We start from the raw sequence: 55990 nt of genomic DNA on the forward strand, positions 1-55990 counted from the left end.
TTTAAAGAGCATTTCTGCGAGGACCCGGAGGCTTTCTCAGCAGCGCTGCGTTTTCAGCAGCAGAGAAGCGAAATTATGAACCGCTTTTTTCAGTTCGTCAACAACTTTTTAACTACTTCGTTGCGACGGCTGGGGTTCAACTTCCTGCACCGCCGAGGCCGCTACGACCAGCCCGACAGCACCGCTTCCCTTCTTCTCCCGCGCTGCGTTTCCGTTAGCGCGAAAGAGGCGTGATTCTAAGCACGTGCCCTCGTCTGCGCAACCCCTTTGTGAAAATATTTTGAAAAGCCCCCGTGCGCTGCCGCGCACGGGGGCTTGGGGTTCGATGAACTACGTGCCTCCGGCGACCTTGAAGCGGCCGGCAATCCGTCGTTCTATATATATGGCGAGTTTACTTGCCGCCAGCCACGGCCTGCAGCTGCTCCACCGGCACCGCGTCGGCCATCGCCGTGTAACCGGCGTCGCTCGGGTGAATGCCGTCGCCGCTGTCGTAGCGGCGCTGCAGCACACTCGGGCGCGCCGGATCGCGCAGTACCGCGTCGAAGTCGACCACACCATCGAACCCGCCGCCGCTTCGGATCCACCGGTTCACCTCGAGCCGGATCGCCTCGCGCCCGGCCGGCAACGCCGCGGGCGTGAGCGTCGCACCGAAGATCTTCACCCCCTGGCGGTGTGCAGCCTCGATCAACCGGCGATAGCCGTCGATCAACGATGCCGCCGTGACCTGCGTATGCGGGTTGTCGCAATCCAGCCCCGCGCGCGGCGGCATCGCCGCAAAGTTGATGTCGTTGATACCGATCAGCACGATCGCCGCCTTCACCCCCGCGCGCGACAGCGCATCGCGCTCGAACCGCGACGCCAGCGACGTGCCGTAGCACGCCGAATCGCTCAGCAGACGATTGCCGCTGATCCCGAGATTCACGACGCCAAGCGAATCCGAACCTGCCGCGGACAGCCGGCGCGCCAGCGCGTCGGGCCAGCGACGGTTGCGGTTCAGGCTCGAGCGCAGCCCGTCGGTGATCGAGTCGCCGATCGCGGCGACGCTCGCCCGCGCGGCCCCGGCCTCGACGGCCAGTTCGGTCACCCACGCATACTGGGTAAAGCGCGCACGGAAGGCACCGCCGCCCGGATCGTTCACGTGATCACCCGGCGCCGATACGAAATTGAGCTGGTTCGACACGCGGTGCCACACGGTCATCCGCTGGTTCGCGCCCATCCGCAGACTGATCGCATACGGCTGCCCGGCCATCACGTCGATCGCCACCGCGTCGCTTTCGAGTTCCTGGCCCGGCGCGAGCGTCACCGACGCCTTGCCGCCGAAGCGCACGGCAGCACTCGCCCCGTCGGCAAGCGCCGCGCCGTCACCCGCGCGCGCAAGACCGGCGCCCTCGATCACCAGCGGCGCGCGACCGTACGCATTGCTCACGCGAATCCGCGCGGCATGCCCCGATACCGTCGGGTAGACGATCTGACGGACGGTCCGTCCGCCCACGTCGGGCGCGCGATAGAGCGGCGGCGGCGCAGCCAGGTCGGGAATCGGCTGCAATGCGGTCGCCCACGCGGCGACCCACCCGGCCGGTGCGGCCGAGGCGGCAAGCGGCGACAGGAACACGGACGCGCCCAGTACGGTCGCGACGAAACTGCTTCGAAATGACATCGGCGAAATCCTTATCGGAAAGCGGGCATTGTGCCGCAGAAGCGGCCCGTCTCACGCGCCGGACCGTCTTCCTGCCCTGGCGATCGCGCCCCGACGCCCCACGTTTACCCGAATCTCCCCGCAAATCCGCGAGAAATTTATTAACCGACCGGTCGGTTGGTTTATACTTCGCACACATTCAACCGGACGAGATCCTCCGCCATGTACACGCAATCCCTCGACATCCCCGGCAACGTCGCATCGCTCGACGCCGCAGCCGAGTCGCCCGAGCAGGCGCGGTTCGACGCGGTCATGGCCGCGGACGGCAAGATCGAACCGCAGGACTGGATGCCCGACGCCTATCGCAAGACGCTGGTGCGCCAGATTTCGCAGCACGCGCACTCGGAAGTCGTCGGCATGCTGCCGGAAGGCAACTGGATCTCGCGCGCGCCGAGCCTGAAGCGCAAGGCGATCCTGCTCGCGAAGGTCCAGGACGAAGCCGGTCACGGCCTCTATCTATATAGCGCGGCGGAAACGCTCGGCGTCTCGCGCGATTCGCTGATCGACGCGCTGCACGCCGGCAAGGCGAAATACTCGAGCATCTTCAACTACCCGACGCCGACCTGGGCCGACGTCGGCGTGATCGGCTGGCTCGTCGACGGCGCCGCGATCATGAACCAGATCCCGCTGTGCCGCTGCACGTATGGCCCGTACGCGCGCGCGATGATCCGCGTCTGCAAGGAAGAGTCGTTCCACCAGCGCCAAGGCTTCGATGCGCTGCTGTCGATGATGAAGGGCACCGACGCGCAGCGTGCGATGGTCCAGCAGGCGGTGAACCGCTGGTGGTGGCCGGTGCTGATGATGTTCGGCCCGAGCGACGCCGATTCGGTCCACAGCAACCAGTCCGCAAAATGGGGCATCAAGCGGATCACGAACGACGACCTGCGGCAGAAGTTCGTCGACGCGACGGTCGACCAGGCGAAGGTGCTCGGCGTGACGCTGCCCGACCCCGACCTGAAATGGAACGAGGCACGCGGCCACCACGACTACGGCGCGATCGACTGGGACGAATTCTGGCGCGTCGTCAACGGCGACGGCCCGTGCAACAAGGAACGCCTCGCGACCCGCGTGAAAGCGCACGACGACGGCGCATGGGTGCGCGAAGCCGCGCTCGCGCACGAGGCGAAGCGCCGCGCCCGCGCCGAACAGCACGCCGCCTGAGCGGCAACCATCGAATACAGGATTCAGGAGAGAGTGATGAACAAGGAATGGCCGATCTGGGAAGTGTTCGTGCGCAGCAAGCAGGGCCTCGACCACAAGCATTGCGGCAGCCTGCACGCGGCCGACGCGTCGATGGCGCTGCGCATGGCGCGCGACGTCTACACGCGCCGCCAGGAAGGCGTGAGCATCTGGGTGGTGCCGTCGTCGGCGATCACCGCGTCGGATCCGGCCGAGAAGGCCGAGCTGTTCGAACCGGCGGGCGACAAGATCTACCGTCACCCGACGTTCTACACGCTGCCCGACGAAGTCAACCACATGTAACGCCCGCGCCATGACGATCACGCCCGAACACCTCTCCTACGTGCTGCGCCTCGCGGACAACGCGCTGATCCTCGGTCAGCGCAACGCCGAGTGGTGCGGCCACGGCCCGATCCTCGAGGAAGACATCGCGCTCACCAACATGAGCCTCGACCTCATCGGCCAGGCCCGCATGCTGTATACGCACGCAGCCGAACTCGAGCGCCAGCTGAACGGCGCGACGAAGACGGAAGACGATTACGCGTACTTCCGCACGGAGCGCGAGTTCGCGAACTTCACGCTCGCCGAGCTGCCGCACTACGGCCCGATCGCCGGCACCGCGCACGCCGACAAGGATTACGCGGTGACGATCGTGCGCAACTTCCTCTACGCGACGCTGATGCTGCACGTGTGGACCGCGCTCGAAACGTCGACGGACGCCCAACTGGCCGCGATCGCCGCAAAATCGGTGAAGGAGACCCGCTATCACGTGCAGCACGCGCGCGAATGGCTGGTGCGCCTCGGCGACGGCACCGACGAATCGCATCGCCGCGCTCAGGCCGCGCTGGACTACCTGATTCCGTACACGCGCGAATGCTTCGCGGCCGACGCGATCGACGACGCGGTCTGCGCATCGGGCATCGGGCCGGCACCGGCCGCGCTCGAAGCCGCATGGCGCGCGGACGTGCACGAAGCGCTCGCGGAAGCGACGCTCACCCTGCCGGCGCCCGTGCAGCACGTGAGCACCGGCAAGCAGGGCGAGCACTCGGAGCACATGGGCTACCTGCTCGCGGAAATGCAGAGCCTCGCGCGCCAGCACCCTGGCGCGACCTGGTAACCCGCCGCCCCAACGGAGCCCGACGATGTCCGTCCAGACCGCCGCCCCAGCCGACCCGACGCCCGCCGCGCACCGCAACGATCCGTTGCTCGCGCGCGCGTGGGACGTGCTCGAAGCCGTGCCCGATCCCGAGATTCCGGTCGTGTCGATCCGCGAGCTCGGCATCCTGCGCGACGTCCGTCGCGCGGACGACGGCCAGCTCGAAGTCGTGATCACGCCGACCTACTCCGGCTGCCCGGCGATGTCGCAGATCGCCGAGGACATCGCCGCGGCAATGCAGGCCGCCGACCTGCCGCCGCACCGGATCGAGACGGTGCTCGCCCCCGCGTGGACGACCGACTGGATCACGCAGGAAGCGCGCGACAAGCTGCGCGCGTACGGCATCGCGCCGCCCGTCGGCCAGTGCGGCAGCGCCGCGCCGCGGGAAAACGTCGTGCGTTTCGTGCCGCGCCCCGTCGCGGCGCCCGTGTGCCCGCGCTGCGGCTCAGCCAACACAGAGCGCCTCGCGCAATTCGCGTCCACGGCCTGCAAGGCGCTGTATCGCTGCGTCGACTGCCGCGAACCCTTCGACTACTTCAAACCTTACTGAAATGAAACAGCCCCCACGCTCTCTTCATTCGCTGCCCCCCGAGGGGGCCGACGCCCCCGTTGGGGCGGCCCGGCGGGGGTCGTCAACCCCGCAATTTCACCCGCTGCGTATCCGCGACGTGCGGCCCGAGACCGCCGACGCCGTTACCGTCTCCTTCGACGTGCCGCCCGAGCTGCGCGACGCGTACCGCTTCACGCAGGGCCAGTTCGTCACGCTGAAGACCCACATCGACGGCGAGGAAACGCGCCGGTCGTACTCGATCTGCGTCGGCACGACCGACTACGACCGCGACGGCGAACTGCGCATCGGCATCAAGCGCGTGCGCGGCGGCCGTTTCTCGAATTTCGCGTTCGACACGCTGCAGCCGGGTCACACGATCGACGTGATGACACCGGACGGCCGCTTCTTCACGCATCTGAACGCGGACCACGGCAAGCAGTACGTCGCGTTCTCCGGCGGGTCGGGCATCACGCCGGTGCTCGCGATCGTGAAGACGACGCTCGAACTCGAACCGCGCAGCACGTTCACGCTGATCTACGGCAACCGCAGCGTCGACGCGATCATGTTCGCGGAGGAACTCGAGGACCTGAAGAACCGCTACATGAGCCGCTTCGTCCTGTACCACGTGCTGTCGGACGACCAGCAGGACGTCGAGCTGTTCAACGGTGTGCTCGACCAGGCGAAATGCGCGGAATTCCTCGCGACGCTGACGCCAGCCGACGCAATCGACGAAGCGTTCATCTGCGGCCCGGCGCCGATGATGGACGCGGCCGAAGCCGCGCTGAAGGCAGCCGGCGTGCCGCAGGCGAAAGTGCACGTCGAACGCTTCGGCACGCCGCTGCCGCAGGCGGGCGCGCCCGTCGTCGAGATCACCGACCAGACGCCGGCTGCCGACCTCGAAATCGTGCTCGACGGCAAGAAACGCAAGCTGCGCCTGCCGTACGAAGGCGTGAGCCTGCTCGACGTCGGCCTGCGCGCGGGCCTCGCGCTGCCGTACGCGTGCAAGGGCGGCGTGTGCTGCACGTGCCGGGCGAAGGTGGTCGAAGGCGAGGTCCGGATGGAGAAGAACTACACGCTCGAGGAACACGAAGTGAAGGACGGCTTCGTGCTCACGTGCCAATGCCACCCGATCAGCGACAAGGTCGTCGTGAGCTTCGACGAGCGTTGAGCGGCGTCGCGCCGGCGCGCCGCGCCGGTTTCTCGTCGTCACACATCTCGCTTACACTAGGGGCCGCCGGCCGGCTGGACGTCTTCACGTCCGCCCGGCCGGCGGTTTTCTTTTGTTGACGACAGACCGATGAGTACCATTCACGTGATTCAGGGCGGCACCGCTGCCGCGTCGCTGCGCGAGGCCCTCGCGCAAGCCGGACGCGACGAGCGCGTCGTCGGATTGCTCGACGATCTCGCGGTCGGTCCGCTGAAGGGCGCCGACGAGACGCCCGACACGCGCGCCGCCTTCTGGCAGCGCGTGCTCGGCGACGCGATTCCCGACTGGAACGCGGAAATCGAAGGCGAATTCGCCCGCCTCGACCAGCTCGCGACCGAGACGGGCCAGGTGGTCGTCTGGCACGCGCCGAGCGTCGGCGACAAACTGCTGCTGCGCCGCGTCGCCTATCACCTGCGCAACGTGCCGCAGCGCCTGAACGAGGTGCGGCTGTCGGCCGCGGACCTCGACGCGCCGCAGCGTGCGGCGCTGACCCGCACCGACCAGGCCTGTTCGACCGGGATGTTCTCGCCGGCGGCGCTCGCGCGCAAACGGCCGCTGGCCGCACCGATCTCGGTGCTGCGCATCGGCCGCCTCGCACTCGAATGGCAGGAGGCGAAGCACCTGAATGCCGAGTTGCGCTACTGGGTCAGCAACACCATCAAGAGCGGCCAATACGCGGACCTCGACGCGCTGATCGTCGCGCACGCGGAAACCGGCTGGCTGCCCGCTCGACGCGTCGTCGGCGGCATCATGGCCGGCGCCGACCGCGGCGGGCTGTTCGTCAGCGACTCGATCGCCTGGTGGCGCTGCCGCGAACTCGCGGCAGCCGGCCGGCTCGAGCTGCAGGACGACGCGCCGGCCGCCCTTTCTTCCACGCAGGTGCGCGCGCCCGCCGCGCCTCGCTAACGCTACTCTTTCGCATTCGACCATGGCCCGTACCCGAGCGCCCGACCACGAATCCCAGCGCGAGCAGATCCTCGATCTCGCCGCCGAGAAATTCGCGCAGACGAGCTACCCGAGCACGTCGATGTCCGATCTCGCGACCGCGAGCGGCACGTCGAAGGCACGTCTCTATCACTATTACGAGAGCAAGGAAGCGATCCTGTTCGACCTGCTCGACCGTTACACGAAGCGGTTGATGCTGATCATCGCCGAGGTTGAAGGTGCGAGCCAGCGGCGCGGCCTCAGCGAACGCGACGCGTTCGCCGAGCTGGTGCGCGCGTTCCTCGCCGAGTACGAGACGTCGCACAGCCGCCATGTCGCGCTGCTCAACGACGTGAAGTATCTCGAGGACGCCCAGCGCGAAATCGTGCTCGACCGCCAGCGCGACATCGTCGCGGCATTCGCGCGCCAGCTCGCGCGCGCCTATCCGGACCGGATCTCGAAGGAAAACCAGACGTCGGTCACGATGATGGTGTTCGGGATGATCAACTGGACGTTCACATGGCTCAAGCCGGGCGGCCGCCTCGGCTACCGCGACTTCGCCGAGCAGGTGATCGACCTGATGGAGCACGGGCTGTCGTCTGGCGCGTGATTGCCGCGCAGCAGCATGCGTTGCGCGGCGGGTACACTGCGACAGGCCGCCGCGCATTTCATGTGATGAATTTTAAATCGCTTATAAATCAAATAGATAGCAAATGAACTAAGCGGATTTAGAATTCGCCCTCGGCACAAATAACGTCAAATACGGGTTTTCCCCAACCCGCTCGGGTAAAATGCTGTTGCATTGCACAAGCTGCTTGTGCGGCTACAGACTGAGGAACCCACGATGAACACGCAACTCGACCGCCGTGCCGATGCTGTCGGCCACGCCGGTACTGCGCCGGTTCTCGTCAGGGAACTGGCTTCCAAAGACCGTGAGCGAATGCTCACCCACTTTCTCTCGCTCAACGAAGAGGACCGCCTGCTGCGCTTCGGCCAGATGGTGCCCGACCACGTGATCGAGAACTATGTCCGTACGATCGACTTCGTTCGCGACACGGTGTTCGGCGTGTTCGACCATGGGCTCGAACTGATCGGCGTCGGCCACCTGGCGTATCTGCCCGCGGAAGGCGACAAGCGCACGGCCGAATTCGGCGTGTCGGTGCTCGAAAGCGCCCGCGGACGTGGCGTCGGCTCGAAGCTGTTCGAGCGCGCGGCGATCCGCAGCCGGAACACCCGCGTGACGATGCTGTACATGCATTGCCTGTCGCGCAATGCGACGATGATGCACATCGCGAAGAAATCCGGGATGCGGATCGAATACGCGTACGGCGAAGCCGATGCGTACCTGTCGCTGCCGCCGGCCGACCACGCGACGATCCTCGCCGAGATGCTGCAGGAACAGGCCGCGGTGTTCGACTACGCGCTCAAGCGCCAGGCACACCGCACGTCGAAGTTCATCGAATCGCTGATGCCTGCCGCGCTGACGGCATAACATCGGCCGACCGGGCTGCCCTGCGGGGCGCCCGGCCTTCCCTTCCTTCTCGCCTTCCCCGCGCCGCACGCTAGCGCACCGACCGGATCGGCAACGCCGTCGTCTCCTTGAAGCACTCGAGCGAGAAGCTCGTCTTCACGTCGATCACCGACGGATGGTGCAGCAAGTGCTCCTGCACGAAGCGGGAGAAGTGCGCCATGTCCTCGACCTGCACGCGAAGCAGGTAATCCATGTCGCCCGTCATCGCATGACACGCGACCACCTCCGGCCAGGTCTGCACGGCCGCGCGGAACAGTTCCGCGTGGGTCGCACCCGCGCGCGCCGACGTCTCGTCGGCACGGACCGGCGCCAGGCCACCACGCTTCTCGAGCCGTACGCTCACGTACGCCAGCAGGTCGAGCCCGAGCTTCTGGGGATCGAGCAGCGCGACGTAGCCGGTGATCACGCCGATCTCCTCGAGCCGCCGGATCCGCCGCAGGCACGGGCTCGGCGACAGGTTCACGCGCTCGGCGATCTCCTGGTTCGACAGGCGGCCGTTCTCCTGAAGAATCGCCAGAATCCGCCGGTCGATGGCATCCAATTCGGCTTGCGCCATTTTCTGCCCTCCGTTGATTATTTCCAGACTGGAAATTGCGCCATCGTAGGCACGGACGATTAAGTTCGCAAGTTTTCGCTCGCGCCTGCCCGCTACACTTTGTCGCACGTACCGATTCGTTGCGCACGCCGACACGTGCGCCGCGTTCGACATCGAACCGGGCCGCACACGCGCACGTCGCGCCGGCCGATCGCCCCGCACAGGAGACACGACATGCAGATCCCCAACTGGGACAACCCCGTCGGCACCGACGGCTTCGAATTCATCGAATACACCGCGCCGGATCCGAAAGCGCTCGGACAACTGTTCGAGCGGATGGGTTTCACCGCGATCGCCCGCCATCGTCACAAGGACGTGACGGTCTACCGCCAGGGCGACATCAACTTCATCATCAACGCCGAGCCCGATTCGTTCGCGCAGCGCTTCGCGCGCCTGCACGGCCCGTCGATCTGCGCGATCGCATTTCGCGTGCAGGACGCCGCGAAGGCTTACCAGCACGCGCTCGAACTCGGCGCGTGGGGCTTCGACAACAAGACGGGCCCGATGGAGCTGAACATCCCGGCGATCAAGGGCATCGGCGATTCGCTGATCTATTTCGTCGACCGCTGGCGCGGCAAGAACGGCGCGCAACCGGGCGCGATCGGCGACATCAGCATCTATGACGTCGACTTCGAACCGATCGCCGGCGCGAACCCGAACCCGGTCGGCCACGGCCTCACCTACATCGACCACCTGACGCACAACGTGCATCGCGGCCGCATGCAGGAATGGGCCGAGTTCTACGAGCGGCTGTTCAACTTCCGCGAAGTGCGCTATTTCGACATCGAAGGCAAGGTGACGGGCGTGAAGTCGAAGGCGATGACGTCGCCGTGCGGCAAGATCCGGATTCCGATCAACGAGGAAGGCTCGGACACGGCCGGCCAGATCCAGGAATACCTCGACGCCTATCACGGCGAAGGCATCCAGCACATCGCGCTCGGCACGAACGACATCTACGGCGCGGTGGACGGCCTGCGCAGCAAGGAAGTGAAGCTGCTCGACACGATCGACACGTATTACGAGCTGGTCGACCGCCGCGTGCCGAACCACGGCGAATCGCTGGACGAGCTGAAGAAGCGCAAGATCCTGATCGACGGCGCCCGCGACGACCTGCTGCTGCAGATCTTCACCGAGAACCAGATCGGCCCGATCTTCTTCGAGATCATCCAGCGCAAGGGCAACCAGGGCTTCGGCGAAGGCAACTTCAAGGCGCTGTTCGAATCGATCGAGCTCGACCAGATCCGCCGCGGCGTGGTCCAGGACAAGGCCTGACGCAGAAGGCCGCGCGGCGCCCGGCGGGCCCGGGCGTCCGCGCGAACATCGGCGGCACAAGGAAAAAGGGCGGGAATCCTGCGATTCCCGCCCTTTCGTCATTCCGGCGCGGCCCGGCGGCCGCGCGAACGGATCAACGCACGTTCGCCTGCGACACGACCGCACGCGCGGCCGCCGGCTGTGCGTCGGCATCCTGCGCCGGCGCGATCTGACGCATCTGCGCGCCGGCTGCCGCCAGTGCGCTCGCGCCGCGCGCGTGCACCGGGCCGGTCATCGCGAAGAACGCGGCGGACACGATCAGGAAACTCTGGATATGACGTGTGTTCATTGCACCTCCTGTAAAACTGCCGGCGCCTCCCCGGTTGCGTCGAAACGAGCCGACGCGACCGGGCACCTCCGGCAGGCCGACAAGATTAACGGCATTTGTCCGATGATGGGCGCGCCTTTACATGCCTTTACATGATGTAACGCATAGTCGCGCCATTTAGTCGGCGTGCCGCGGCACGCCGGCCGGTGGTCGGCGGGTTTATCCCAGTGCTACCATCACTTAAAACCGGCCAATATGCCGGCCACTGCCGACACGTTCACAAGACGTCGACGCAATCGAAGCTTTGGTGATCCCAAACTGGGTGGAGGAGACTGTTAATGAATGCCCCGCTAGACGCAGGCCAACGCGCATCGCTCGAAGCCGCGCTGAAGTCCGTCACGCTTGACGACAAATACACGCTCGAACGCGGCCGCGCGTACATGAGCGGCATCCAGGCGCTCGTGCGCCTGCCGATGCTGCAGCAGGAGCGCGACCGCGCCGCCGGCCTCAATACGGCCGGCTTCATTTCCGGCTACCGCGGCTCGCCGCTCGGCGGCCTCGATCTGTCGCTCTGGAAAGCCAAGCAGCACCTGGCGGCCCACCAGATCGTCTTTCAGCCCGGCCTCAACGAAGATCTCGCCGCCACCGCCGTGTGGGGCTCGCAGCAGGTCAACCTGTACCCCGGCGCGAAGCACGACGGCGTGTTCGGCATGTGGTACGGCAAGGGGCCGGGCGTCGACCGCACCGGCGACGTCTTCAAGCACGCGAACTCGGCCGGCTCGTCGAAGCACGGCGGCGTGCTCGTGCTCGCCGGCGACGACCACGCGGCGAAATCGTCGACGCTCGCGCACCAGTCCGAACACATCTTCAAGGCCTGCGGGCTGCCGGTGCTGTTCCCGTCCAACGTGCAGGAATATCTCGACTTCGGCCTGCACGGCTGGGCGATGAGCCGCTACTCGGGCCTGTGGGTCGCGCTGAAGTGCGTGACGGACGTGGTCGAATCGTCGGCGTCGGTCGACATCGACCCGCATCGCACCGAGATCGTGCTGCCGACCGACTTCATCCTGCCGGAAGGCGGCCTGAACATTCGCTGGCCGGACCCGCCGCTCGTGCAGGAAGCACGGCTGCTCGACTACAAGTGGTACGCGGCGCTCGCCTATGTGCGCGCGAACAAGCTCGACCGGATCGAGATCGACTCGCCGAATGCGCGCTTCGGGATCATGACGGGCGGCAAGGCGTACCTCGACGTGCGCCAGGCGCTGACCGACCTCGGCCTCGACGACGAAACCTGTGCGCGGATCGGCATCCGCCTGTACAAGGTCGGCTGCGTGTGGCCGCTCGAAGCGCAGGGCGCGCAGGCGTTCGCGCGCGGCCTCGACGAAATCCTCGTCGTCGAGGAAAAGCGCCAGATCCTCGAATACGCGATCAAGGAAGAGCTGTACAACTGGCCCGATGCGCAGCGCCCGCGCGTGTTCGGCAAGTTCGACGAGAAGGACGGCGCCGGCGGCGAATGGTCGGTGCCGATGGGCAACTGGCTGCTGCCCGCGCACTACGAACTGTCGCCCGCGATCATCGCGAAGGCGATCGCGACGCGCCTCGAGAAGTTCGAGCTGCCGTCCGACGTGCGCGCGCGCATCGCCGCGCGGCTCGCGGTGATCAACGCGAAGGAAATGGCGCTCGCGAAGCCGCACGTGCAGACCGAGCGCAAGCCGTGGTTCTGCTCGGGCTGCCCGCACAACACGTCGACCAACGTGCCGGAGGGCTCGCGCGCGATCGCCGGGATCGGCTGCCATTACATGACGGTGTGGATGGACCGCAGCACGAGCACCTTCAGCCAGATGGGCGGCGAAGGCGTGCCGTGGATCGGCCAGGCACCGTTCACCGACGAGAAGCACGTGTTCGCGAACCTCGGCGACGGCACCTATTTCCACTCGGGCCTGCTGGCGGTGCGCGCGGCGATCTCGTCGAAGGCGAACATCACCTACAAGATCCTCTACAACGATGCCGTGGCGATGACGGGCGGCCAGCCGGTCGACGGCGTGCTGACGGTGCCGCAGATCACGCACCAGCTCGCGTCCGAGGGCGCGAAGAAGATCGTGATCGTCACCGACGAGCCGGAGAAGTACGACAGCCAGAAAGCCCTGCTCGCACCGGGCGTGACGATTCATCACCGCGACCAGCTCGACGACGTGCAGCGCGAGCTGCGCGAGATCGAGGGCACGACGATCCTGATCTACGACCAGACCTGCGCGACCGAGAAGCGCCGCCGCCGCAAGCGCGGCACGTATCCGGATCCGGCGAAGCGCGTCGTGATCAACGACGCGGTGTGCGAAGGCTGCGGCGACTGCTCGGTGCAGTCGAACTGCCTGTCGGTCGAACCGCTCGAAACGGAATTCGGCACGAAGCGCCAGATCAACCAGTCGAGCTGCAACAAGGACTTCTCGTGCGTGAAGGGCTTCTGCCCGAGCTTCGTCACGGTCGAAGGCGGCCAGCTGAAGAAGCCGAAGGCCGTGTCGGTCGACGGCGGCGCGCTGCCGCCGATTCCGGAGCCGACGCTGCCGGCGATCGACCGTGCGTACGGCGTGCTCGTCACGGGCGTCGGCGGCACGGGCGTGGTCACGATCGGCGCGCTGCTCGGGATGGCCGCGCACCTGGAGAACAAGGGCGTGACCGTGCTCGACGTGACCGGCCTCGCGCAGAAGGGCGGCGCCGTGATGAGCCACGTGCAGATCTCGCACGCGCCGACCGACATCCACGCGACGCGGATCGCGATGGGCGAAGCCGACCTCGTGATCGGCTGCGACGCGATCGTCACGGCCGGCGACGAATGCACGTCGCGGATGCGGCACGACGCGACGCGCGTGGTCGTCAACAGCGCGCAGACGCCGACCGCCGAGTTCATCAAGAACCCGAACTGGGCGTTCCCTGGCCTGTCCGCAGAGAACGACATCCGCGCGGCAGCCGGTGAAGCCGTCGACTTCATCGACGCGAACCGCTTCGCGGTCGCGCTGCTCGGCGACGCGATCTACACGAACCCGTTCGTGCTCGGCTACGCGTGGCAGAAGGGCTGGCTGCCGCTCACGCTCGCGTCGCTCGAACGCGCGATCGAGCTGAACGCGGTGTCGGTCGAGAAGAACCGCGCGGCGTTCGACTGGGGCCGCCGCGCCGCGCACGATCTCGCGAGCGTGAAGCAGGCTGCGGCCGGCGATGCACGCCACGCGCAGGGCGCCACGGTGATCGCGCTGCACACGAAGAAGGCGGTCGACGCACTGATCGCGAAGCGCGTGGAGTTCCTCACCGCGTACCAGAACGCCGCGTACGCATCGCGCTATGCGGCCTTCGTCGACACGGTGCGGGCGGCCGAACGCGCGCTGGCGGACGGCGACGCCGTGCAGGAGCCGTTGACCGAAGCGGTCGCGCGCAACCTGTTCAAGCTGATGGCGTACAAGGACGAGTACGAGGTCGCGCGGCTGCAGTCCGATCCCGCGTTCCTCGCGCGCCTGTCGTCGCAGTTCGAAGGCGACTGGAAACTGAAGTTCCACCTCGCGCCGCCGCTGTTCGCGAAAACGGACGCACACGGCCATCTCGTGAAGAAGGCGTACGGCCCGTGGATGCTGTCGGCGTTCCGGCTGCTCGCGAAGGCGAAGTTCCTGCGCGGCACGGGGCTCGACCCGTTCGGCCGCACCGCGGAGCGCCGCACCGAGCGCGCGCTGATCAGCGAGTACGAAGCGCTGATCGGCGAAGTGCTGGGCAAGCTGAACGCGGCCAACCGCCCGCTCGCGCTCGAGCTCGCGGCGCTGCCGGACGGCATTCGCGGCTACGGCCACGTGAAGGAGAACAACCTGCGCGCGGTACGCCAGAAGTGGGACACGCTGCTCGCGAAGTGGCGTTCGCCGACGGGCGGCCAGTCGCATCAGCAGGTCGCGTGACGGCGCGCGGCGGGCGTTCGCGGCCGGGACGCCCGCGGCCGCGTAGCCCCGCCCACGGCAGTGCATAAAAAAACGCCACGGAACGCAGGTTCCGTGGCGTTTTTCATTGCGCCGCGCATGACGCGCGGCGCACGCGGGCGCGAACTTACTTCGTGTTCGCGTTCGCGGCGGCCACTGCCGTCATGTTGATGATCCGGCGCACGGTCGCGGCCGGCGTCAGGATGTGGACCGGCTTCGCGGCGCCGAGCAGGAACGGGCCGACCGTCACGCCTTCGCCGCCGACCATCTTCAGCAGGTTGTACGCGATGTTCGCCGCTTCGACGTTCGGCATGATCAGCAGGTTCGCTTCGCCCGACAGCGTCGTACCCGGGAACGCGGCCTTGCGGACCGCTTCCGACAGCGCCGCGTCACCGTGCATTTCGCCGTCGACTTCGAGGGTCGGCGCACGCTCGCTGATCAGCTTGCGGGCCTCGGCCATGCGGCGCGACGATGCCGACGGCGCGCTGCCGAAGTTCGAGTTCGACAGCAGCGCGGCCTTCGGCGCGATGCCGAAACGCTCGATCTCGGCGGCCGCCTGGATCGTCATGTCGGCGAGCTGTTCCGCGCTCGGCACTTCGTTCACGTACGTGTCGCACAGGAACAGGTTGCGGCCCGGCAGCATCAGCAGGTTCATCGCCGCGTAGTGCTCGGCGCCCTGCGCACGGCCCAGCACCTGCTCGATGAACTTCAGGTGCGTGTGGTACGTGTCGATCATCCCGCAGATCATGCCGTCCGCGTCGCCCAGGTGCACGAGCATCGCGCCGATCAGCGTGTTGAACTTGCGCAGCGCGGCCTTCGCGACTTCCGGCGTGACGCCGTCACGCGCGCCGATCTCGTGGTATGCCTGCCAGTAGCGGTGGTAGCGCGTATCGTCTTCCGGATTCACGATCTCGAAATCGACGCCCGCCTTCAGCTTCGAGCCGATCTTCGCGAGGCGCATCTCGACGACCGACGGACGGCCGACGATGATCGGCTTCGCGATCTTTTCCTGCAGCACGAACTGCGCGGCGCGCAGCACGCGCTCGTCCTCGCCCTCGGCGAACACGATGCGCGCCTGCTTCGTCTTCGCGGTCGCGAACACCGGGCGCATCACCATGCCGGTGCGGTAGACGGTCGCGCCGAGTTGCTCGCGGTATGCGTCCATGTCCTGGATCGGACGCGTGGCGACGCCCGAATCCATCGCGGCTTGCGCGACGGCCGGCGCGATCTTGATGATCAGGCGCGGATCGAACGGCTTCGGAATCAGGTAGTCCGGCCCGAACTCGAGCGAGTGGCCTTCATACGCCTTCGCGACTTCCTCGCTCTGGTCGGTTTCCTGGGCCAGCTCGGCGATCGCGCGCACGCACGCGAGCTTCATTTCTTCCGTGATCGTCGTCGCGCCGACGTCGAGCGCGCCGCGGAAGATGAACGGGAAGCACAGCACGTTGTTGACCTGGTTCGGGTAGTCCGAACGGCCGGTCGCGACGATCGCGTCCGGGCGCACGGCCTTCGCGTCTTCCGGGCGGATTTCCGGCTCCGGGTTCGCGAGCGCCAGGATCAGCGGGCGCTCGCCCATCGTCTTGACCATGTCCTGCTTCAGCACGCCCGCGCTCGAGCAGCCGAGGAACACGTCCGCGCCGACGATCGCGTCGGCGAGCGTGCGCGCGTCGGTGGTCGCCGCATAGCGCTGCTTCGACGGGTCGAGGTTGCCGCGCCCTTCGTAGATCACGCCCTTCGAATCGGCGACGAGGATGTTCGACTTCGTGAGACCCAGGTTCACCAGCAGGTCCAGACAAGCGATCGCTGCCGCGCCCGCGCCGGAACACACGAGCTTCACTTCGGACAGCTTCTTGCCGACGACCTTCAGGCCGTTCAGGATCGCGGCCGACGCGATGATCGCGGTGCCGTGCTGGTCGTCGTGGAAGACGGGGATCTTCATGCGCTCGCGCAGCTTCTGCTCGATGTAGAAGCATTCCGGCGCCTTGATGTCCTCGAGGTTGATGCCGCCGAGCGTCGGCTCGAGCATCGCGATCGCCTCGACGAGCTTGTCGGGGTCGGACTCGGACAGTTCGATGTCGAACACGTCGATGCCCGCGAACTTCTTGAACAGGCAGCCCTTGCCTTCCATCACCGGCTTCGCGGCCAGCGGGCCGATGTTGCCGAGGCCCAGCACGGCCGTGCCGTTCGTGATGACGCCGACGAGGTTGCCGCGCGACGTGTACTTCTGCGCGTCGAGCGGATCGGCGTGGATCGCCTCGCACGCCGCGGCGACGCCCGGCGAATACGCGAGCGACAGATCGAGCTGGTTCGACAGCGGCTTGGTCGGGGTGACCGAAATCTTGCCGGGTTTCGGGTTCAGGTGATAAGCGAGAGCGGCCTGCTTCAGTTGTTCGTCCATGATTGACCTGCGAGAGACATGCGAAATTTTTGACGGTTCAGTACACAGCACCTTGGGCCGCGTCTGCTTGAATCGAGGGGGTGGTCGACTGCGAGACGGCACGCGACGCGCCGGGTCGGCACGCCATCGAACCTTGGCGGGTGGCAAGAGGAAAGTACAAAGTACTGAACGATTTCTAAGGGTCGCCTAGTGTACACCCCCTAAATGCCGCCTGTTGGTGCAGCGCGGCATCCTTGCCATCAGCATCGGGCTGGTCGTGCCCCGTTTGTTTCACCGGTGGCGAGCCGCGCGCCGAACCTGCGCGAATTCCGCCGAAAACCGGCCTGAATCGGGTAAAATAGCGGGCTACGCGCGCAGCGATGCGATTGTTGGCCCGATGGGTCCGTCGATCGCACCCCGGCCCCTCGGGCAGGTTCCCCTTGCTGCGCCACCGGGCCCGCGCCCGCTCTTCGCTCATCACCCAAGGAATGCCCATGACAGGCTACGATCGTCAGTCGATCTCGGATACGACCGCCAAAATCCTGCTCGAAGTGCAGGCGGTGCACTTCAACGCCGAAAAACCGTTCATCTTCACGTCCGGCTGGGCAAGCCCCGTCTACATCGACTGCCGCAAGCTGATCTCGTATCCGCGCGTGCGTCGTGCGCTGATGGAAATGGCGGAAACGACGATCATGCGCGACGTCGGCTTCGAGCAGATCGACTCGGTGGCGGGCGGCGAGACGGCCGGCATCCCGTTCGCGGCATGGCTCGCGGACCGCATGATGGTGCCGATGCAGTACGTGCGCAAGAAACCGAAGGGCTTCGGCCGCAACGCGCAGATCGAGGGTCATCTGGAAGAAGGCTCGCGCGTGCTGCTGGTGGAAGACCTGACGACCGACAGCCGCAGCAAGATCAACTTCGTCAACGCGCTGCGCACCGCGGGCGCGACGGTGAACCACTGCTTCGTGCTGTTCCACTACAACATCTTCAAGGAAAGCGTGTCGGTCCTGAAGGACATCGATGTCGACCTGCACGCGCTGGCGACCTGGTGGGACGTGCTGCGCGTCGCGAAGGCGTCGGGCTACTTCGAGACCAAGACGCTCGACGAAGTCGAGAAGTTCCTGCATGCGCCGGCCGAGTGGTCGGCCGCGCACGGCGGCGCGACGGCCCCGAAGGAGTAACGCCGAGCCGGCACGCAGCCGGCACCCTGGCTGAAAAAACCGCTCGCCTGGCCGCGAGCGGTTTTTTTTCGTCCGTCGATCGGCATCGCGGCCGGCCCGAATCGCGGGCCACGGCATGCATCGCTCATCGAACCCTAATGCTAGACTTGATCCATCGTCGCCATCAGCTGCGCGGGCAACGCACAACGCCAACAATGCCGGGAGCATCGGCCCGGCCCACGTGACGGGAGAAGCGCCATATGCGTGTGGATCGCCGGATCACTTCGCCTGCGTCCCCGGGTCGTTCGTCTCCGTTCATCGCCGTCCTGCTCTGCGCCGCCGCCGCGTGCGCTGCGTTCACCACCCTGCCCGCGCGCGCGGAAGGCCCGTTCACCGTGTCGAGCGACGAGCTGACGCCCGGCGGGCGCGTCGGCGCCGCGAACGTGTTCGACCGCGGCGACTGCAAGGGCGACAACCGTTCGCCGCAGCTCAGGTGGCGCAACCCGCCGCCCGGCACGCGCGGCTACGCGATCACGATCTTCGATCCCGATGCACCGGGGCACGGCTGGTGGCACTGGGCCGTCGCCGGCATCCCGGCGAGCGTCACGAGCCTGCCGGCCGACGCGAGCGCGTCGGGCTTCCTGCGTCGCATCGGTGCGAGCGAGGCGCGCAACGACTTCGGGATCGACGGCTACGGCGGCCCGTGCCCGCCGCCCGGCAAGCCGCACCGCTACGTGATCACCGTCTACGCGCTGAAGGGCACGGACCTGCGCATCGGGCAAGGACGCCCCGCCCCGATGTTCGAGCACGAAATCGGCACGCTGACGATCGGCACCGCACAGCTCACGGTCACGTACGGGCAGTAAGCGCTCGCGTGTCCGCCGTGAGGCGTGTGCCGTGTGTCTCCGGTTGCCGGTCGCCGATCTCCAGTTTCCGGTCGCCGGTCGCCGGTCGCCGGTCGCCGGTCGCCGGTCGCCGGTCGCGATTGTCCGCGCCTGCGAATTTCTGTGCGCCGCCCGCGCGCTTTTCTCCCGTCATTTCGGCTTGCTAGACTCGGCGGCACCGGTCGCGGCATCCCGCCGCGCATCCGTCGCGCCGCCCGACCGCGGCGCGTGACGCGGCTGGCCGCGGTGCCCGCCGTTTCGTCCCCTTCCGGAGAACGCTTCATGTCGAACATCGTCATCGTCTATCACAGCGGCTACGGTCACACGCAGAAACTGGCCGACGCCGTCCATGCAGGCGCGCAGGACGCCGGCGCCACCGCACGCCTGATCGCCGTCGGCGAGCTCGACGACGCGGGCTGGGCCGCGCTCGACGCGGCGGACGCGATCGTCTTCGGCGCGCCGACCTACATGGGCGGCCCGTCCGCGCAGTTCAAGCAGTTCGCCGATGCCACGTCGAAACCGTGGTTCACGCAGAAATGGAAGGACAAGATCGCCGCGGGCTTCACGAACTCCGCGACGATGAACGGCGACAAGTTCTCGACGATTCAGTATTTCGTCACGCTGGCGATGCAACATGGGATGGTGTGGGTCGGCACGGGCATGATGCCGGCCAACTCGAAGGCGGCCACCCGCAACGACATCAACTACGTCGGCGGCTTCACGGGCCTGCTCGCGCAGTCGCCGGCGGACGCGACGCCCGACGAGGGCCCGCTGCCCGGCGACCTCGAGACCGCGAAGGCGTTCGGGCGGCGCGTCGCCGAAGCGACCGCCCGCTGGCTGGCCGGCGGCCGCTGAACGCGGCGGCACGCGCGAGCGCTCGCGCCGCCGGTGACACGGCAACGCGGCGCAGGCGCGTGACAGGGACACAAGACGGCCCGCGGGCCGTCTTTTTTTCGCCCCGTGCGGTGCAGGCCCGCCGGATGACGTCTTAAAATGGCGGTTTCAGGGCGCCGCGGCTCCCGTTTCATTCAGTGAGAGCGAAATGAGCACCAAAGTTTTTGTCGACGGCCAGGAAGGTACGACCGGCCTCAAGATCTTCGAATACCTGTCGGCGCGCAGCGACATCGAGATCCTGCGCATCGATGAAGCGAAGCGCAAGGACGTCGACGAGCGCCGCCGCCTGATCAATGCGTCGGACGTCACGTTCCTGTGCCTGCCGGACGTCGCATCGCGCGAATCGGCATCGCTGGTCGAGAACCCGGACACGACGCTGATCGACGCGAGCACCGCGTTCCGCACGAGCGCCGACTGGGCATACGGCCTGCCGGAACTGACCCGCGCGCAGCGCGAGAAGATTCGCACGTCGAAACGCATCGCCGTGCCGGGCTGCCACGCGTCGGCCTTCGTGCTCGCGATGCGTCCGCTCGTGGATGCCGGCATCGTCGCGCCGACCTTCGCCGCGCACAGCTACTCGATCACCGGCTACAGCGGCGGCGGCAAGTCGATGATCGCCGAATACGAAAACGCGGCGCCGGGCGGCAAGCTCGCGAGCCCGCGTCCGTACGCGCTCGCGCTGGCGCACAAGCACCTGCCGGAAATGGCCGCGCACACGGGCCTCGCGCACGCGCCGATCTTCACGCCGATCGTCGGGCCGTTCCTGAAGGGCCTGGCCGTGACGACCTACTTCTCGCCCGAACAGCTCGCGAAGCGCGCAACGCCGCAGGACGTGCAGCGCGTGTTCGCCGAGTACTACGCGGACGAGCCGTTCGTGCGCGTCGCGCCGTTCAACGCGGAGGCGAACCTCGACAGCGGCTTCTTCGACGTGCAGGCGAACAACGACACGAACCGCGTCGACCTGTTCGTGTTCGGCAACGAGGAGCGCTTCGTCACGGTCGCGCGCCTCGACAACCTGGGCAAGGGCGCATCGGGCGCCGCGATCCAGTGCATGAACCTCAACATCGGCGCCGCCGAGGATCAAGGCCTCAAGCGCTGATTCAACTTGCATGCGATGCAAAGCCGGCCGCTGGCCGGCTTTTTATTTGCCCGCATCAAGCAATAAATAAAAATCCGGATCACGCATTTACAAATATTTACAAGCTTTCCATTGCGTAATTACCGGCAAATTAATTTACCCCTTTCTCCAGTCAATCCCGAATAGGGATAAACCGGATATCGCCGCTTTAAACGCTGCCGTTATACGCGTGAAGGCCTCGAGCGCCGTCCGTGCGTGGCAGCCGCCCCACTCCGGCAGCACTCCAGCGCCCTCCGCGCGTTTTAATTCTTACTGAAAGCGCTATCCCGCAAGGATTCATCGCGCGCACGTTGTTTCAATCGTCTTTTTTAGACGAGTTCATCAATTGACAGCAAAAATCCTGGCAGCGACATTAGCTCGCACAATTAAACGATTGGAGACAGCGGCATGTCGCACGCCTTATCAAAGGGGGTGGCAACGGCCTTTGCCATCGCCCCTTTCCTGATTGCCTGTGGGGGAGGAGACGGCGGCTCGCCCGCGCCGATCGAGGCCCCTCAATGTTCCGGATCGAGCTGCGGCACGCAAGGGCCGCCGCCGTCGCAGCCCGTCAACGGCGCGCTGTGCCCGGCCGATGCCGACATCGTGAAGAGCACCTACCTCGGCGGCGCCGGCAGCGGCGAGATCGTCAGCGTCAACATCGACGCGGTCGCGATGACGTACACGCTCAAGTGGCTCGAATCGCCGATTCCGCTCGCGACCGGCACGGTCACGCCGAGCCGCGCCGGCACCACGATCAACGGCAAAGTCATCCACCCGCCGACCGGCGCGCTGCCGACCGCGGAGCAGACGCGCTGCGCATTCGTCTTCACGCCGGGTTCGGGCAAGGCACCGAACGGCTCGACCTATTCGACGGCCGCCGACTTCAACCAGGCGAACCCGCCGATGCTGCTGGTCGGCATGGGCGTCGCGGGCGGCGGCATCCCCGGCGCGACGGTGCAGTACGACGGGCTGACGATCACCGTCGCCGGCGTCCCGATCTACAAGAACGTCGGCCAGGTGCCGAACCGCCACTTCGACTTCTACCCGTTCCTCGGCTTCGCGAACACGACGACCGACCTCACGAAGCTGCCGGGCACCTACAACGCGCTGCTCTACCACCTCGTGCCGTCGGGCAACTACGCGACGAAGGGCACGAATTCGAGCGAGACGTTCGATGCGAACGGCGCGTGCACGTCGACGAGTGCGGGGGGCTGCCAGACGACCGGCGATCCGTGGACCGTCAACACCGCGAACGGCGGCTACCTCGACAGCACGAAGGCACCGCAGATCCTGCCGCAGACGGCGCTGCCGATCGTCGGCACGACCGGCAAGTCGGCGACCGCGCACATGGTCATCGGCCAGCTCAACGGCGCAACCGTGCCGGTGGTGGTCCGCACGGGCTACGTGTATCTGGGCACCGACCTCGCGCTGCACACCGACGCCAAGGTCGACGACGAATCGGGCATCGCGGTGCTCGGCAAGGCAACGGCGATCCAGTCGGGCGCGATCGACGGCGGCTACGCGGGCGCGGATTCGAACTTCAAGTACACGGCGGCACTGATCCGCGGCAGCAACGCGTCGTTCATCAACCCGACCACGCAGGCCGAGGAAGACGCCTTCACGCTCGACTACGGTCAGGGAACGCCGGGCCTGCTGAACACGACGACGACGCCGGCGAACGGTGCGACCTATCCGTCCGCATCGGGCGTGGTGATCGCGACGGGCGGCCTGTACGCGGCGCTGATCCAGGGCACGGTGAACGGCGGCGTCACGTCGACGTCGGCGAACTCGAGCACGTCGTCGACACCGTACTTCGGCGTGGGCGCGCAGATCAGCAAGTAACGATCGAGGACGCGGCGGCCGGTGCGCCGCCGCGGGATGCAGGGAAGGCACGCAACGACGGCGCCCGGCACGGCGCAGCAGCACGAGCACAAGCAACAGAAGCGGCCGACAGGGAGCCGGCCGCCCGACAAGACAAATCTGGAGGAGCAACATGAAGCGCAACCTCGTTCTCGCGGCGGCCCTTGCCGCCCCCCTTCTTTCCGCATGCGGCGGTGGCGGCGGCGACAACCCGCCCCCGCTCGTCGAAGACCGGCTCTGCCCCGCCACGCTCGACTACAACACCGTGTACACCGGCGGCGCGGGCAGCGGCGAACTGGCCAAGGTCCAGCTCGACACGACCAAGATGACCTGGCAGGTCACCTATGTCGAATCGCCGGTGCCGCAAAAGACCGGCACCGTTACGCCGACCCGCGCAGGCACCGTCGACAGCGGCACGCTCACGCAGGAAACGATGCTGCCGACCAACAAGCTGAACCAGTGCGCATTCCGGCTGAACGGCGCGAGCCTCGATGCGTCGCGTCCGGCGCGCATCTTCGTCGGCTTCGGTGTCGCGGGCGGCACGATTCCCGGCAAGGAGATCCAGTTCGACGGCGTGCTCGGCCAGGCCGCGGTGCCCGACACGAAATTCCCGTACTACCCGTTCATCGGCTTCTCGTCGATCGAAACCGACATCACGAAGGTCGCGGGCACGTACAGCCACATCGGCTTCGGCGAAGTGCCGTCGCAGAAATTCGCGCCGGCGTCGATCGATGCGAAGGTGACGATCAACGCGGACGGCACGTGGACCAAGTGCGACACGACCGGCCAGTTCGCCGGCGGCGCGTGCATGCAGCAGGGCACGAACTTCGTGCAGTCGGCCGACGGCAGCGGCGCGTTCCAGAGCAACAACTACCGGAGCCAGCTCAGCCCGACGCTGTCGGCGACGCCGCAAGGCAAGGGCTTCATGATCGTCGGCAAGCTGCGCAACCAGCTGGTGCCGATCCTCGTGCGCACGGGTGTCGCGAACCCGAACCCGACGCCCGACAGCAACGGCGTGCCGGGCCTGACCGCCGACGACGAATCGAGCATCTCGATCCTCGCGCCGCAGACCGCGATCGCGGCGGGGTCGCAAAACGGCGAATACATCGGCGTAGACAGCCAGTTCGACTACCGGACCACCGCGCTGATCAACAACCAGGCCACGCTGCTCGATCCGTTCCAGCCGTCGCAGGCCTCGCTCGCGACCGCGCTCGACCTGGATTACACGCAGAAGGTGCCGGGCACGGTCACGACGATCCACACGGGTTCGGGCAGCACGTCGCCGACCGGCAAGTTCATCTTCACGGGTGGCGTGTTCGGTTTCCTCGACAACGCGGGTTCGACGCCGTATTTCACGATCGGCGCGTTCGTCCAGTAAGCGGGGGAAGCCGTGATGAAGAAGACCCTTCTCTGCGCGGCGGCCGGCGCCGCCGCCCTGGCGCCGCTCGCGGCGCACGCGCAGAGCGCCGGCAGCAACGTCGTCACGCTGGGCTGGTTCCACGTGATGCCTCAGCAGAGCAGCACGCCGATGACGACCAACGTCGCGCCGACGCCGATCAACACGCCGCTGCGGCTGCCGCCGTCGTTCACGTCGCCGGGCACCGGGCTGCGTACGAGCGGCGCCGACACGGTCGGCCTGACGGTCAGCCACTTCCTGACCGATCACATCGCGGTCACGTCGGTGGCGGGCGTGCCGCCGGTGTTCAAGGTGTCGGGTCAAGGCACGATCAAGCCGCCCGGCCCGGCCGGCGCGCTCGGCACGCAGAACATCGGCCTCGCCTCGGTGAACCCGATCGTGAAGAGCGTGCGGCAGTGGAGCCCGGCGGCGATCCTGCAGTACTACTTCGGGGCGGCGACCGCGAAGTTCCGGCCGTTCCTCGGCCTCGGCGTGTCGTACAACTGGTTCAGCGACCTGCAACTCAACACGAACTTCATCAAGCAGACGCAGGACAACCTCGGCGCGATTCTCGCCGCGGGCGCGGGCAAGCCGGGTACGACATCGGTAGAGGCGAAGGCGTCGTCGTCATGGCAGCCGGTGTTCAACGCGGGCCTGCAGTACAACATGACCGAGCATTTCGGGCTGGTCGCGTCGGTGACCTACATCCCGCTGAAGACGACGTCGACGGTGACGATCAAGGCGGCCGACGGCACGGTGCTCTCCGAGTCGAAATCGGACCTGAAGGCCGATCCGATCATCAGCTACGTCGGGATGACCTACAAGTTCTGACGGCGGCGACGGAGGATGAGCGGACGGCCCGCGCAAAAAACGCGGGCAAAAAAAAGCCCGCCTAAGAGGCGGGCTGAATCCATATCAGAGGAGACATGGAGGAGACAGGTGTAACTATAGCGAATCAATTTCTGCATTGCAACATTTCCGTAGAGAAAATAAGGATTTTCCCTCGACTGCGCACTCTAGATCGCTAGTTCGAATCCGACCCCTTCCCGTTCTCCCGGTCGAGCACCTCGCCCAGCGTGTCGCGCAGCAGCGCGACCGGCCGCGTCAGGCGGCCCGGCAGCGCGCCGTGCACGATCCACACGTTGATCCGCGTTTCCAGCCCCGCCGTTTCCACCACCCTCAGCGCATCGCGATGCTTGCTGCGCGCCAGTGCGTTCGGCGACGCGATCCCGATGCCGGCACCGCGCGCGACGAGCGACAGCTGCAGCTCCGAGCCGAACGCCTCGACCGCGACGTCGAACGGCAGCCCCGCGGCGCCGAGCGCACGGCTCAGTGCCGAACGCATCCCGCAGCCGTCCTGGCTCAGCACCCACGGAAAACCCGATAGCACGTCGAGCGACAGCGGACCGGCCGGCAGCGGGAAATCGCGCGCGGCGACCAGCACCGTCGGCTGCGTGCCGAGCGGCGTGGCCGTCAGCGTATCGGGCAGCGCCGCGCTGGCCGGCACCATGACCGCCGCGACATCGAGCGTGCCGCGCTCGATGCCCTGCACGAGCGCCGGCGACCAGCCAGCCGTCACGCGCAGGGTCAGCCGCGGAAACGCGTCGCGCAGCCGGTCGATCGGCCGCTCGAGCGCCAGCTCGGACAGGAACGGCGGCACGCCGATGCGCAGTTCGCCCGACGGCTCGCTGTCGGGCGCGCCGGCCGCCATCAAAGCGTCGACCGCCCCCAGCACGTTGCGCGCGAGCGCATAGACGTCGCGCCCGGCGGCGGTCGGCTTCAGTGGCTTGCTCTGCCGCTCGAGCAGTGGCATGCCCAACAGCGTCTCGAGGTTCTGCACGCGTCGCGTGAGGCCCGGCTGCGTGAGATGGAGCTTCGCCGCGGCCGCGACCATCGACCCGCTGTCGACCACCGCGACGAACGCCTGGAGATCACGCGTATTCAAATCAAACTCGCATAATCATGTTAGACATATTTCAATTGTCGCATAAACATCCGGCACCTACGATGGGGATTCCTTCGCTCGACGCTCCAGGCTTCCGATGAACTGCCCTGCCGACTCCTGCCCCGCCCCCGGCCGCGCCGCGCGCGGTGCCCCGCCCGTGCTGAGCACGGGCATGACGCTCTTCTTCGCCGCGACGGTCGGCGTGATCGTGATGGACCTGTTCGCCGCGCAACCGTTGACGGGCCCGATCAGCGCCGACCTGCACCTGCCGCCCGGTCTCGCGGGCCTCGTCGCGATGCTGCCGCAACTCGGCTACGCAGCCGGCCTCGTGCTGCTCGTGCCGCTCGTCGACCTGCTCGAGAACCGCCGGTTGATCGTCGCGACACTCGTCGCGTGCGCGGCCGCGCTCGCGCTGCCGGCGTTCACGCGGTCCGGCACCGTCTTCCTGCTCGCGACGCTGGCCGCCGGCGCCGCGTCGAGCGTGATCCAGATGCTGGTGCCGATGGCCGCGTCGATGGCGCCCGAAGCGCAGCGCGGCCGCGCGGTCGGCAACGTGATGAGCGGGCTGATGCTCGGCATCCTGCTGTCACGGCCGCTCGCCAGCCTGATCGCGGGCACGGCCGGCTGGCGCGCGTTCTACGCGCTGGCCGCGCTCGCGAACGCGGCGATCGCGGCAGTGCTCGCGCTGCGCTTGCCGCCGCGCGTGCCGCCGGCTTCGGCCGGCTATCGCGCGCTGCTCGCGTCGATGGGCCGGCTGCTGGCCGACGAAGCGGTGCTGCGCCGGCATGCGCTATCGGCCGCGCTCGCGATGGCCGCATTCAGCGCGTTCTGGACCGCCGTCGGGTTGCGGCTTGCGCAGCCGCCGTTCGGCCTCGACCTGCACGGCATCGCGCTGTTCGCGTTCGCCGGCGCGAGCGGCGCGATCGTCACGCCGCTGGCCGGCCATGCCGGCGATCGCGGCCACGGCCCGGCCGCGCAGCGCATCGCGCACGTGACGATGCTCGCGGCGCTCACCGTGCTCGGCATCGCCGGCGCCGGCTGGTTCGGCTTCGATGCGCACGCGCATCGCGGCGTCGCGCTGGCGCTGCTGGCCGGCGGCGCGGCGCTGCTCGACGCGGGCGTGATCGTCGACCAGACGATCGGCCGCCGGGAAATCAACCTGCTGAACCCGGCCGCACGCGGGCGGCTGAACGGGCTGTTCGTCGGGTTGTTCTTCGTCGGCGGCGCGCTCGGCGCGGCGCTGGCGGGCAGCGCATGGGCGTGGGGCGGGTGGAGCGCCGTGTGCGGCGTCGGCTTCGCGTTCGCGGGCGCGGCCGCGGCGTTCGGCTTGTCGGGCGGGCGCCGGAGCGGCACCGCGGCGTGGCCGCGCGCGTAACGCGGGCCCGGATATGAAAACGCCCCGCCCTCTGACGAGGCGCGGGGCGCCCGACGGGCCGCGTGGGCCGCGCAGGCCGAAATTAGTGACGGACCAGCGCCATCATCGCGCCGAAGCCGACGAAGATACCGCCCGTCAGCCGGTTGAACACCTTCGCGACGCTCTGGCTCTTCAGCGTCGCGCCGATGCGCGTGCCGAACGACGCGTAGACGAGATACCAGCTGACCTCGATCACCGCGAACGTGACGACGAGGATGCAGAACTGCGGCAGCGTCGGCTCGGCTGCATTGATGAACTGTGGCAGCAGCGCGGCCGCGAACAGGATCGCCTTCGGGTTGCTGCCCGCGACCAGGAAACCGTTGCGGAACAGCGCCCAGCGTGATGCCGACGCGCCTTGCGAAACCGCATCGACGTCCGCGGCCGGCGCGTCGTCGACGCGTGCGCGCCACGCCTTCACGCCGAGATAGATCAGGTAGGCGGCGCCCGCGAAGCGCAACGCATCGAACGTCGCCGGCCACGCCTCGAGCACCGCCCCGAGCCCCGCCGCGGACACCGCGAGCATCAGCACCAGCGCGCTCAGGCAGCCGGCCATCGTCGACGCCGAGCGGCGCAGCCCATGCTGCGCGCCGTGCGTCATCACGAGCAGCATGTTCGGACCGGGAATCGCCGACACGACGAACACCGTCGCCACGAAAAGCCACCACGTATGCAGGTTCATGACCGCCCCGACCGAAAGAGAATTGAAATGTCGATTATGCCGTGCGCGCGACGTTTTTGTCCCGCGTCGGCTCAGCGGCCCGCGCGGCGCAGCGCGACTTCGCCGAGCACCGCGAAGTCCTGTTCGCCGCCGCCGTGCGCGAGCGCATCGAGCAGGCTGTCGCGCACGACGCTCGCCACCGGCAGCGGCACCGACGCCGCGTCGCCGGCCTCCAGCGCGAGCCGCACGTCCTTCAGCCCGAGGCGCGCCTTGAAGCGCGCGGGTTCGTAGCTGCGCTCGGCGATCATCCCGCCGTAGCCTGCGTAGACCGGCCCCGGGAACACGCTGTTCGTGACCACGTCGAGGAAATCGCGCATCGCGACGCCGTGCGCGCCGAGCAGCGCGGACGCCTCGCCGAGCGTCTCGATCGCCGACGCGAGCGTGAAATTCGCCGCGATCTTCGCGACGTTCGCATGCTGCGGCAGCGAGCCGAACCGCCAGGTCTTCTGGCCGATCGCGTCGAACAGCGGCTGCACGCGGTCGATCGCCTCGGCCGGGCCGCCGGCCATGATCGTCAGCCGCGCGGCGGCTGCGACGTCCGGGCGCCCCATCACGGGCGCGGCGACGTACTCGAGGCCGCGCGACGCATGCGCGTGCGCGAGCGACTCGGCGAGCGCGACCGACACCGTCGCCATGTTCACGTGGATCAGGCCGCGCGGCGCCTGCGCGAGCAGCGCGTCGTCGAATACTTCGCGCGCGGCCGCGTCGTCGGCGAGCATCGAGAACACGGCATCGCCGCGAAACGCATCGGCCGGCGTCGCGACGATCTGCGCGCCCAGCGCGGCGAGCGGCTCGGCGCGCTCGCGCGACCGGTTCCAGACCCGCAGGGCGTGCCCCGCCTTCAGCAGGTTCGTCGCAATCGCCTGCCCCATTTCGCCCAGCCCGATAAATCCGAGATCCATTTCCCCGCTCCTTCGACCCGTGAAGCGGGGAGTTAAACACAGATGGCGGCGGCCTGCAGCCCCCGGCGACCGGCCGTGCGCGGTGCGATACTGCGCCAATGGCGACCGCGACCTTCCGCTTCCACGGCGAACTGAACGCGTTTCTCGCGCGCGAGCAGCGCGAGTGCGCATTCGCGCACGCGTTTGCGCGCGACGCGACGGTCAAGCACGCGGTCGAGGCGCTCGGCGTCCCGCATACGGAAATCGGCCGGCTCTGCGTGAACGGCGCACCGGCCGCCCTCGACCGGCCGCTCGGCGACGGCGACCGCGTCGACATCCATCCGGAGCGCGCGCAGCCGGCGGCCGCCTCGCCGCTGCCGCAACCGGACCGCTGGCGCTTCGTCGCCGACGCGCATCTCGGCGGCCTCGCGCAGCTGCTGCGCCTCGCCGGCTTCGACACCTGCTACGACAACCACTACCGCGACGACGAACTCGCGGCGCTCGCCGCGCGCGAAGGCCGGATCGTGCTGACCCGCGACCGCGAGCTGCTGAAGCGCCGCGCGGTCGTGCGCGGCTGCTACCTGCATGCGCAGCAGCCGGACGCGCAGCTGCGCGAGCTGTTCGCGCGGCTCGATCTCGCGCCGCACATGCGGCCGTTCCGGCTGTGCCTGCGCTGCAACGCGCCGCTGCACGCGCTCGATGCGGCGGACGCCGCGCCGCGCGTGCCGCCGGGCGTGCGCCAGCGGCACCGGCGCTTTGCCGCGTGCGACGTGTGCCGGCGCGTGTTCTGGGAAGGGTCGCACTGGCGGCGCATGCGCGCGGTGGTCGATGCGATGCGCGCGCCGCCGCCCGATGCCCTCGACGTCGCGGACGTGGCGGACGCCTGAAAAAACAAAACCCCGCAGGCCGGAGCGTGCGGGGTTTCGCGACAGGGAGCCGGCAGCGCCGGCCCGGTGAAGCGTGCTTAGTTCTGCGTGCCTGCGTCGTTCGTGCCGGCGGCCGAAGCGGCTGCAGCCTTCGCCTTGCCCTTGGCCGAACCGTGTTGCTTCAGCTGGTGCTTCGGCTTGCTGTGATCCTTCTTGGCCGGTGCCGGTGCAGCGGCCGACGTGTCGGCTGCCGGCGCCGACGCCTGTGCGAATGCCGAAACCGATGCGAGAGCGAATGCTGCGGTCATGATCGAAGCGAGCGTCTTCTTCATTGTTCTTCCTTTAGCGGAGAAAAAGTCAAACGTACCGGTAAGAGATGCGAGGCATCCGCATCGGAACATCAGTCGCGCCGGGCTCCCGGTCGCCACCGGACGGGTCGGCTCTCGCCTTTCCGCCTCGGCAAATACTGACGCACAGGCTCCATAACGCATCGCCCGCGCGGCGAGTTGACATGCAGCTTGCATCGTTCGGGTTTCCCCGGGGGGCACGGGTTTCGCGCCCGCGCGACGCGCCGCCGGGACCTGCGTCAATCGTCCGACAAACCGGCTCTCGCGCCCGTCGCGCCGACGCTATACTGGCCACCTTCCGTCCCAACCGGACGCGGCCGGTCACGAGACCGCCGCCGTCGCAAGGCGCCCAAATTGCCCGATCACAATCTGGACAAACTGAAAATCGACCGGCGTCCGATCGCACCCGCGCCACGCCGGCGCCGGTGGGTCCGCTACGCGGTCGCCGCCGCGCTCGTCATCGTCGCGATCGTCGCCGCGCTGGCGCTCACCGGCCGGCCGACGGTCGACACGACCTCCGTCACGTCCGCCTACCCGTACCAGAACGACACCCAGCTCAACGCGACCGGCTACGTCGTGCCGCAGCGCAAGGCGGCGGTCGCGTCGAAGGGCCAGGGTCGCGTCGAGTGGCTCGGCGTGCTCGAGGGCACGCGCGTGAAGAAGGACGAGATCATCGCGCGGCTCGAAAGCCGCGACGTGCAGGCGTCGCTGGCACAGGCACGCGCGCAGGCGCAGGTCTCCCGTGCGAACCTCGGCGTCGCGCAGGCAGAGCTGAAGGATGCGGAGATCGCGCTGCGCCGCACCGCCGCGCTCGCGCCGAAGGGCGCGGTGCCGGCCGCGCAGCTCGACATCGACACGGCCCGCGTGAACAAGGCACGCGCGTCGGTCAACAGCGACGAAGCCGCGATCGCGTCCGCCGAAGCCAATGCGCAGGCCGCGCAGGTCGCGGTCGACCAGACGGTGATCCGCGCGCCGTTCGACGGGATCGTGCTCGCGAAGCACGCGAACGTCGGCGACAACATCACGCCGTTCTCGTCCGCGTCGGACAGCAAGGGCGCGGTCGTGACGATCGCCGACATGGACACGCTCGAGGTCGAGGCCGACGTCGCCGAATCGAACATCGCGAAGATCCGCGCGGAGCAGCCGTGCGAGATCCAACTCGACGCGCTGCCCGACATGCGCTTCGCGGGCCGCGTGTCGCGCATCGTGCCGACCGTCGACCGCTCGAAGGCGACCGTGCTGGTGAAGGTGCGTTTCGTCGACCGCGACGAGCGCGTGCTGCCCGACATGAGCGCGAAGATCGCGTTCCTGTCGAAGCCGGCGTCGCCGCAGGACCGGCAGCCGGTGACGGCCGTGCAGGCGAGCGCGGTGGTCGAGCGCGACGGCCGCCCGGTCGTGTTCGTCGTGAAGGACGACACGGTGCGTGCGACGGCGGTGACCCGAGGCGCGCGGATCGGCGAACTCGTCGCGATCCGCGGCGTGAAGCCCGGCGATACGGTCGTGCTCGCGCCGGGCGCGAAGCTGAAGGACGGCGCGAAAGTCGCCGTCGCGAAGAAGTAGCGTGGCGCGCGTGAACGACGCCTCGCCGCCCCTCGTCGAGATCAGCCACGTCGCGAAGTCGTACCGGCGCGGCAACCAGGTCGTGCCGGTGCTGACCGACATCACGCTCGACATCGGCGCAGGCGACTTCGTCGCGCTGATGGGGCCGTCGGGTTCCGGCAAGAGCACGCTGCTCAATCTCGTCGCCGGCATCGACCGGCCCGACAGCGGCGAGCTGCGCGTGGGCGGCCTCGACATCTCGCGGCTGGAGGAAGCGCAACTGGCCGAATGGCGCGCGGCGAACGTCGGCTTCATCTTCCAGTTCTACAACCTGATGCCGGTGCTCACCGCGTTCGAGAACGTCGAGCTGCCGCTGATGCTCACGCACCTGTCGCGCCGCGAACGGCGCGAGCGCGTCGAGCTGGTGCTCGACATGGTGAATCTCGGCGACCGGACCAGCCATTACCCGTCCGAGCTGTCGGGCGGCCAGCAGCAGCGCGTCGCGATCGCGCGCGCGCTGATCACCGACCCGGTGCTGATCGTCGCCGACGAGCCGACCGGCGACCTCGATCGCGCGTCGGCCACCGACGTGCTCGCGATGCTGCAGCGGATGAACGCGGAGCTCGGCAAGACGATCATCATGGTGACCCACGATGCGCACGCGGCTGCCGCCGCGCAGTCGCTCGTGCATCTGGAGAAAGGAGAGTTGATCGATGGGCACGCCGTCTGACGGACGGGAGCGCGCACGATGATGGTGTTCAAGCTGATCGCGCGCAACGCGCTGCGGCACCGGCTGCGCACGCTGCTGACCGTGCTCGGGCTGACCATCGCGGTGCTGGCGTTCGGGCTGCTGCACACCGTCGTCGACGCGTGGTACGCGGGCGCGGCCGCCGCGTCGAGCGGCCGGCTCGTCACGCGCAACGCGATCTCGCTCGTGTTCCCGCTGCCGGTCAGCTACGAGAACCGGATCCGCGGCGTCGACGGCGTGACGGCCGTGGTCCGCTCGAACTGGTTCGGCGGCATCTACCGCGACCCGAAAAACTTCTTCGCGAGCTTCGCGGTATCGGAAAACTACCTCGACCTGTATCCGGAATTCATCCTCCCGGCGCAGCAGCGCGCCGACTACGTCCGCGACCGCCGCGGCTGCCTCGTCGGGCGTCAGCTCGCGACGCAGTTCGGCTTCAAGGTCGGCGACGTGATTCCGCTGAAGGGCACGATCTACCCGGGCACGTGGGATTTCGTCGTGCGCGGCATTCTCGACGGCCGCGACGACTCGACGATCACGCGCCAGCTGGTGTTCCACTGGGACTACCTGAACGAGACGGTGCGCAAGCGCACGCCGAAGCAGGCCGACCAGGTCGGCGTGTTCGTGCTCGGCGTCGCGCACCCGGACGACGGCGCCGCGATCGCGCGCAACGTCGACGCGGTGTTCAGGAACTCGCTCGCCGAAACGCTGACCGAGACCGAACAGGCGTTCCAGCTCGGCTTCGTTGCGATGTCGAACCAGATCATCGCGGCGATCCGCGTCGTGTCGTACGTGGTGATCCTGATCATCATGGCCGTGATGGCGAACGCGATGGCGATGAGCGCGCGCGAACGCACCGCCGAATATGCGACGCTGAAGGCGCTCGGCTTCGGCCCCGGTTTTCTCGCGCTGCTCATGTTCGGCGAATCGGTCGTGATCGCGGTGGTCGGCGGCGGGCTCGGGATGCTCGCGACGCCGCCGGCCGCGAGCCTCTTCAAGCAGGCCGCGGGCGGCATCTTTCCGGTGTTCAGGGTGTCGGACGGGACGATGGCGCTGCAGGCCGCGTGCTCGATCGCGGTCGGCTTCGCGGCCGCGCTGGTGCCGGCGTGGCAGGCGGCACGCGTGCGCGTGGTCGAAGGCCTGCGGGCGATCGGCTAGAGGCACGCATCGATGGCCATTCCGCTCACCTACATCGCGCGCAACCTGTGGACCCGGCGGCTCACCACCGCGCTCACCGCGGGCGGGATGGCGCTGGTGATCTTCGTGTTCGCGACCGTGCAGATGCTCGACGCGGGGCTCACGCAGACGCTCGTGTCGACCGGCGAACCCGACAACGTCGTGGTGATCCGCAAGGGCGCGGAAACCGAGATCCAGAGCGCGATCGACCACCAGCAGGCCAACGCGCTCGAGATGCATCCGGCCGTCGCGCTCGGCCCCGACGGCCGGCCGCAGGTGTCGAAGGAAGCCGTCGTGCTGATCTCGCTCGTGAAGACGTCGACCGGCAAGCCGTCCAACGTCGTGATCCGCGGCGTGTCGCCGGCCGGCCTCGCGCTGCGCCCGCGCGTGAAGCTGGTCGCGGGCCGCACGTTCGCGCCGGGCTCGTCGGAGATCGTCGTCGGCAGCGCGATCGCGAGAGGCTTCAGCGGCACGCAGCTCGGCGACCGCCTGCATTTCGCGCAGCGCGACTGGACCGTCGTCGGCATCTTCGACGCGGGCGGCAGCGGCTTCGATTCGGAGATCTGGGGCGACGTCGACCAGCTGATGCAGTCGTTCCGGCGCACCAGCTATTCGTCGATGGTGCTGCGCATCCCGAGCGCCGACGGTTTCGCGCGCTTCAAGGCCGACATCGACGTTGACCCGCGCCTCACCGACGAAGCGAAGCGCGAGCAGACGTTTTACGGCGACCAGTCGAAGGCGCTGTCGACCTTCATCAACATCCTCGGCATCACGCTGTCGACGATCTTCTCGATCGCCGCGATGATCGGCGCGATGATCACGATGTATGCATCGGTCGCGAACCGCACCGCCGAGATCGGCACGCTGCGCGCGCTCGGCTTCAAGCGCATGAACGTGCTCGCCGCGTTCCTGCTGGAGGCGCTGCTGCTCGGCTTCGTCGGCGGCGTCGCGGGGCTCGCGTGCGCGTCGCTGATGGAGTTCGCGTCGTTCTCGACGACCAACTTCCAGACTTTCTCCGACCTGTCGTTCCGTTTCGTGCTGACGCCCGCGATCGTCGTGAAGACGCTGCTGTTCTCGCTCGTAATGGGGCTCGTCGGCGGGTTCCTGCCGGCGATGCGCGCCGCGCGGCTGAGCATCGTCGACGCGCTGCGCGCGCAGTGACGCGTGCGGCCGCTCACGCGCGGCGCTCGCTCGGCACCCACGCGCCGTGGAACCCGGCCGGCACGCGGCGCGGCAGGTGCACGGTCGCGACCGGCGCCGCGTCGATCGCGCGCGCATCGAGGATCACGACGTCGCTCGTATCCGTCGCCGCGCGGTAGACCACCACCAGCAGCCAGCCATCGTCCTCGTCGGTGCCGCCCGGGCGCGGCACGAACACCGGCTCGCCATTCTGGTCGCCGGCCGGCACCGCGTAACGCGTCGTCGTGCCGCGCATGTGATCGAAGCGCATCACGCCGCGCATCTCGGTGTGGTTCGGCTGCTCGGCCGCATACAGGTAACGGTAGCGGCGCCCGGTCCGGCTTTCGTTGATGCGCGGCAGCTCGATGCCGCCATCGGCGAGCGGCCCCTCGTCGACCAGCCCGTTCGCGGTATCGATCACGTAGCGCCACAGTTCGCCGACCGGGTTGTCGGCGAACCGGCCGGTGCGCGCGTCGAGCCGCAGGAACCACGGATAGCGCACCGCATCGAGCACGATGCACGACGCATCGCAGTCGTACGCGTTCACCACGTGCTGGACGAAGCACGGCTCGATCCCGAACCAGCGCACGTCGCCGCCGTGGCGCGGCATCACGCCGATCCGCGCGTCGCGGTCGTCGTGCCAGCGCAGCGGCATCCGGTGCCCGTGCTTCAGCATCGCGAAGTCGTAACCCACGTTCAGGTCGAGCAGCAGGCTGCGGGTCTCGGTGATCGCGAGGTCGTGCATCATCGACGGCGCGCGCACGTCGACCGTGAGGTCGACGCGCTGCACGCCCTGCGCGTCCGCGACACCGTAGCGCAGCCACGGCGCGCGCCAGTCCGCGCGAAACAGGATCAGTTCGCCGGTCACCGGATCGACCTTCGGATGCGCGGTCATCGCGCCGCCGAACGCCGCGTGCCGCGCGGGCGCACCGAGCGTGTCGAGCGCGGCCGTGATCGCGAGCGGCGCGCCGCCTTCGGCCAGCGCGAGCAATTCGCCCGCGTGCTGCAGCACGTTCACGTTCGGATTCGTGTCGGGCAGATGCGGCGCCTGCTCCGGTGCGTGAACATCGGCCCAGCGGCGCGTGCGGGCCCAGCGGTTCCGGTAACCCGCGGCGCGGCCGCGTTCGAACGCGATCGCGTGCAGCATCGCCGCTTCCGGCCACCACGACAGCACGTCGTTGCCTTCGAAACGGCCGCCCGGCGGATTCGGGCCGTTGCGCAGCAGCGTGCCGTCGAGTTCGGGCGGGATCGTGCCGGTCACGCGCAGGTCGACGAGGTCGGCTTCGTCGGCGACCGGCGCGATCGCGCCGCGGTTCAGATCGAACGTCGTCATCGCGTCGTGTGCTCCTTCAGCAGTCTTCGGTCGACGGCGGCAGATCGCCGCGCGCCAGTGCGAGCGCATGGTCGCGCACGTCGTCCGGCCAGCCGGCGACCCGCTCGGCCAGCCGCGCGAGGTCGTTCGCGTACAGCGCGCGCGCGGCCTCCTCGAAACCGGGCAGGTCGCCCGCGATCGCGGACATGAAGTGATAGGCGCGTGCCTGCGCGTCGCGGCGCCGGTCGGCCGCCGCATGCGTGCGCCGCGCGTCCTCGACGAGCTTGCGCAGCGCGACGGACGCGCCGCCCGGCTGCGCGGCGAGCCACTCCCAGTGACGCGGCAGCAACGTGACCTCGCGCGAGACGACGCCGAGCTTCGGACGGCCGCGGCCGCGTTGTTCGCCCGCCCCGCCTCCCTCCGCGGCGGGCGCGGATGCATCGCCCGGCGCTGCCGCGTAACGCGCGCGGATATCGTCCGCCGTGCCGCGCAGGTCGAGGTCGATCGAGCGGCCGGTCGCGTCGTCGAAGATCACGATCGTGCCGGACATGGCGTCGCCGGCCGCCTGCCGGACCGCGACCGCCACCGTCGCGAGCGGGCCCGACGCGACGCGCCGGTGGCCGTCGAACGCCGTGTAGGAAGGGAGAAGTGTGGAGAGCGTCATCGTGGTCGCCCGTGGGCAGAAATCGGAATGACGCTATTTTTATCCGGGTATAAATTGAATGTCAATATCACCCGGGTAAAAATTTGCCGACGCCGTACGCGTCGGGTGAGCGCGCTGTCCGGTCTTCAGGGCGTCGCGGCCGGCATCGCGGTCATGCGTGCGCGGGCGAGCGCATCGTCGAGCGACACGTGTCCTTCGAATGCCGACGACACCGGTAGCGGCCGGTTTTCCTCGATCGCGTGAGCGAACTGCACGCCGGCGTCGTCGGCGAGCCGTGCGCGCAGCGCGGCGACGTGCGGAAACGCATCCTGCTCGAACACCGCGTGATAGTCGGCCCAGCGGGCGATTCCCGCGAAATACGCGTCGGCCAGCGTGCGTTGCGCGCCGAGCAGCCACGGACCGTCGCCGCGCTCGAGCAGCGCTTCGAGGTGACGGTGCGCCTTCAGCACCTTGCCGCGACCGTATGCCTGCAGCACGGTTTTCTCGGCGCCTTCGGCGCCGTGTTCGTACACGTACCAGAGCGCACCGAACGCGCTGAAGAACGTCGTGTTCAACCACGCGAGCATGCGGTTCAGACGGTCGAAATCCGCGCTGCCCTGGCGGAACGCGAGGCCGCTATCGAGCGCCTGTGCGCCGACATGGCCGAGGATCGCGACGCTTTCGGTCAGCACGTCGCCGTTCGCGGTCACGAACGCCGGTGTCTCGGCGGCGGGGTTCAGCGCGAGGAACGCGTCGCTCGTCACGAGGCCCGGCATCGTGATGCGCGACAGCCGGTAAGGCCGGCCTGCCCATTCGAGCGCCACGATCGAGCCGAACGAGCAACCGGCGGGAATGCCGTAGAGAAGGATCGGAGACATGGGGATTTCGCAGAAGTTGATCGAGCAATCATGCTCCCATGACGAACGATCGCGCAGTAGCCGCTAGAATCGAAACCCGTCGTTTCTCCTGGTGGACGCTGACAGTGAATCTGAACGATCTCTACCTCTTCGTACAGGCGGTCGACGCGGGCAGCATGTCGGCGGCCGCACGTCGGCTCGACCTGCCGAAATCGACGGTCAGCAAGCGCGTGGCCGAGCTCGAGCGCACGCTCGGCGCACGACTCGTGCATCGCACGTCGCGCAGCTTCCGGCTGACGCCGGTTGGCGCCGAATTCTTCGAGCATGCGCGCGCGGCGGTGATCGAGGCCGAAAGCGCGCGCGACGCCGTGCTGCGGCAGGTGGCCGAACCGGCCGGCGTCGTGCGGATCACGAGTTCGGTGCCGGTGGCGCAGCACATCCTCGCGCCATGCCTGCCGGCGCTGGCGATCGCGCACCCGAAGCTGCTGCTGCAGATTCATGCGAGCGACCGGCTCGTCGACATCGCGCAGGAAGGCTTCGACATCGCGGTCCGCAGTCATTTCGCGCCGCTCCCCGATTCCGCACTCGTGCAACGGCCGCTGGCCACGTCGCCGATCGTCGCCGTTGCGTCGCCGGCATATCTCGCGCGTGCCGGCACACCGGACGCACCGGCCGACCTCGCGCGGCACGACGGGCTTCATCCGGGTCCTCAGCCATGGCGGCTGCAGCGCGCCGGCGACACCGTCGACGTCGCCCCGCGCATCCGGATGCAGGCGGACGAGTCGACGCTGCTGCTGCAGGCCGCGACGGCCGGCCTCGGGATCGCATGCCTGCCCGACTGGATCGCCGGCGCCGCGCTCGCGTCGGGCGCGCTCGTGCGCGTGCTGCCCGGCTGGCGGGCCGGCACCGTCACGACCACACTGCTGATGCCGCACCGGCGCGGCCAGTTGCCTGGCGTGCGCGCCGCGGTCGAGTTTCTCGCGGAACACGTCGCGGCCCACCACGGCGCCGGCCCGGACGACGCGCACGCGTGAACGGGCCTTCCGCCGAATCGCGCCCACAATTCGCGCCCGCCTCCAATCGATTCAATTCCTGAATCGATCAAGTCAGTAATTGGCATGAAAGCGCATATTTCGCCGTGACAGAATGATCCGGACGCCGTGCCCCCGGGCATCGGCGTCCGGCGTCCGGCCTCCGGCCGGCAACACCACCACGAAAAAACGCGCGCACCCGACGCGCAGCCGCACGACGGCACCTTCCGCCCTTCGGAGGAGACACTGATGAATCCGCTTCACGCATTGCCGGCGTCCGCGTCGGCAACGGCCCGGCGCACCCGCGTGCGCTGGCTCGTGCTGACCGTGCTGTTCGCGGTCACGACGATCAACTACGCGGATCGCGCGGCGATCGCGATCGCGGGCCCGGCGCTGGCCCGCGCGCTGCACCTGAGCCACGTGCAGATGGGCTTCATCTTCTCGGCGTTCGGCTGGTCGTACGTGATCGCGCAACTGCCGGGCGGCTGGCTGCTCGACCGCTTCGGGTCGCGCATCGTCTATGCGTTCAGCATCTTCTTCTGGTCGCTGTTCACGCTGCTGCAGGGCGGCATCGGCTTCTTCGGCGGCGCAGCCGCGTTCGCGCTGCTGTTCGGATTGCGCTTCCTGGTCGGCGCGGCCGAGGCGCCGTCGTTCCCGGCCAACAGCCGGATCGTGTCCACCTGGTTCCCGGCCGCGGAGCGCGGCACCGCGTCGGCGATCTTCAATGCCGCGCAATACGCGGCGACCGTCGTGTTCGCGCCGCTGATGGGCTGGCTCGTGCACGCGTACGGCTGGCAGTCGGTGTTCGCGGTGATGGGCGTGCTCGGCTTCGCGTTCGTGCTGGTGTGGAACCGCACGATGTACGACCCGAAGGCGCACCCGCGTATCAACGATGCGGAGCTCGACTACCTCGCCGAAGGCGGCGCGCTCGTCAACATCGACCAGGCGACCGGCGCGCGCGACGGCGGGCCGTCGATGCGTCACGTGAAGGCGCTGCTGAGGAACCGGATGCTCGTCGGCGTGTACGTCGCGCAGTACTGCATCAACGCGCTCACCTACTTCTTCATCACGTGGTTCCCCGTCTATCTCGTGCAGGCGCGCGGGATGTCGATCCTCAACGCGGGGCTCGTCGCGTCGATCCCGGCCGTGTGCGGCTTCCTCGGCGGGATTCTCGGCGGCATCGTGTCCGACGCGCTGCTCAAACAGGGCCAGTCGCTGTCGGTCGCGCGCAAGGTGCCGATCGTGACCGGCATGCTGCTGTCGATGTCGATGATCGTCTGCAACTACACCGACTCGCACGTGCTGGTCGTGCTGTTCATGGCGCTGTCGTTCTTCGGCAAGGGGCTCGGCGCGCTCGGCTGGGCCGTCAACGCCGACACCGCGCCGCGCCAGATCGCCGGCCTGAGCGGCGCGCTGCTCAACACGTGCGGCAATCTTTCCAGCATCACCACGCCGATCGCGATCGGCTATATCGTCGACCGCAGCGGCTCGTTCAACGGCGCGCTGGTGTACGTCGTCGCGCACGCGCTGGTCGCCGTGATCTGCTACCTGTTCGTCGTCGGCGAGATCCGCCGCGTCGAGCTGAACTGAACGGCGCGGGCCGCGCCGGCGGGTCCGGCGGCCCGTGCATCACCGGAACCAGGAGCGAACCGATGTCCGAATCCCGCCGTGCCGGCACGCCGCGCGTCACGCGCATGCAGGTGATCCCCGTCGCCGGCCGCGACAGCATGCTGCTGAACCTGTGCGGCGCGCACGCGCCGTATTTCACGCGCAACCTCGTGATCCTCGACGACAGCAGCGGCCACACGGGCGTCGGCGAAGTGCCCGGCGGCGAAGGCATCCGCCAGGCGCTCGAGCGGATGACCGGCCTCGTGGTCGGCCAGTCGATCGGGCGTTACCAGGCGACGCTCAACGCGGTGCGCGCGGCGTTGTCCGGCGCCGGTGCGACGGCCGGCCGGACGATCCGGCACGAGGTGACGTCGGCCGGCGAGGCGGCCGTGCTGCGCCAGCCGCACGAGATCAACCTGCGACTCGACAACGTGATCACCGCGATCGAGGCCGCGCTGCTGGACCTGCTCGGCCAGCATCTCGACGTGCCGGTCGCGGCGCTGCTCGGCGAAGGCCAGCAGCGCGACGCGGTGCCGATGCTCGCGTACCTGTTCTACATCGGCGAGCGGCGCCGCACCGACCTGCCGTATCGCGACGAGACGCACGCCGCCGATCCGTGGTTCCGGTTGCGCAACGAAGCCGCACTCACGCCGGCCGCGATCGCGCGGCAGGCCGAGGCCGCGGTCGAGCGCTACGGCTTCGCCGATTTCAAGCTGAAGGGCGGCGTGATGGCCGGCGCGGACGAAATGGAAGCGATCGCGGCGATCAAGGCGCGCTTTCCCGACGCGCGCGCGACGCTCGACCCGAACGGCGCGTGGTCGCTCGACGAAGCGGTCGCGCTGTGTCGCGGGCAAGGTCATCTGCTCGCGTACGCGGAGGACCCGTGCGGGCCGGAAGCCGGTTATTCGGGCCGCGAGGTGATGGCCGAGTTCCGGCGCGCGACCGGCATTCCGACCGCGACCAACATGATCGCGACCGACTGGCGGCAGATGGATCATGCGGTGCGGCTGCAGGCGGTCGACATCCCGCTCGCCGATCCGCACTTCTGGACGATGCAGGGCTCGGTGCGGCTCGCGCAGCTGTGCCGCGACTGGGGGCTCACGTGGGGTTCGCACTCGAACAACCACTTCGACGTGTCGCTGGCGATGTTCACGCACGCGGCCGCGGCGGCGCCCGGCACGATCACCGCGATCGACACGCACTGGATCTGGCAGGAAGGCGACGCGCGGCTCACGCGCGAGCCGCTCGAGATCGTCGGCGGCCAGGTGGCCGTGCCGGAGCGGCCGGGGCTCGGGATCGAGCTCGACATGGCGCAGGTCGAGGCCGCGCATGCGCTGTATCGCGAGGTCGGCGGCACGGCGCGCGACGATGCGATGGCGATGCGGTATCTGGTGCCGGGCTGGACGTACGATCCGAAGCGGCCGAGTTTCGGGCGGGGGTGACGGCGGCGGAGCGGGACACGCGGAAAAACAAAAGGGCCCGGTCTTGCGACCGGGCCCTTCGGAATCCGTTGGTGGAGCGGAGGAGGATCGAACTCCCGACCTTCGCATTGCGAACGCGACGCTCTCCCAGCTGAGCTACCGCCCCAACAGACGACCATCATACACATGCATTTCCGCGCTTGGCAATAGGGGTTCCGTCACCCCGGCGCGTCACTTCGACGGCGCGCCGGCCAGCACCCATTCGACCACGGAGCGCAGATCCGCGTCGCTCATGCGCGGGTGTGCCGGCATCGGAATCGCGCCCCACACGCCGGAGCCGCCGTCCTTCACCTTCCTCGACAGCTTCGCGACGGCCTGCGGATCGGACTTGTAGCGCGCGGCGATGTCCTTGAACGACGGACCGACGAGCTTGCGGTCCACTGCGTGGCAGCCCATGCAAGCATTGCCGCGCGCGACCTTCAGGCCGTCGCCGACGTCCGCATGCGCCGTGCCGAGCGCGCCGGCCGCGAGCGCGGCCGCCGCGGCGCCCTGCACCATCCATTGCTTCAACTTCATCTGCGTCGACTTCATTGCGGCGTGGCCTTCGGGTTACCCGGATGCACGCTCGACGAATTCGAGATCGGCGCCGGCGGTTGCAGCGGCGTGGACTGGACCGACGCATCGGGCACGGCACCGACCGTCGCGGCATCCGCGGGCGCGGCGGCGGGCTGCGCGCCGGATGCCCCGCTCGGCGACGCGGCCTGCAATGCCTGCGCGTCCTGCGGCTGGATGTACTGGAACACCTTCACGACCTTCTCGACGCCCGGCACCTGGCTCGCCGCATCAGCGCCGCGATTGCCTTCGTCGACCGTCACGAGGCCCATCAGATAGATGTTGCCGCGCTCGCTGACGACCTTGTAGTAGTTCGCCGACAGCCCCTTCGTCGCGATGAACTCGGACTTCACGCGTCCTTCGAGATACGAGTCGTTCGCGCGCGACGACAGCGACGATGCCGGCTCGACCGACAGCTCGTTGACGATGCCGTTCACGTTGTTGATGCCGCGCACGATTTCCTCGGCGCGCTGCTTCGATGCGTCGTTCGGCACTTCGCCCGTCAGCAGCACGCGGCGGTTGAACACCGTCACGTTCACGTGCGACTGGTCCGGCAGCCCGTTGTTGATCTGCGTGAGCGACTTGACCTGGATCTCGCGATCCTCGGTCTGCGCGCCGAGCGTGCGGCGATCGGTCGCGATCAGCGCGCCGCCGCCGGCCGCCGCACCCAGCACGCCGAGCACGCAACCCTGCAGCGACATCGCGAGGCCCGCCGTCAGCGCGGCGAGCAACGTGGTTCTGACGAGCGTCTGTTTGACGCGGCTTTGGTTCATCGACGGCTCTCCTTCGTTCAATCCTCACCCAGCAGCATCGCGTCGATGCCGTCGCACAGGCAGTGGATGGTCAGCAGATGGACTTCATGGACGCGCGCCGCGCGCGAGGCGGGCACGCTGATCGGAATATCGGTATCGGACAGCGCGGCCGCGACGGCTTGGCCGTCGCCACCCGTCAGCGCGACGACGGTCATCTCGCGCTCGTGCGCCTCGTCGATCGCGGCCAGCACGCGCGGCGACGCACCGCTCGCGTCGAGCACCAGCAGGATGTCGCCGGTCTGCCCGAGCACGCGCACCTGCTGCGCGAACAGCTGGTCGACGGCGGATGCCCCCATGAGGCCGCCCTGCGACGCATCGGTGGCCAGCGCGATCGCGGGCAGGCCCGGACGCTCGCGCTCGAAGCCGCCGACGAGCGACACGGCGAGGTAGTGCGCGGCGGCAGCCGACGGGCCGTCGCCGCACGCGACGATCTTGTTGCCGTTCGCCAGCGCGGCGAACATCGCATCGACCGCGGCTGCGATCGGCAGCGACAGCGCGTCGGCCGCTTCGGCGTGTAGCGCGGCGCTGTCACGGAAATGTTGCTGAATACGTTCGACTGACATCGATTCCTGGTGAACTGGGCGCGTGGGCACACCGCGCGCAACGTCATGGGTGCGGCGAGTTTACCGCACTCCGGCACCCTCTCCGGGGGTATGACGAGAACTCTTTACATCTCGTCACAGCTCGCGGCTACGCATCGTCGGCACGAAATGCATCGCGCAGCCACTCGAGCCGGCCGGCCTCGAACGCGACGACGTCGAAACGGCACGCGGCACCCGCGCCATGCCGCACCCAGAAATGAAGCGCGGCCGCGACCAGACGCCGCCGCTTGCGCCAGCCGATGCTCGCGGCCGCGCCGCCGTGCCGCGTGCTGCGCCGCGCGCGCACCTCGACGAACACGAGCGTGCCGTCGGGCGTGCGCATCACGAGGTCGAGTTCGCCGCCGCGCATCGTCACGTTCGCCGCGACGAACGCGAGACCGCGGCGCTCCAGGAACTGCCGCGCGCGCTGCTCGAACGTCGCGCCAACCGACCTGGATCGTGTCGTGCCGGAAAAATTGCCGCCGCCGCGCGGCAAACCGCGCTCGCCGCCCGGCGCGGCAGGCGCCGCGTGGCACAATGCCGTCCTTGTTCCGCTTGCGCCGCGATTGCGCGCATTGCCTGCCATGACTGCCCTCCTCGAACTCGCGCAAACACAGCACTACCCGGACGCCGCGCTCTACGTGGTCGCGACGCCGATCGGCAACACCGCCGACATCACGCTGCGCGCGCTGCACGTGCTCGGCCTCGCCGACCGCATCGCGGCCGAAGACACCCGCAACACGGGCCAGCTGCTGGCCCGCTACGGGATCTCGAAACCACTCGTCGCCGTGCACGAGCACAACGAACGCGAAGCCGCGCTGCGCGTGATCGAGCTGCTGCGCGCCGGCGAACGCGTCGCGTACGTGTCGGACGCCGGCACGCCCGGCATTTCGGACCCGGGCGCGCGGCTCGTCGACGCCGTGCGCGCGGCCGGCTTCGCGGTGATTCCGCTGCCGGGCGCGAGCGCGGCCGTGACCGCGCTGAGCGTGGCGGGCGACTGGGCCGGCACGTTCACGTTCGCGGGCTTCCTGCCGCCGAAGGCGAAGCAGCGTGCGAGCGCGCTGCAGGCGCTCGTGCGGCACCCGTACGCGCTGGTCTTCTACGAAGCGCCGCACCGGATCGCGGACACCGTCGCCGCCCTCGCCGACGTGTTCGGCCCCGCGCGCCGGCTGCTGATTGCGCGCGAGCTCACCAAGCTACACGAGCAGCTGTTCCAGGGCACCCTGGCCGAAGGACAGAGCTGGCTCGACGGCGATGCGAACCGGCAGCGCGGCGAGTTCGTGCTGGTCGTGGAAGGCGCGCCGGCCGACGGCGGCGAAGCCGACGACACCGCGCACGACGCGCTGCTCAAGCTGCTGCTGGAAGAAGTGCCGGTGAAGAGCGCGGCGAAGCTCGCGGCCGCGTTGACGGGCGCGTCGCGCAACGCGCTGTATGCGCGCGCGCTGGTGCTGAAGGAAGGCTGACGCGCGAGCACGGACGGCCTCCGCCGCCCGGCACGCGGAAATGCAAAAGGGCTGCCCGAAGGCAGCCCTTTTGCGTAGGCGGACGAACCGCCGCGTTACCTCGCCGAGACCGACGCCAACATTTCGTCGCGTGCCTCGCGCGCTTCCTGCGGCGACAGCCCTTCGATCTTCACGCGGCCCGTGCCGGCGTGCACGAGGCCGATCATCCGGGCAGCGGCATACGACAGGTCGAGCACGCGGCCGCGCTTGTACGGCCCGCGATCGTTGACCTTCACGACGACCCACTTGCCGGTCGACGCGTTCGTCACCCTGATGTACGACGACAGCGGCAGCGTACGATGCGCGGCGGTCAGCGCGTTCATGTTGAAGCGCTCGCCGTTCGCGGTGCGGCGGCCGTGGAAATCCCGGCCATACCACGATGCCCGGCCCGTCTGGCGGAACTCGGACACATCCTTGCCGTCGATCGGCTCGGCATCCGCCAGCGACGACCTCTTCGCGTCCTTGCTGTCGGCAGCCGGCATCGATGCCAGCGCGGAATCGAAATTCAGTTGCTGCTTGTCGTCATCCGCTTTCGCGGCCGCGGCCGTCTTGTTGACCGCGTTCTTCTGGTTGGCGCTGCCGGTGGTCTGGCTGGATGGCACCGCACAGCCCGTCAGCGCAAAAAATAAAGCAATGGTCCCGAATCGAGTCGGAAATCGAAAATTCATCGACGTGTCGCCTTCTGGTTCGGGCCGCACCAGTACAACGCTGCTGAACAACGCAGATATGCGGCCCGGACGGCAAATGCGTGCACGCCCCGCTCGGCTACGCGAGCAGGCGGCTAGCATGGGCGCGGCTTTCGTCTATGCCGCAACCGTCCTGATTAGTTTTCACGTCTGGCGCAACCTGTCCCCGGCAGCCTGACCAGACCCCACATGCCGCCATCGAACATGGCTTTCAGGTTCGCGCGCGTCGCGTACAGCCAACGCACAGGAACGGCGGCACAGGCCTCATCCGGCGGCGCGGCAGCAGGGCCGCAGACGGGCGCGCAGCACCCGGCCGGACAAGACGTGAGCACCGAATGCTCGGTGCTGGATACACCGCCGGACTCCCCGGCGGTCGATGCTTGACGGTGAATCCGACACCCCGTTTAACGGGGTCGAAACACCAGCGAATTGCGTGAAATTCACGCGCAATGGGGCGCATTATACATAAACCAAAAGCCTGTCTCGAAAAGGCCCCCGTCCGGACCATTGATTCTCGCTATGGCTGTAACAATCGGGATGCTCCGGGATTGCCCGCACGAGCGGCGTCCGACACCGCACCGCAGGGCCGGCATGCCGCGCGCGCGACCGGTACAATCGCTCCTTTTAGCCGCCGCGGTGCCTCCATGAAAGTCACGCTCATTCCGGTCACGCCGTTCCAGCAGAACTGCTCGCTGCTCGTCTGCGAAAAGACCGGCCGCGCCGCCGTCGTCGATCCGGGCGGCGATCTCGAACGGATCGAACAGGAGATCGCGCGGCAGAACGTGCAGGTCGAGAAGGTGCTGCTCACGCACGGCCACGTCGATCACTGCGCGGGCGCGAAGGCACTCGCGACGCACTACGGCGTGCCGATCGTGGGACCGCAGGAAGACGAGCGCTTCTGGATCGAGCAACTGCCGATGCAGAGCCAGCGCTTCGGCTTCCCGGCCGCCGAAACGTTCGAGCCGGACCACTGGCTGAACGACGGCGACACCGTGCAGTTCGGCGACGAGACGCTCGAGGTCTATCACTGCCCCGGCCACACGCCCGGCCACGTCGTGTTCTTCAGCCGCGCGCATCGCGTCGCGATCGTCGGCGACGTGCTGTTCGCCGGCTCGATCGGCCGCACCGATTTCCCGCGCGGCAACCACGCGGACCTCGTGCGCTCGATCAAGGAGAAGCTGTGGCCGCTGGGCGACGACGTCACGTTCGTGCCGGGCCACGGCCCGGTGTCGACCTTCGGCGACGAGCGCCGCACGAATCCGTTCGTGTCCGACAAGGTGTTCGGATGAACCAGACCGCCATCCCCGAAATCTACGTCAGCACCGACGTCGAGGCCGACGGGCCGATTCCCGGCCCGCACTCGATGCTGAGCTTCGCGTCGGCCGCCTATACGGAGGACAAGCAGCTGATCGCGACGTTCTCCGCGAACCTCGAGACGCTGCCCGGCGCGCAGGCCCATCCGGTGCAGGAAGCGTGGTGGAAGACGGAGCCGCAAGCGTGGGCCGCGTGTCGGCGCGACCTGCAGGCGCCGGCGGCCGCGCTCGTCGCGTACGTCGAATGGGTCGAGGCGCTGCCCGGCAAGCCGGTGTTCGTCGCGATGCCGGCCGGCTTCGATTTCACGTTCATGTTCTGGTACATGATGCACTTCGCCGGACGCTGCCCGTTCTCGTGGTCGGCGCTCGACATCAAGACGCTCGCGTTCGCGATGACGGGCCTGCCGTACCGCAAGGCGATCAAGCCGCGCTTTCCGAAGCACTGGTTCGACGATCATCCGCACACGCACGTCGCGCTCGACGACGCGATCGAGCAAGGCGCGCTGTTCTGCAACATGCTCGCCGACCTGCGCCGCCAGCAAGCCGCGCTCGCGGGCCTCGCGGTGGCCGACACCGACCGGTCGGAACAGGCGGGAGCGGGACAAAACCCAACGGATCCGCGGGCAAATTAGCGAATCTCGCTCAACGGCGCGCCGCCAGATTGCCTTTCCTTTCCCGGGCCTCTAACATTCAGCGTGTTGTAGCTGCCGCATGGAGGCGCAGGTGACGCTCGATTCCTTTTCGCAAAAAATCCTTCGCCTGTTGCAGCTCGACGCGCGCCGTTCCGTGCAGGAAATCTCCGACCAGGTCGGCCTGTCGAGTACGCCGTGCTGGCGCCGCATCAAGGACATGGAACAGTCCGGCGTGATCCAGCGCTACACCGCGCTGCTCGATCGCGAGAAGCTCGGCCTGCACGTCTGTGCGCTCGCGCACGTGCACCTGACCCGCCACAACGAAGGCGGCGTCGAACAGTTCGAGCGCGAGATCGCGACCTGCCCGGAAGTCACCGAGTGCTACAGCACGACGGGCGAAGCCGATTACATCCTCAAGATCGTCGCCCCCGACATCAAGGCCTACGACGTCTTCCTGCACGAAAGGATCTTCAAGATCCCGGCCGTGTCGCAGGTGCGCACGAGCGTCGTGCTGCGCGAAATCAAGTTCGACACGCAACTGCCGCTGTAACGCGCGGCTCGCGGTCGCGGGCGCCGCTCACGCCTGCGCCGGCAGCCCGCGCGTGAAGCCGATCCGGCGCGCGCCGAACTGGCGCTTCAGCGCGTCGACATCGAGCCGGCCGGCCAGCGCCGCGTCGGTATCGCCCGCGCCTGCGTCGAGCGTCACGTCGATCTCGAGCCCCGTACTCAGGTAGTGCAGGTTGATCGCGGCCGGATGCAGCCCGCGCTGCGCGAGCGCGGCCTCGAGCCGCGCCGCAATCTCGGCGCGCGGCGGCAGCGCGAGCGCCGGACGGCGCGCCACATCGTTCTCGGGGTCGACGTGGATCAGCGCGTCGAGCACGCGCGGGTCGCGCAGCACGCGCGCTCGTGCGGTTTCCGCGATGTAATGCCCTTCGGAGACGGAGATCATCGGATCGACGAGGATGTGCGCGTCGACGAGCGCCGCATCGCCCATCTTGCGCGTGCGCAGGTCGTGCACGTCGCGCACGCCCGGCGTCGCGGCGAGCAGCGCGCGGATCTCGGCCGTGTCGGTAGTGTCGAGTGCGCGATCCGACAGGTCCTGCAGCGCGTCATAGCCGAACGTCCAGCCCATGCGCGCGACCATGAAGCCGACGATCGCGGCGGCGATCGGGTCGAGCAGCCGCACGCCGGCGAGACTGCCGACGATGCCGATCGCGACGACGAGCGACGATGCGGCGTCCGAGCGCGCATGCCATGCGTTCGCGACGAGCATCGCCGAACGCACGCGCCGCGCCTCGCGCAGCATGTAGCGGAACAGCGCCTCTTTCGACACGAGCACCGTGAGCGCGACGATCAGCGCGGAAAAATGGACGGCCGGAATGTTTTCGAGATTCACGAGACGGTTGCCGGCGCGCCAGAGCATGCCGATGCCGACCGCGATCAGGATCGCGCCGAGAAACAGCGACGCGACGGTCTCGTAGCGGCTGTGTCCGTAATTGTGATCGGCATCCGGCGATGCGCCGCTATGGCGATTCGCAACCAGTACGACAAAATCCGAGATCAAATCGGAAATCGAATGGATACCATCGGCAATCAATGCCTGCGAATGCGCAACCACGCCGACGACGATCTGAAACGTCGCAAGCACCACATTCAGCACGATACTGACGAGGGTGCTCTTGCGCGCGACCGCGTGCTTATCTGCGCTTTGTGCGTCGTCGGAAAACGTGGACATGAAATACGAGATATCGGTTGGGACACGTAATTCTACCAAACGACCCTCGCGGGGCATTCCGATAACCCCAAATTTTCCATTTAAATCAACCGCTTATGCGAACGGGTCGCATTTTCATTCACGCGCCGTTTCTGACATTTTCATGACAGAACGCATACATTCCGATCCCACGATACAAAAAAGCCGCGCTCCTGCACGGATACGCGGCTCTTTTCGAGGCAATGATTTAAACAGTCGTTTAAATCGAGAACTGTTCGCGGTCCTTGCCGGCGATCCAGCGCGGCGGCTTGCCACGGCCCGACCACGTCGCGCCCGTTTCCGGATCGCGGTACTTCGCTGCCACGCCTGCGCGCGGACGACCGACCTTGCCTGCCTTCGCGCGGCTGAGGCCGAGTTCGGCGAGCGAAAAGCCGTAGTCGGCAATTTTCTGCTTCACGTCATTCAGCACTTCGGCGTATTCGCGCGACTTCGCTTCTTCGATTTGCTTCTCCAGCTTCTCCCGCTGGGCCAGCAGGTCCTTGTAAGAAGACATAGTTTCCCTTTCGATATGACCAATGGCGCCGATCTGCTGCCGGCTCACCATTCATGAAATATTTGTGCCTCGGATTTTGAAGGCAGAGATTAGCACAAAAAAGATTTGATAGAAGCAGGATTCACGAAAATCCCGAGACCAATTGTAATTCACGCATGTCATTTTGACCGGCCACGGCCTTTTCTCAAATTTTTACGCGCTTGCATAGAGATTAGGACATTACCCGATCCGGAAATAGGTCTATCAACATACGCAATTACCCGCATTCGGAAAAATCAAAGCTTTCATCCGGCGACATGTTTGCGAAAATCGTACGGCGCGTGACGCTAAACAGACAAAGCTGAATCCGCGGCCTCACGTCACATCCCGCGCGCTGGCCATCAACCGCTCGCGCAGTGCGCCGGCATCGCCGGGCACCGGGTCGAACGGCGTGCGCACACGGCGGCCGTCGCAGCGCCAGTCGGCGCCGTGACGGTCGACGCCGAGCAGGTCGAGCCCGGCGCGGCGCGCAGCGCTCGAGTCGTATGCGTCCCACAGCGCCCGTTCGTCGTCGAACCCGAGCGGCGGCAGCGCATCGAGGCCGGTGCCGTCCACCCAGCCCATCCGGCCGAATCCGCCGATATAGCGCAGCCGCTCGATCTCGAGCGCCCAGAACGTGAAATCGCCGAGCGCGAGATAGCGCGCGGCGTCGGGTTCGTAGCGCAGGTAGCGTGCGGCGACATGCGGCGCGTCGCCGAGCGGCACGAAGCGGCCGAGCAGCGTCGCGCGCTCGGCGTTCAGCACGTCGCCGTCCGGCGCGTCGACGACCAGGAAGCCCGCGCGCGGATCGGCGGCGAGGTTGCGTGTGTGCTCGGCGAGGCCGCTCACGAGAATCACGGGCCGATGATCCGCATCGGGTGCGAACGGCACGACCGTCGGATAGGGAAAGCCTTGCGGGTCGCGCGCGTGGGTCGCGAGCGTGCCGAGCGCGCAGCGATGCAGCAGGTGCAGGGCAAGGACGGGATCGATGTTCACGGTGACTCCTGCGATCGGAAGGCCTGGTGGCAAGGGTGGCGAAGGCGGGCCGCGCCGGAACGCGTCGGGCACGCCGCCTGCGCATCGATGTTACCCGCGGCGGCGGCTTGCCGGGCATCGGCCGAATGGCCGACGCGCCGCGTGAAGGCAAAGTGCGCGCCGATCACGACCGGCGGCACGGCCAGCGCGCCGGCAAGACCGTAAACGGTTCGATAGAATCGGACGAATCCGACGGGCGCGACGCGCCCGCGCATCGTCCATTCAAGAGCGTTCCGTGTCCGAATCCTCCTCCCGATCCTCGTCCGACTTTTCCGCGCCGCCCGACGCGCATCGCGTGCTGGCGTTGCCGGTCCGCCAGCGCGCACGCACGGCCACGATGGCGCTGTTCTTCGTCGCCGGCATGATGTACGCGTCGTGGGGCGTGCACGTGCCGACCGTGCGCGACAAGTTCGCGTTGAGCGCCGGGCTGCTGTCGATCGCGCTGTTCGCGGTCGCGGGCGGCTCGATCGCCGCGATGCTGACGATCGCGCGCTGGATCGCGCGCGTCGGCTCGCGCACCGCGTGCCTCGCGGGCGGGCTCGTGATGTCCGCCTGCGCGGCGCTGATCCTCGTGGTCCCCGATTACTGGATGCTGCTCGTCGTGCTCGCGCTGTTCGGCTTCTCGATGGCGACGCTCGACGTCGCGATGAATGCCGAGGCAAGCGCGGTCGAGATCGCGCTCGGCAAGCCGATCATGTCGTCGCTGCACGGGATGTTCAGCATCGGCGGGATGTCGGGGGCGGCGGCCGGCGGCGCGCTGTTGTCGGCCGGCATGGCGCCGGCCGTGCATCTCGCGCTCGCGGCGGCCGTCAGCGCCGCGGTGCTGCTCGCCGCGAGCCCGGCCGTGCTGCCGCACGTGCCGCATCACGAACACGCGCACGGCGGCGGCAATCGCTGGCGCTCGCCCGCGCTGTGGATGCTCGGCGGCATCGCGCTGATCGCACTGATCGCCGAAGGCGCGATGTACGACTGGGCGACCGTCTACATGCGCGACGTCGTCGCGGCGAGTCCCGCGCTCGCGAGCGCCGCGTATGCGGCGTTCTCCGGCGGGATGGCGGTCGCGCGTTTCGCCGGCGACGCGGTGCGCGCGCGCTTCGGCGCGCCGCAGCTGGTGTTCGCGAGCGCGTCGCTCGCGTGCGCCGGGATGATCGGCGCACTGCTGCTGCCGAACCCGATCGCCGTGCTGACGGGCTTCACGCTGATGGGCCTCGGCCTCGCGAACATGATGCCCGTGCTGTTCGCCGCCGCCGCGCGCGTGAAAGGCATCCACGCGGCCGAAGGCCTCGCGCACGTGGCCGGGCTCGCGTATTTCGGACTGCTGTTCGGTCCGGTCGTGATCGGCGCGGTCGCGCAGACGGCGAACCTGACCATCGGGCTGGCGGTCGTCGCGCTGTGCGCGGCGCTCGTCGCCGCGGTCGCGCCGAAGGTCCTCGCACACCTGAAGATCTGACCGCGCGGCGGGCGCGCCAAAAAGAAAGCGCGCCTGCGTTGCCGCAGGCGCGCTTTCACCCCTTCTGTCGACCGCTGTTCAGCTTACATCTTCACTTCGTCGAGCAGCGTCTTCTTGCCGCTCTTGTAGTTGTACAGCGAGATCACGCCGTGCTGCAGGTCGCCCTTCGAGTCGAAGGTCGTCGTGCCGATCACGCCCGAGTAGTTCGTCGCCGGCATCGCAGCGAGAATCTTCGCCGGATCCGTCGAGTTCGAGCGCTTCATCGCATCGACGATGATGTACACGGCGTCGTACGTGAACGGTGCGTAGATCTGGATCGGCTGGCCGAAGCGCTTCTCGTACTTCGCCTTGAACGCCGCGCCGCCCGCCATCTTCTCGAGCGAAGCACCGGCTTCCGAGCACACGACGTTGTCGGTCGCGTCGCCGGCCAGGTCGGCCAGCTTCTCCGTGCACACGCCGTCGCCCGCGAGGATCTTCGCGCGCAGGCCGAGCTGCTTCGCCTGTTTCGCGAACGGGCCGCCGGTGGCGTCCATGCCGCCGTACATGATCGCGTCCGGGTTCTCGCCCTTGATCTTGGTCAGAATCGCGCGGAAGTCGACCGCCTTGTCGTTGGTCGCATCGTGCGACATCACCTTCAGGCCGAGCGCCTTCGCCTTCTTCTCGAACTCGTTCGCGAGACCCTGGCCGTAGGCGGTCGAATCGTCGACCACCGCGACGCTCTTGATGCCCTTCGAGTGCGCGTAGTTCGCGAGTGCCGGGCCTTGCTGCGCATCGGTCGCCACCACGCGATACGTGGTCTTGAAGCCTTGCTGCGTGTACGCCGGGTTGGTCGCCGACGGCGAGATCTGCACGATGCCCGAATCGCTGTAGATCTTCGAGGCCGGGATCGACGTGCCCGAGTTCAGGTGGCCGACCACCGCGACGACCTTGTCGTCGACGAGCTTCTGCGCAACCTGCGTGGCCTGGCGCGGGTCGGCCGCGTCATCCTGCGCGTCGAGTTGCAGCGTGATTTTCTGGCCGCCGATCGTGAGACCCTTGGCGTTGATCTCCTCGACTGCGAGACGTGCACCGTTTTCGTTGTCCTTGCCCAGGTGTGCAATACCGCCCGTCAAGGGCGCGACGTGGCCGATCTTGACGACTTGATCGGCGGCCGCGTTGCTTGCCGCTGCAACGCACAGCATCGCCGCTGCGGTGATAGGCAACAGCTTTTGCATCTTGATATTCATGTAAGTCTCCAGTTTCGGTCCCAATAAACGCCATCGCCCGGTGCCCCGCTGCCATCCCTGTGTTTGCATTCACTGGACGATTCGCCGGTTGCATCGTTCATGCACTTGGCCTCAAGCACGTGGGAAGCAACCGCTTTTAGCAGCCGCCCGCCCGTACTTGCGCGCAAGTGTAGGTGATCAAATTAATTTGTGGGACTTTTTTGGGGTAGTGGTAACACTACCGATACGGGCGCTTTGGAATGACTGCTCGAATGTCGCCGCAAGCCCCGCCGGATAAGGGTTTCCGCTAGTTCCACGCGGCCTGGCGAAAGGTTGATTTAAAGCATTCCCGTGTCATTTCGATTCGGTATTTTGTGCGCGGGATCATTGAATGAAACGCGCGTGACGACGCGCGCGTTTCGTGTGCCGACGCGAGCCGCTCCGGCGGCCGTCGAATCGTTTACGCAGGCACCGCGCGCCATTCGGCGTCGAGCGCGTCGACGAGCTGCGACGTCGTCAGCGCGGCGTCGCGCCGCCTGGCGAGCGGCGCGCCCTGCCCGGCCCACAGCGACAGGTAGTCGCCGTCATTCGCGCGCGCGGCGGCCTGGCGCAGCGGCTGGGTCAGCGCGTTCTGCACCGGATACGGCGCGGCATCGGCCACGCGTTCGCCGAGCCGCATCATCAGCGCATTGCGCAAGCCACGCGCATGGCGGCCGGTGATCGCGCGCGTGACCTGCGTCGACGTATCGGCGCTCGCGAGCAGCCGCGCCTTCCAGTCCGCCGCGATCGCGCTTTCCGCACACGTCAGGAACGCGGTGCCGAGCTGCGCGCCCTGCGCGCCGAGCGCGAGCGCGGCGGCGATCCCGCGGCCGTCCATGATGCCGCCCGCGGCGAGCACGGGCAGCCCGGTCGCATCGACGAGCTGCGGCACCAGCGCGAGCGTGCCGATCAGCGCATCGTCGGCCGGGCCGATGAAGGTACCGCGATGGCCGCCGGCTTCGGCGCCCTGCGCGGACAGCGCGTCGGCGCCAGCCGCCCGCCACGCGAGCCCTTCGGCGACGTGCGTCGCGGTGCCGATCACGTAAGTGCCGGCGGCCTTCAGGCGCGCGACGTCGGCCGCGTCGAGCACGCCGAACGTGAAACTCGCGACCGGCACGCGCAGCGCGACGAGCGCGTCGAGCTGCGCGCGGAAGTCGGGTGCGTAACGCGCGGGCGCGCTGCCCGGCGGCAGCCCGAGCGTCGCGTTCAACGGATCGATCGCGGCGAGCGCGCGAGCGACGGTCGCCGCGTCGGGCGCGGCGTCGGGCGCGGCGTCGGGCAACACGAACAGGTTCACGGCGAACGGACGCGAAGTCGCCGCGCGAATCGCGGCGACTTCGGTCGCGAGACGGTCCGGCTCGAACGCGCCGGCGCCGAGACTGCCGAGCGCGCCGGCGTTGGACGCGCCCGCGACCATCGCGGCCGTGGTCGCGCCGACCATCGGCGCCTGCACGAGCGGCAGGCGCAGGCCGAAGCGTTCGGAAAACGGGGTGGAAAATGCACGGGCTGGCATGGCGAATCCTTCGGGGGCGATGCGCGAAAGCGCTTTGTAAAGGCCGACACGTCGACTCTATCGAAGCCGCACGCCGCCGAAAAATGAATAATCGAGATCGAAACGATCGCTGCGCGAGAAGCGGGTTCGGCACGCGGGTTCGAGCCGCGCATACCCGGCCGGCGCGCCGCTTGCGCGCGCTGCAGCGTCCGGGGATTGGTGGCACACTGGGCCGCCTCCATTTCCATCCGCGGCGCGCATGTCGCGCGCCCGTTCGCCAGGAGTTCAAACGTGACAGCCCAATGGATCGACATCCCGACCGGTAACGACAGCTTCGGCGGCTATCTCGCGCTGCCCAAGCGCGGCAAGGGCCCCGCCGTCATCATCATCCAGGAAATCTTCGGCGTGAACGCGCACATTCGCGCGGTCGCCGACCAGTACGCGGCCGACGGCTTCGTCGCGCTCGCGCCGGACGTGTTCTGGCGCACGCAGCCGCGCGTCGAACTGACCTACGAAGGCGCCGATCGCGACAAGGGTATCGAGCTGATGAAGAAGACCGACGTGGGCCTCGCGGTCGCGGACATCGGCGCGGCCGCCGACGCGTTGCGCGCG

56 protein-coding genes and 1 tRNA gene (1 of these 57 cut by a window edge) are annotated in these 55990 nt (G+C 68.0%); 34 read left to right on the forward strand and 23 right to left on the reverse strand.

All coding sequences use genetic code 11. The features are described from left to right. On the forward strand, window positions 1-234 hold a 234-nt coding region (locus tag DIE12_RS38030; RefSeq protein ID WP_185640970.1), incomplete at its 5' end, for a hypothetical protein. 157 nt (window positions 235-391) lie between these two features. Here the strand turns inward: DIE12_RS38030 and DIE12_RS08590 are convergent. Next, window positions 392-1657, reverse strand: a complete 1266-nt coding sequence (locus DIE12_RS08590; RefSeq protein ID WP_124489241.1) for an SGNH/GDSL hydrolase family protein — start codon at window positions 1655-1657, stop codon at window positions 392-394. A 201-nt stretch (window positions 1658-1858) separates the two neighbouring features. Between DIE12_RS08590 and paaA the strand changes: the two genes are divergently transcribed. From paaA to DIE12_RS08630, 8 genes are all read left to right on the forward strand, one after another. After that, complete coding sequence (gene paaA, locus DIE12_RS08595; protein ID WP_044846317.1) at window positions 1859-2857, forward strand: 1,2-phenylacetyl-CoA epoxidase subunit PaaA; 999 nt, start codon at window positions 1859-1861, stop codon at window positions 2855-2857. A 36-nt stretch (window positions 2858-2893) separates the two neighbouring features. Then, the gene (gene paaB / locus DIE12_RS08600; RefSeq protein ID WP_006752453.1) at window positions 2894-3178 is read left to right on the forward strand and encodes a 1,2-phenylacetyl-CoA epoxidase subunit PaaB; all 285 of its coding nucleotides are present in this window, start codon (window positions 2894-2896) and stop codon (window positions 3176-3178) included. A gap of 10 nt (window positions 3179-3188) precedes the next feature. Continuing rightward, window positions 3189-3992 carry a 1,2-phenylacetyl-CoA epoxidase subunit PaaC gene (paaC, locus tag DIE12_RS08605; protein ID WP_124520506.1) on the forward strand — a complete coding sequence of 268 codons (804 nt, stop codon included), beginning with the start codon at window positions 3189-3191 and terminating at the stop codon, window positions 3990-3992. A gap of 25 nt (window positions 3993-4017) precedes the next feature. Further along, window positions 4018-4581 (forward strand): 1,2-phenylacetyl-CoA epoxidase subunit PaaD, encoded by a 564-nt coding sequence (gene paaD, locus DIE12_RS08610; protein ID WP_124520505.1) that lies wholly within the window; start codon window positions 4018-4020, stop codon window positions 4579-4581. Between the two features lie 31 nt (window positions 4582-4612). Further along, a complete protein-coding gene (paaE, locus tag DIE12_RS08615; protein ID WP_044846378.1) occupies window positions 4613-5749 on the forward strand; it encodes a 1,2-phenylacetyl-CoA epoxidase subunit PaaE in 1137 nt (378 codons plus the stop codon). A 129-nt stretch (window positions 5750-5878) separates the two neighbouring features. Beyond that, window positions 5879-6694 (forward strand): DUF1835 domain-containing protein, encoded by an 816-nt coding sequence (locus tag DIE12_RS08620; protein WP_124489238.1) that lies wholly within the window; start codon window positions 5879-5881, stop codon window positions 6692-6694. Window positions 6695-6716: 22 nt separating this feature from the next. Then, window positions 6717-7322 (forward strand): TetR/AcrR family transcriptional regulator, encoded by a 606-nt coding sequence (locus DIE12_RS08625; protein ID WP_059682891.1) that lies wholly within the window; start codon window positions 6717-6719, stop codon window positions 7320-7322. 234 nt (window positions 7323-7556) lie between these two features. Beyond that, on the forward strand, window positions 7557-8204 hold the full coding sequence (locus tag DIE12_RS08630; protein WP_124520658.1) for a GNAT family N-acetyltransferase: 648 nt from the start codon (window positions 7557-7559) through the stop codon (window positions 8202-8204). A 70-nt stretch (window positions 8205-8274) separates the two neighbouring features. Here DIE12_RS08630 and DIE12_RS08635 read toward each other — a convergent pair whose 3' ends face one another. Continuing rightward, the gene (locus DIE12_RS08635; protein WP_011655746.1) at window positions 8275-8799 is read right to left on the reverse strand and encodes an Lrp/AsnC family transcriptional regulator; all 525 of its coding nucleotides are present in this window, start codon (window positions 8797-8799) and stop codon (window positions 8275-8277) included. Between the two features lie 213 nt (window positions 8800-9012). On the opposite strand from DIE12_RS08635, the gene hppD reads away from it, so the two are divergent. Next, on the forward strand, window positions 9013-10110 hold the full coding sequence (gene hppD / locus DIE12_RS08640) for a 4-hydroxyphenylpyruvate dioxygenase (protein ID WP_124489237.1): 1098 nt from the start codon (window positions 9013-9015) through the stop codon (window positions 10108-10110). Window positions 10111-10243: 133 nt separating this feature from the next. On the opposite strand, the gene DIE12_RS08645 is transcribed toward hppD, so the two are convergent. Further along, window positions 10244-10438 (reverse strand): hypothetical protein, encoded by a 195-nt coding sequence (locus DIE12_RS08645; RefSeq protein WP_124489236.1) that lies wholly within the window; start codon window positions 10436-10438, stop codon window positions 10244-10246. Between the two features lie 317 nt (window positions 10439-10755). Between DIE12_RS08645 and DIE12_RS08650 the strand changes: the two genes are divergently transcribed. Further along, entirely contained in the window at window positions 10756-14346 is a 3591-nt protein-coding gene (locus DIE12_RS08650; protein WP_124520504.1) for an indolepyruvate ferredoxin oxidoreductase family protein, read from the forward strand. 145 nt (window positions 14347-14491) lie between these two features. Here the strand turns inward: DIE12_RS08650 and DIE12_RS08655 are convergent, their stop codons facing one another. Beyond that, window positions 14492-16762, reverse strand: coding sequence for an NADP-dependent malic enzyme (locus DIE12_RS08655; protein WP_124489234.1), 2271 nt, complete (start codon window positions 16760-16762; stop codon window positions 14492-14494). A 473-nt stretch (window positions 16763-17235) separates the two neighbouring features. Between DIE12_RS08655 and DIE12_RS08660 the strand changes: the two genes are divergently transcribed. The 7 genes from DIE12_RS08660 to DIE12_RS08695 all read left to right on the forward strand — a co-directional run bounded on the left by DIE12_RS08660 (window position 17236) and on the right by DIE12_RS08695 (window position 24883). After that, window positions 17236-17922 carry an orotate phosphoribosyltransferase gene (locus DIE12_RS08660; protein WP_006752465.1) on the forward strand — a complete coding sequence of 229 codons (687 nt, stop codon included), beginning with the start codon at window positions 17236-17238 and terminating at the stop codon, window positions 17920-17922. A 239-nt stretch (window positions 17923-18161) separates the two neighbouring features. Further along, window positions 18162-18767: a YbhB/YbcL family Raf kinase inhibitor-like protein gene (locus DIE12_RS08665; protein ID WP_044846328.1), complete on the forward strand. Its 606-nt coding sequence runs from the start codon at window positions 18162-18164 to the stop codon at window positions 18765-18767. 300 nt (window positions 18768-19067) lie between these two features. Beyond that, the gene (locus tag DIE12_RS08675) at window positions 19068-19640 is read left to right on the forward strand and encodes a flavodoxin family protein (protein ID WP_044846329.1); all 573 of its coding nucleotides are present in this window, start codon (window positions 19068-19070) and stop codon (window positions 19638-19640) included. Window positions 19641-19827: 187 nt separating this feature from the next. Then, window positions 19828-20778: an N-acetyl-gamma-glutamyl-phosphate reductase gene (gene argC / locus DIE12_RS08680; protein WP_124489232.1), complete on the forward strand. Its 951-nt coding sequence runs from the start codon at window positions 19828-19830 to the stop codon at window positions 20776-20778. Window positions 20779-21204: 426 nt separating this feature from the next. Beyond that, on the forward strand, window positions 21205-22638 hold the full coding sequence (locus DIE12_RS08685) for a DUF2957 domain-containing protein (RefSeq protein ID WP_124520656.1): 1434 nt from the start codon (window positions 21205-21207) through the stop codon (window positions 22636-22638). Between the two features lie 151 nt (window positions 22639-22789). Then, window positions 22790-24034, forward strand: coding sequence for a DUF2957 domain-containing protein (locus DIE12_RS08690; protein WP_124489230.1), 1245 nt, complete (start codon window positions 22790-22792; stop codon window positions 24032-24034). 15 nt (window positions 24035-24049) lie between these two features. Continuing rightward, window positions 24050-24883 carry an OmpW family protein gene (locus DIE12_RS08695; protein ID WP_044846333.1) on the forward strand — a complete coding sequence of 278 codons (834 nt, stop codon included), beginning with the start codon at window positions 24050-24052 and terminating at the stop codon, window positions 24881-24883. Window positions 24884-25076: 193 nt separating this feature from the next. Here DIE12_RS08695 and DIE12_RS08700 read toward each other — a convergent pair whose 3' ends face one another. After that, entirely contained in the window at window positions 25077-25997 is a 921-nt protein-coding gene (locus DIE12_RS08700; protein WP_044846334.1) for a LysR family transcriptional regulator, read from the reverse strand. A gap of 97 nt (window positions 25998-26094) precedes the next feature. Here DIE12_RS08700 and DIE12_RS08705 point away from each other — a divergent pair, with 97 nt between their 5' ends. Continuing rightward, the gene (locus DIE12_RS08705; RefSeq protein WP_124520502.1) at window positions 26095-27372 is read left to right on the forward strand and encodes an MFS transporter; all 1278 of its coding nucleotides are present in this window, start codon (window positions 26095-26097) and stop codon (window positions 27370-27372) included. Window positions 27373-27454: 82 nt separating this feature from the next. Here DIE12_RS08705 and DIE12_RS08710 read toward each other — a convergent pair whose 3' ends face one another. Further along, complete coding sequence (locus DIE12_RS08710; protein WP_044846336.1) at window positions 27455-28090, reverse strand: LysE family translocator; 636 nt, start codon at window positions 28088-28090, stop codon at window positions 27455-27457. Between the two features lie 71 nt (window positions 28091-28161). After that, window positions 28162-29202, reverse strand: coding sequence for an NAD(P)-dependent oxidoreductase (locus DIE12_RS08715; RefSeq protein WP_260426303.1), 1041 nt, complete (start codon window positions 29200-29202; stop codon window positions 28162-28164). Here DIE12_RS08715 and DIE12_RS08720 point away from each other — a divergent pair. Then, on the forward strand, window positions 29130-29897 hold the full coding sequence (locus tag DIE12_RS08720; protein WP_124520500.1) for a Mut7-C RNAse domain-containing protein: 768 nt from the start codon (window positions 29130-29132) through the stop codon (window positions 29895-29897). The genes DIE12_RS08715 and DIE12_RS08720 overlap by 73 nt on opposite strands. Before the next feature lie 77 nt (window positions 29898-29974). Here the strand turns inward: DIE12_RS08720 and DIE12_RS08725 are convergent, their stop codons facing one another. Then, a complete protein-coding gene (locus DIE12_RS08725) occupies window positions 29975-30208 on the reverse strand; it encodes a hypothetical protein (protein WP_044846339.1) in 234 nt (77 codons plus the stop codon). 369 nt (window positions 30209-30577) lie between these two features. Between DIE12_RS08725 and DIE12_RS08730 the strand changes: the two genes are divergently transcribed. From DIE12_RS08730 to DIE12_RS08745, 4 genes are read left to right on the forward strand one after another with little or no spacing between them, the layout of a single operon-like run. Then, on the forward strand, window positions 30578-31783 hold the full coding sequence (locus tag DIE12_RS08730; RefSeq protein ID WP_044846340.1) for an efflux RND transporter periplasmic adaptor subunit: 1206 nt from the start codon (window positions 30578-30580) through the stop codon (window positions 31781-31783). A gap of 10 nt (window positions 31784-31793) precedes the next feature. Beyond that, the gene (locus DIE12_RS08735) at window positions 31794-32492 is read left to right on the forward strand and encodes an ABC transporter ATP-binding protein (RefSeq protein ID WP_124520499.1); all 699 of its coding nucleotides are present in this window, start codon (window positions 31794-31796) and stop codon (window positions 32490-32492) included. Between the two features lie 18 nt (window positions 32493-32510). Next, the gene (locus DIE12_RS08740) at window positions 32511-33665 is read left to right on the forward strand and encodes an ABC transporter permease (protein ID WP_124520498.1); all 1155 of its coding nucleotides are present in this window, start codon (window positions 32511-32513) and stop codon (window positions 33663-33665) included. Window positions 33666-33677: 12 nt separating this feature from the next. Beyond that, window positions 33678-34844: an ABC transporter permease gene (locus tag DIE12_RS08745; RefSeq protein ID WP_124520497.1), complete on the forward strand. Its 1167-nt coding sequence runs from the start codon at window positions 33678-33680 to the stop codon at window positions 34842-34844. A 13-nt stretch (window positions 34845-34857) separates the two neighbouring features. On the opposite strand, the gene DIE12_RS08750 is transcribed toward DIE12_RS08745, so the two are convergent. The 3 genes from DIE12_RS08750 to DIE12_RS08760 all read right to left on the reverse strand — a co-directional run bounded on the left by DIE12_RS08750 (window position 34858) and on the right by DIE12_RS08760 (window position 37695). Continuing rightward, window positions 34858-36195 carry a carotenoid oxygenase family protein gene (locus DIE12_RS08750; protein WP_124489225.1) on the reverse strand — a complete coding sequence of 446 codons (1338 nt, stop codon included), beginning with the start codon at window positions 36193-36195 and terminating at the stop codon, window positions 34858-34860. Window positions 36196-36211: 16 nt separating this feature from the next. Further along, a complete protein-coding gene (locus DIE12_RS08755) occupies window positions 36212-36838 on the reverse strand; it encodes a DUF2239 family protein (protein WP_124520496.1) in 627 nt (208 codons plus the stop codon). A gap of 125 nt (window positions 36839-36963) precedes the next feature. Next, a complete protein-coding gene (locus tag DIE12_RS08760; RefSeq protein ID WP_124520495.1) occupies window positions 36964-37695 on the reverse strand; it encodes a glutathione S-transferase family protein in 732 nt (243 codons plus the stop codon). A 38-nt stretch (window positions 37696-37733) separates the two neighbouring features. On the opposite strand from DIE12_RS08760, the gene DIE12_RS08765 reads away from it, so the two are divergent. The 3 genes from DIE12_RS08765 (at window position 37734) to DIE12_RS08775 (ending at window position 41755) form a co-directional block, all read left to right on the forward strand. Next, on the forward strand, window positions 37734-38708 hold the full coding sequence (locus DIE12_RS08765) for a LysR family transcriptional regulator (protein ID WP_124520494.1): 975 nt from the start codon (window positions 37734-37736) through the stop codon (window positions 38706-38708). A 246-nt stretch (window positions 38709-38954) separates the two neighbouring features. Further along, a complete protein-coding gene (locus DIE12_RS08770) occupies window positions 38955-40295 on the forward strand; it encodes an MFS transporter (protein ID WP_124520493.1) in 1341 nt (446 codons plus the stop codon). Between the two features lie 62 nt (window positions 40296-40357). Next, window positions 40358-41755: an enolase C-terminal domain-like protein gene (locus tag DIE12_RS08775; protein ID WP_124520492.1), complete on the forward strand. Its 1398-nt coding sequence runs from the start codon at window positions 40358-40360 to the stop codon at window positions 41753-41755. 69 nt (window positions 41756-41824) lie between these two features. On the opposite strand, the gene DIE12_RS08780 is transcribed toward DIE12_RS08775, so the two are convergent. From DIE12_RS08780 to DIE12_RS08800, 5 genes are all read right to left on the reverse strand, one after another. After that, a tRNA-Ala gene (locus DIE12_RS08780) sits at window positions 41825-41900 on the reverse strand. A gap of 65 nt (window positions 41901-41965) precedes the next feature. Then, the gene (locus DIE12_RS08785) at window positions 41966-42325 is read right to left on the reverse strand and encodes a c-type cytochrome (protein WP_124551113.1); all 360 of its coding nucleotides are present in this window, start codon (window positions 42323-42325) and stop codon (window positions 41966-41968) included. Further along, on the reverse strand, window positions 42322-43119 hold the full coding sequence (locus DIE12_RS08790; protein WP_124486879.1) for a BON domain-containing protein: 798 nt from the start codon (window positions 43117-43119) through the stop codon (window positions 42322-42324). Before DIE12_RS08790 ends, DIE12_RS08785 begins: the two co-directional genes overlap by 4 nt. A 17-nt stretch (window positions 43120-43136) precedes the next feature. Beyond that, window positions 43137-43721 (reverse strand): SIS domain-containing protein, encoded by a 585-nt coding sequence (locus tag DIE12_RS08795; protein WP_124520491.1) that lies wholly within the window; start codon window positions 43719-43721, stop codon window positions 43137-43139. A gap of 127 nt (window positions 43722-43848) precedes the next feature. Beyond that, on the reverse strand, window positions 43849-44277 hold the full coding sequence (locus DIE12_RS08800) for a YraN family protein (protein ID WP_124486891.1): 429 nt from the start codon (window positions 44275-44277) through the stop codon (window positions 43849-43851). A 46-nt stretch (window positions 44278-44323) separates the two neighbouring features. On the opposite strand from DIE12_RS08800, the gene rsmI reads away from it, so the two are divergent. Then, complete coding sequence (rsmI, locus tag DIE12_RS08805) at window positions 44324-45202, forward strand: 16S rRNA (cytidine(1402)-2'-O)-methyltransferase (RefSeq protein WP_124520490.1); 879 nt, start codon at window positions 44324-44326, stop codon at window positions 45200-45202. Window positions 45203-45297: 95 nt separating this feature from the next. Here rsmI and DIE12_RS08810 read toward each other — a convergent pair whose 3' ends face one another. Continuing rightward, a complete protein-coding gene (locus DIE12_RS08810; protein ID WP_124520489.1) occupies window positions 45298-45909 on the reverse strand; it encodes a septal ring lytic transglycosylase RlpA family protein in 612 nt (203 codons plus the stop codon). Here DIE12_RS08810 and DIE12_RS38035 point away from each other — a divergent pair. From DIE12_RS38035 to DIE12_RS08825, 4 genes are all read left to right on the forward strand, one after another. After that, window positions 45824-46105, forward strand: coding sequence for a hypothetical protein (locus DIE12_RS38035; RefSeq protein ID WP_185640971.1), 282 nt, complete (start codon window positions 45824-45826; stop codon window positions 46103-46105). The genes DIE12_RS08810 and DIE12_RS38035 overlap by 86 nt on opposite strands. 466 nt (window positions 46106-46571) lie before the next feature. Continuing rightward, on the forward strand, window positions 46572-47216 hold the full coding sequence (locus DIE12_RS08815) for an MBL fold metallo-hydrolase (protein ID WP_044846354.1): 645 nt from the start codon (window positions 46572-46574) through the stop codon (window positions 47214-47216). Next, window positions 47213-47872: an exonuclease gene (locus DIE12_RS08820; RefSeq protein WP_044846355.1), complete on the forward strand. Its 660-nt coding sequence runs from the start codon at window positions 47213-47215 to the stop codon at window positions 47870-47872. Before DIE12_RS08815 ends, DIE12_RS08820 begins: the two co-directional genes overlap by 4 nt. A 79-nt stretch (window positions 47873-47951) precedes the next feature. Further along, on the forward strand, window positions 47952-48422 hold the full coding sequence (locus tag DIE12_RS08825) for an Lrp/AsnC family transcriptional regulator (RefSeq protein WP_006477376.1): 471 nt from the start codon (window positions 47952-47954) through the stop codon (window positions 48420-48422). 27 nt (window positions 48423-48449) lie between these two features. On the opposite strand, the gene DIE12_RS08830 is transcribed toward DIE12_RS08825, so the two are convergent. The 4 genes from DIE12_RS08830 to DIE12_RS08845 form a co-directional block, all read right to left on the reverse strand. Then, window positions 48450-49607: a cation diffusion facilitator family transporter gene (locus tag DIE12_RS08830; protein WP_044846356.1), complete on the reverse strand. Its 1158-nt coding sequence runs from the start codon at window positions 49605-49607 to the stop codon at window positions 48450-48452. A 238-nt stretch (window positions 49608-49845) separates the two neighbouring features. Then, window positions 49846-50139: an H-NS family nucleoid-associated regulatory protein gene (locus DIE12_RS08835; RefSeq protein ID WP_096508184.1), complete on the reverse strand. Its 294-nt coding sequence runs from the start codon at window positions 50137-50139 to the stop codon at window positions 49846-49848. A gap of 354 nt (window positions 50140-50493) precedes the next feature. Beyond that, window positions 50494-51153 (reverse strand): HugZ family protein, encoded by a 660-nt coding sequence (locus tag DIE12_RS08840; RefSeq protein WP_124520488.1) that lies wholly within the window; start codon window positions 51151-51153, stop codon window positions 50494-50496. Continuing rightward, window positions 51150-51407 (reverse strand): hypothetical protein, encoded by a 258-nt coding sequence (locus tag DIE12_RS08845; protein WP_124520487.1) that lies wholly within the window; start codon window positions 51405-51407, stop codon window positions 51150-51152. The genes DIE12_RS08840 and DIE12_RS08845 overlap by 4 nt, the downstream gene beginning before the upstream one ends. Before the next feature lie 20 nt (window positions 51408-51427). On the opposite strand from DIE12_RS08845, the gene DIE12_RS08850 reads away from it, so the two are divergent. Next, the gene (locus DIE12_RS08850) at window positions 51428-52642 is read left to right on the forward strand and encodes an MFS transporter (RefSeq protein WP_124520486.1); all 1215 of its coding nucleotides are present in this window, start codon (window positions 51428-51430) and stop codon (window positions 52640-52642) included. Between the two features lie 83 nt (window positions 52643-52725). On the opposite strand, the gene DIE12_RS08855 is transcribed toward DIE12_RS08850, so the two are convergent. Further along, complete coding sequence (locus DIE12_RS08855; RefSeq protein WP_044846361.1) at window positions 52726-53868, reverse strand: branched-chain amino acid ABC transporter substrate-binding protein; 1143 nt, start codon at window positions 53866-53868, stop codon at window positions 52726-52728. Window positions 53869-54307: 439 nt separating this feature from the next. Further along, entirely contained in the window at window positions 54308-55399 is a 1092-nt protein-coding gene (locus DIE12_RS08860; RefSeq protein WP_124520485.1) for a nitronate monooxygenase family protein, read from the reverse strand. A 270-nt stretch (window positions 55400-55669) separates the two neighbouring features. On the opposite strand from DIE12_RS08860, the gene DIE12_RS08865 reads away from it, so the two are divergent. Then, window positions 55670-55990 carry the 5' portion of a dienelactone hydrolase family protein gene (locus DIE12_RS08865; protein WP_124520484.1) on the forward strand. It continues 372 nt past the right edge of the window, so only the first 321 of its 693 coding nucleotides appear in the window; the start codon lies at window positions 55670-55672; its stop codon lies beyond the right edge, outside the window.

This window comes from Burkholderia sp. Bp9015, assembly GCF_003853505.1.
Classification (GTDB): Bacteria; Pseudomonadota; Gammaproteobacteria; order Burkholderiales; family Burkholderiaceae; genus Burkholderia.

Bases quoted from the DNA above. Each gene is read 5' to 3' on its own strand.
- DIE12_RS08590 (WP_124489241.1), bottom strand. From the start codon at position 1,657: ATGTCATTTCGAAGCAGTTTCGTCGCGACCGTACTGGGCGCGTCCGTG.
- paaA (WP_044846317.1), top strand. From the start codon at position 1,859: ATGTACACGCAATCCCTCGACATCCCCGGCAACGTCGCATCGCTCGAC.
- paaB (WP_006752453.1), top strand. From the start codon at position 2,894: ATGAACAAGGAATGGCCGATCTGGGAAGTGTTCGTGCGCAGCAAGCAG.
- paaC (WP_124520506.1), top strand. From the start codon at position 3,189: ATGACGATCACGCCCGAACACCTCTCCTACGTGCTGCGCCTCGCGGAC.
- paaD (WP_124520505.1), top strand. From the start codon at position 4,018: ATGTCCGTCCAGACCGCCGCCCCAGCCGACCCGACGCCCGCCGCGCAC.
- DIE12_RS08620 (WP_124489238.1), top strand. From the start codon at position 5,879: ATGAGTACCATTCACGTGATTCAGGGCGGCACCGCTGCCGCGTCGCTG.
- DIE12_RS08625 (WP_059682891.1), top strand. From the start codon at position 6,717: ATGGCCCGTACCCGAGCGCCCGACCACGAATCCCAGCGCGAGCAGATC.
- DIE12_RS08630 (WP_124520658.1), top strand. From the start codon at position 7,557: ATGAACACGCAACTCGACCGCCGTGCCGATGCTGTCGGCCACGCCGGT.
- DIE12_RS08635 (WP_011655746.1), bottom strand. From the start codon at position 8,799: ATGGCGCAAGCCGAATTGGATGCCATCGACCGGCGGATTCTGGCGATT.
- hppD (WP_124489237.1), top strand. From the start codon at position 9,013: ATGCAGATCCCCAACTGGGACAACCCCGTCGGCACCGACGGCTTCGAA.
- DIE12_RS08645 (WP_124489236.1), bottom strand. From the start codon at position 10,438: ATGAACACACGTCATATCCAGAGTTTCCTGATCGTGTCCGCCGCGTTC.
- DIE12_RS08650 (WP_124520504.1), top strand. From the start codon at position 10,756: ATGAATGCCCCGCTAGACGCAGGCCAACGCGCATCGCTCGAAGCCGCG.
- DIE12_RS08655 (WP_124489234.1), bottom strand. From the start codon at position 16,762: ATGGACGAACAACTGAAGCAGGCCGCTCTCGCTTATCACCTGAACCCG.
- DIE12_RS08660 (WP_006752465.1), top strand. From the start codon at position 17,236: ATGACAGGCTACGATCGTCAGTCGATCTCGGATACGACCGCCAAAATC.
- DIE12_RS08665 (WP_044846328.1), top strand. From the start codon at position 18,162: ATGCGTGTGGATCGCCGGATCACTTCGCCTGCGTCCCCGGGTCGTTCG.
- DIE12_RS08675 (WP_044846329.1), top strand. From the start codon at position 19,068: ATGTCGAACATCGTCATCGTCTATCACAGCGGCTACGGTCACACGCAG.
- argC (WP_124489232.1), top strand. From the start codon at position 19,828: ATGAGCACCAAAGTTTTTGTCGACGGCCAGGAAGGTACGACCGGCCTC.
- DIE12_RS08685 (WP_124520656.1), top strand. From the start codon at position 21,205: ATGTCGCACGCCTTATCAAAGGGGGTGGCAACGGCCTTTGCCATCGCC.
- DIE12_RS08690 (WP_124489230.1), top strand. From the start codon at position 22,790: ATGAAGCGCAACCTCGTTCTCGCGGCGGCCCTTGCCGCCCCCCTTCTT.
- DIE12_RS08695 (WP_044846333.1), top strand. From the start codon at position 24,050: ATGAAGAAGACCCTTCTCTGCGCGGCGGCCGGCGCCGCCGCCCTGGCG.
- DIE12_RS08705 (WP_124520502.1), top strand. From the start codon at position 26,095: ATGAACTGCCCTGCCGACTCCTGCCCCGCCCCCGGCCGCGCCGCGCGC.
- DIE12_RS08710 (WP_044846336.1), bottom strand. From the start codon at position 28,090: ATGAACCTGCATACGTGGTGGCTTTTCGTGGCGACGGTGTTCGTCGTG.
- DIE12_RS08720 (WP_124520500.1), top strand. From the start codon at position 29,130: ATGGCGACCGCGACCTTCCGCTTCCACGGCGAACTGAACGCGTTTCTC.
- DIE12_RS08715 (WP_260426303.1), bottom strand. From the start codon at position 29,202: ATGCGCACTCGCGCTGCTCGCGCGCGAGAAACGCGTTCAGTTCGCCGT.
- DIE12_RS08725 (WP_044846339.1), bottom strand. From the start codon at position 30,208: ATGAAGAAGACGCTCGCTTCGATCATGACCGCAGCATTCGCTCTCGCA.
- DIE12_RS08740 (WP_124520498.1), top strand. From the start codon at position 32,511: ATGATGGTGTTCAAGCTGATCGCGCGCAACGCGCTGCGGCACCGGCTG.
- DIE12_RS08745 (WP_124520497.1), top strand. From the start codon at position 33,678: ATGGCCATTCCGCTCACCTACATCGCGCGCAACCTGTGGACCCGGCGG.
- DIE12_RS08750 (WP_124489225.1), bottom strand. From the start codon at position 36,195: ATGACGACGTTCGATCTGAACCGCGGCGCGATCGCGCCGGTCGCCGAC.
- DIE12_RS08755 (WP_124520496.1), bottom strand. From the start codon at position 36,838: ATGACGCTCTCCACACTTCTCCCTTCCTACACGGCGTTCGACGGCCAC.
- DIE12_RS08760 (WP_124520495.1), bottom strand. From the start codon at position 37,695: ATGTCTCCGATCCTTCTCTACGGCATTCCCGCCGGTTGCTCGTTCGGC.
- DIE12_RS08765 (WP_124520494.1), top strand. From the start codon at position 37,734: ATGACGAACGATCGCGCAGTAGCCGCTAGAATCGAAACCCGTCGTTTC.
- DIE12_RS08770 (WP_124520493.1), top strand. From the start codon at position 38,955: ATGAATCCGCTTCACGCATTGCCGGCGTCCGCGTCGGCAACGGCCCGG.
- DIE12_RS08775 (WP_124520492.1), top strand. From the start codon at position 40,358: ATGTCCGAATCCCGCCGTGCCGGCACGCCGCGCGTCACGCGCATGCAG.
- DIE12_RS08785 (WP_124551113.1), bottom strand. From the start codon at position 42,325: ATGAAGTCGACGCAGATGAAGTTGAAGCAATGGATGGTGCAGGGCGCC.
- DIE12_RS08790 (WP_124486879.1), bottom strand. From the start codon at position 43,119: ATGAACCAAAGCCGCGTCAAACAGACGCTCGTCAGAACCACGTTGCTC.
- DIE12_RS08795 (WP_124520491.1), bottom strand. From the start codon at position 43,721: ATGTCAGTCGAACGTATTCAGCAACATTTCCGTGACAGCGCCGCGCTA.
- rsmI (WP_124520490.1), top strand. From the start codon at position 44,324: ATGACTGCCCTCCTCGAACTCGCGCAAACACAGCACTACCCGGACGCC.
- DIE12_RS08810 (WP_124520489.1), bottom strand. From the start codon at position 45,909: ATGAATTTTCGATTTCCGACTCGATTCGGGACCATTGCTTTATTTTTT.
- DIE12_RS08815 (WP_044846354.1), top strand. From the start codon at position 46,572: ATGAAAGTCACGCTCATTCCGGTCACGCCGTTCCAGCAGAACTGCTCG.
- DIE12_RS08820 (WP_044846355.1), top strand. From the start codon at position 47,213: ATGAACCAGACCGCCATCCCCGAAATCTACGTCAGCACCGACGTCGAG.
- DIE12_RS08825 (WP_006477376.1), top strand. From the start codon at position 47,952: ATGGAGGCGCAGGTGACGCTCGATTCCTTTTCGCAAAAAATCCTTCGC.
- DIE12_RS08830 (WP_044846356.1), bottom strand. From the start codon at position 49,607: ATGTCCACGTTTTCCGACGACGCACAAAGCGCAGATAAGCACGCGGTC.
- DIE12_RS08835 (WP_096508184.1), bottom strand. From the start codon at position 50,139: ATGTCTTCTTACAAGGACCTGCTGGCCCAGCGGGAGAAGCTGGAGAAG.
- DIE12_RS08845 (WP_124520487.1), bottom strand. From the start codon at position 51,407: ATGCGCGGGCGCGTCGCGCCCGTCGGATTCGTCCGATTCTATCGAACC.
- DIE12_RS08855 (WP_044846361.1), bottom strand. From the start codon at position 53,868: ATGAATATCAAGATGCAAAAGCTGTTGCCTATCACCGCAGCGGCGATG.
- DIE12_RS08860 (WP_124520485.1), bottom strand. From the start codon at position 55,399: ATGCCAGCCCGTGCATTTTCCACCCCGTTTTCCGAACGCTTCGGCCTG.